Here is a 55,107-nt window from a genome sequence, read left to right on the forward strand (position 1 = left end):
TCCTTCAGCGCTTTCAGCAGCTCGCCGATCTTGTCATCGACGAAGCTGATATTGCCGTAGTAGGCGCGACGGGCGTTGCGCACCTGCTCGTCGGTCACCGGGGTTTTGTCGGCTTCGTATACGAACTGCAGGCGGCGGGAATGCGGGTCCTGGTCCTCGGGCGCGATCTGCACCGACGGCAGATCGATCTCGACATCCTCGTACCGGTCCCAGTATTCCCGGGTGCAGGCGTAGGGATCGTGCGGGTGGGTCATGGAGACGGTCAGGCAGAACGGGCGCTTATCGCTGCCGCGCACATGGTCGTACATATAGCGCCTGGCGTTGAACACCACCTCGTCGTCGAAATCCAGCTGGTTGCTGCGCACGCAGGTGCCGGCCTGGGTGATCGAGGACATGTTGTGGTAGTAACTCGGGCGCTTTTCGAATTCATCCCAGTTGACGAACCAGCCGAAGTCCGCCGGGTAGATATCGCTGGTCAGGCGCTCCTCGAAGCCGTGCAGCTGGTCCGGCCCGCAGAAGTGCATCTTGCCGGACAGCGCGGTGCGATAGCCGTGATCGCGCAGGTAATGGGCGAAGGTGGGAATATCGGCCGGCAGCTCCGCAGCGTTGTCGTAAGCGCCGATCTTCGACGGCAGACGACCGGTCATCAGCACGAAGCGCGAGGGTGCACAGAGCGGGCTGTTGCAGTAGGCCGAATCGAATACCACGCCATTTTTCGCCAGAGCGTTGAGATTGGGAGTTTTGACGACCGACTTCGGGTTATATATCGGCAGTACGGGAGCTGCCAGCTGGTCGGCCATGATAAAGAGGATATTGGGCTGTTCTGTGCTCATCGCTACTCCTGAAATCTGTTCGCGCTGTTAATTTTGTTAATGTCACCTCGCCACTGGGAGCCGATCTTGCCCGTGGCTCCAACTGCTGTAAACTGACCCAACACTAATGCATCCAATAAAAAATACTAATGGCAGAAAAAATCAGCCTTCCCCCTCTGGCGACGCTGCAGGCTTTCGAGGCTGCCGCCCGGCTGGGTAATTTCACGGCCGCCGCGCGTGAGCTCGACAGCACCCAGTCGGCAATCAGTCAGCATATTCGCCGGCTGGAGCAGGATCTTGGCGTGCCGCTCTTTCACCGCCAGTATCGCGGCGTGCGCCTGACCGAGAGCGGCGGGCGGTTGCTGGAAGATGTGAGCGAAGGGCTGGCCCGGCTCGCCAGCGGCATCGCCAGTGCCCGGCAGCAAAGCAGCCACGACCTGATCAACGTCGGCACGGATTTCGCTCTGGCCGCCTACTGGCTGCTACCCCGGCTCGCCAGGTTTCGCGACGCCCATCCCGAAGTCGAGGTCAGAGTGGTCACCGCGCAGAAGACCATCACGCCGGATGAAGCGAATATCGATATCGCGATTCTGTTCGGCGACGGCCATTTCGATCGCGCCCCATCACGCCTGCTGATGCGCGAATCGGTGGTCCCGGTATGCAGTCCTGCGCTGCTCGAGCGCTACGGACCCATCCAGAGCGTCGAAGACCTCAACCGCCTGCCGCTGCTGCAGCTTGAAGCCGAACATGAAGCCAAGTGGTTCAACTGGTCGCGCCTGTTCGAGCGGCTCGGCATCGCTGCCCGCCCCCGGGAGCCGGCGTTGGTTCTCAACAACTACACCTTGCTGCTGCAGGCGGCGATTGCCGGCCAGGGTGCGGCCATCGGCTGGCGGCCGATGGTCGATTCGATGCTGGAATCCGGCCTGCTGCTACCGGCAATTCCCCAGCACACCCGCTCCGATTGCGGCTACTACCTGGTGCTGCCGTCCACCAAGGCAGTGACACCGATGGTGCAGAAATTCTGCGACTGGCTGATCCACGAAAGCCAGACCGACAGCAACACGAAAGCGACTACCTGACGCCAGCTGTGCCTGTGCCGAAACGAAGCTTCCCGATGGGTTACGCCGCCGTCAAAACTCGCGCAAGCCGGAAGCACGGCGCCATTGGCGGCTAGACCCATCCTACGAAAAACACGGAACGTAGGATGGGTGGAAGGACGCCCGGCACCCTGTATCAGCGCCCCTCCGCCGCCTGAGCGTCTATGGAACCTGCGAACAAGTCCCATTTGGTCTCTGCGGGGCTTTCAGCGCGAACCGGACTCTTTGTTGCCGCTTCTCGACAGGCCACCAGCATGCCTTCGAAACGGCGCCTCGATTCCGGCTCGCGCTGTAAGCCAGAGCCTCATTGGGACTTGTTCGCAGGTTCCCTAACCCATCAATGGCTGCGGCACACAGGATGCTGAACCAGGCCTATGCCATAGCCGGAAACGACAGCTGTGGCATTAGTAACGACATTAGAATTTCTAATCCCAGACATTAGCAGGGTCGCGGTTTACAGCCTCATTACAGCTCGGCATCATCGGGCTCATCTCCACCTCGAATAGGGAACCTGCGAACAAGTCCCATTTGGACTCTGCGGGACTTATTCGCAGGTTCTTAGAAAACTCGACGGAAAAGACCGCCTGTTCAATTCAGGATATTTTCATTGCCAGCTTAAAAAGGTCATGAAAATCAAAAATAACAATGACGATCCAGCATACTCTCACGAGGACAACCCATGCTCTCCAGCGAAAAGATAGACGCTCTTATCGAGCCCAGAGGGGTATTGAAGGGATTAAATTCGACACTTGGCATTACCGCCATCACCATGATCGTGTTTTTCATGCTTTATGCGATACTTCTGGGTAAAACCGCCAACGAACAGTTTCTGGGGCTGAAAACCTGGATCGAAAGCACCCTGGGCTGGTACTACGTCGTGATGATGTTTCTGGCCTTTTTGGTCTGCATGTACGTCACCTTCTCGCGGGTCGGGCGAATCCGTCTCGGGCGCGATGACGACAGGCCCGAGTTCAGCAACTTCGCCTGGTTTTCGATGCTGTTCGGCTGCGGCACCGGCGCCGCCCTGCTGTTTTTCGGCGTTTCCGAGCCGATGATCCACTTCGCCAGTGGCTGGAGCGGCGGCAACCCCTTCCTCAGCCATGAGGTGAAGGCGGCGGTCGCGGCGTTCTTCGAGGCCAAAGAGGCGGCCCTGGCAAGCGGGCTGCTGCCGGGCGATGAAGGCTTTCCGGTACCCAGCGACCTGGTCGCCGAAGCCGCTGCGGGCGGCATCAAGCTGACGATCTTCCACTGGGGCACCATCGCCTGGGCCATGTACGGTATCGTTGGCCTGTCCCTGGCATACTTCGCTTTTCGCAAGGGCCTGCCGCTGTCGATGCGTTCGGCGCTCTATCCGCTGATCGGCAACAGGATCTATGGCCCGATCGGCCACACCGTCGATATCCTCACCGTATTCGGCACCATATTCGGCATCTCCACGACTCTTGGCCTGGGTGTCGAGCAGATCGGCGCCGGTCTCGTCTCGCTTGGGCTGCTGGCGGAAAAAACCCAGACCGTCACCATCGTGTCGATCGTCCTGATCACCATCATAGCCACCGCTTCTGCGACCAGCGGCGTCGCCCGGGGCATCAAGGTGCTGTCGACGCTGAACAGCTGGATCTGCATCGCGATCCTGTCCTACTTCCTGCTGGCCAGCAACGCCAACTACCTGATCGCCAGCTCCGTGACCGCCATGGGCGATTACATCTCCGACGCTATCTCCATGACTCTCTGGACCGCACGCAGCCCCGAGGAACGCGTCTGGCAGGGCGGCTGGACCATTTTCTATTGGGGCTGGTGGATCGCCTGGGCCGGTTTCGTCGGCATGTTCATCGCGCGCATTTCCCGGGGCCGCACCATCCGTGAGTTCATGCTCGGCGTCATGTTCATCCCGTCGATCGTGGCATTGGTCTGGTTCGGCATACTCGGTTCCGCCGGCATCTATGAAGCGATCTACGGCACCGACATGAGCATCTACAATGCCGCCGTGAACAACTGGGACTACGCCGGCGCGTTCTACAACATCTTCGATGTGCTCACCCCGGGCATCATCTCGACGATAGCCAAAGCCGCGGCGCTGGCCGTGGTGGTCATCTTCTTCGTCACCTCCGCCGACTCCGGCACCCTGGTACTGGGTCGTCTGCTGGCGTTCGGTCGCCGCCCGCCGGTGCAGCAGCGCATCATCTGGGGCTCTGTCCTCGGCGCGGTTACCCTGATCCTGCTGGTACTCGGTGGTGACCAGGCGATGAAGTCGCTGCAGGCGGCCTCGATTGCCGGCGCCCTGCCCTTCACCTTCGTGTTGTTGGGGATGATGATCGGATTGCTGAAGTCGCTGCGCCAGGACGGCGAGACCATCGTCGAGAACGAGGCGCACATCAAGCGAATGATCGAGCGGGAGCTGGCCGACCTTTCGTAAATCACACCGCACGCTGTCGGGCAACCCGGCAGCCCCTGAAAGTCCGGAGGGTCGCTCCCGATCCTCCTCCGATGCTCCGCACCATTCCCGCCCAAGGCACGCCCACGAATCCCCGGGACTCGCACTTAAGCCGGCGCGCCGCGGTAGTAGTGCCACAGGAACAGCGAGCCGACGCTGCGCCAGGGTGACCAGGGTTCGACCAACACGCGGGCCTGTTGCGGCGTCGGCCGGCTTTCCAGCCCCTTGAGGCGCCCGAGCGCGACCCGCAACGCCAGATCGTCGGCCGGAAACAGATCCGGCCGCTGCTGCGAGAACATCAGGTAGATTTCGGCGCTCCAGCGCCCGAACCCGCGTAGCGCCGTGATCGCGCCGATGGCCTCGTCATCGCTCATCGTCTCCAGCGCCGCGATATCGAAACGTCCTTCGTCGACGGCCCGCGCCAGCCCCTTGGCATACTCGATCTTGCGCAACGACAGTCCCGCCGCGCGCAGAGCTTCATCCTCGACGCCCAGCAGCCCGCGAGGCGTCGGCTCTCCCATCAGCGCCTGCACCCGCCCCAGAATCGCCTGCGCCGCTTGCGTCGCCAGCTGCTGGCTGACAATGGTCGCCAGGAAGGTCTCGAAACCCACGGGACGCTGCCTCGGCGGCGGCGGGCCGAGCTGTTCGAGTGCGCGTGCGACGTCTTCGTCGCTGGCTGCAATCGCCGCCATTGCGCGGGCGATGGTCTCGTGATCCATGGGCAGTTTCCTTTTCGCAACGCCTGGGATGAAGTTTCAACGACAAAGGCCGGAGAATACATCCGCTTCCTGCCGCGACTGTTCAAGTGGACGACAAGAAACGGATGGCGGCGAAACTCCGTTAAGGATTCTATAGAATAATTCTCCAGTATCCGGAGTCAGCCGATGTTATCCGAACAACAGATGCGCGCCGCCATCGCGGCGCGCGACAGCGCCTACGATGGACGTTTTTTCTATGGCGTCCCTGGCAGCGGCGTATTCTGCAGACCCTCCTGCCCCGCCCGCGCGGCCGGATCCGCAAACCTGCGGTTCTTCGCCAGTGCCGAGGCCGCCGTATTCGCGGGCTTTCGCCCCTGCAGGCGCTGCCGGCCGCTCGATAACGGCCCGGCCGACGAGCGGCTGGTGCGGGTGGCACGGCATCTAGAAGCCAACGCCGAACAACGGCTGACACTTGCCACCCTGGCGTCGCTTGCCGGATTGTCCCCGTCACGACTGCAGCGCCTGTTCAAGGCCGCGTTCGGCGTCTCGCCCAAAGCCTTTCAGGACGCTCTGCGCATGCAACGGTTCAAAGCCGCGCTCAAGGATGGCGAAACGGTAACCGATGCGATATTCGCCTCGGGTTTCGGCTCGTTGAGCCGCGTGTACGGCGAGGCGGCGCGCAATATCGGCATGACACCCAAAGCCTACCGCGCCGGCGGCAGCGGAGAAAGCATCGCCTGGGCCTGTCGCGATACCAGCCTCGGTCCCCTGATGATGGCGGCCACGGACCGTGGTGTCTGCTTCGTGCAGTTCGGCGACGATGAGGCCGCGCTGCTGGCACAGCTGGGAGCGGAATTCCCCGGCGCCTTGCTGACGCCCTCGCCCGCCTGCCAGGCTCCGGAACTGGACGCCTGGATCGGAGCGCTCGAGCAGCATCTGGACGCAGCAGCTCCCTTGCCCGCGCTGCCGCTGGATCTTCGCGGCACCGCCTTTCAGATGAAGGTCTGGCGCTTTCTGCTCGGGATAGAGGAAGGCGAGGTGCTCAGCTACAGCGAGCTGGCCGCGCGAATGAACGCGCCGAGGTCGGTGCGGGCGGTGGCGTCGGCCTGCGCCGCCAACCGTATCGGGGTGCTGGTCCCCTGTCACCGGGTTCTGCGCAGCGACGGCGGCCTTGGCGGCTACCGCTGGGGACTGGAACGCAAGCGCGCCCTGCTCGATACCGAGAGGGCGCGCCGATCCCGCGAAAGCGGGCAGTGAAACCGCAGCAAACGTGCCTGACGGATTAGCCCGGCAGGTCAATCCTCCTGGCGCGGCTTGCTTTCCTTGTCGGCAGGCGCCTCTTCCTGCGGCTTGCGATCAGAGGTCTTGGCGGCGTCGGCCTTGTAATCACCGATAACGCCCTTGAGCGGACAGACCGCATAGGCCGGACAGCCTTTGCAGCCGACGGCGATAGCGATTGGACAGAGTGACATAGGCAGTTCCTCGTTGGTGATCAGTAGCCACCGCGCACGGCCGGCGCGTCTTCCTTGTTCTGACCCTTGGCGGCGGTCATGGCCTGAGCGACGCCCGCACGGATAAAGCTCATGTCGGTGCCGATCGACGCGAAGTCGAAGCCCTGCTTGAGCGAATTGGCCGCCATTTCGCCGCTGAGGCCGAAGATACCGGCGGCCAGACCGTTGGTCTTGCAGGCCTCTAGAATCCGGCCGATCGCGGCGGTGAAGCTCGGGTCGGTAAAGCTGCCCGGCGCGATGCCGAGACCATAACACAGATCCATCGGGCCCACGAAGAGACCATCGACGCCTTCGACCGCGGCGATTTCTTCCAGATTGCGCAGACCTTCCTCGGTTTCGATCATCACCAGACAAGCGACCTGCTCGTTGGCGGTGGCGAGGTAGCCCATCCCCTCCAGCATGGCATCACGCATCGGTCCGCAGGAACGGGTGCCCTGCGGCGGGTAGCGGCAGGCGTCGACGGCGCGCTTGGCGTCGGCGGCGTTGTTGACCATCGGTACGATGACGCCCTGGGCGCCGGCGTCCAGCGCCTTGCCGATCTGGTCCGGCTGGTTGGCCGCGACACGCACCAGCGGAGTGACGGGCACGCCGGTAATGGCCGGCAGCAGTCGGGTCAGGTCGCTATAGTCCATCAGGCCGTGCTGCAGATCGAAACAGATCCAGTCAGCGCCCTGACGGCACAGCATTTCGGCCATGTGGATATCGGGCAGGTTGGACCAGGTACCCAGGCTGGGCTCCTTGGCGCGCCACTTTTGCAATGCAAGATTGATCATCGTTTTAATTCCAGGCTCTGTTGTTATCGTCGAAATCGTTTCGACGCTGCTGCCGCAGCGCGTTGTCATCGGCGCCGGCGTGTCGACCGTCGTGATTGTCAGCCACCGGCCCGAAGACGGCATTACCGTCAAGCATAGCGGATGCCCCGGCCGGAGAATGTCAGATAGCTTACATTTCATGGCGAAAGATCGAGCCGTCGGGGTATGATGCCAGGAAGGGCATCGTCCCTTGCCCGGCAACCGAAAAGCCGACCTTTCCGACATCTTCCGAAGCTGTAACCCCATGCGAACGATTCCGAACCTGCACGACTTTATCTCCCTGCTGCCGACGTCTATACAGGACGAAATCCGCCAGCTGAGCACCGTGCGCAGCCTGCACAAGGGCGAGATCCTGTACTGCAAAGGCGACGCCTCGCTGGAGATGTACCGCCTGATGGACGGCGCGGTGAATCTCTGCAATTACTCCTACAACGGTCGGGAAATCGTGGTGAGCGAGCTGCTGCCGGGCGACTGCTTCGGCGAGGTCGGGCTGGTCGACGGCATGCCGCGCGGGACTCACGCGGTCGCCTCCAGAGACTCGCGGGTCAGCGTGCTGAGCCTGGGCCACTTCGAACGCCTGTGGAACAGCCATCCGGAATTCGGCCGGCAGCTGAGCATGATGCTGTGCCGCAAACTGCGCCTCGCCTTCACCCTGAACGAGGACAATGTTGGCCTCAGACTGCGCGACCGCCTGGCGCGGCTGATTCACCGCCTCGCCTACAGCCACGGCTACAGCGACAACAGCGGCGGAACCTGCATCGAAATATCCCACGACGCTCTGGCCAAGATGCTCGGCGCCTCCCGCCAGACCATCGGCATCGAGCTGAAATCACTCGAGGACGAAGGCAGCATCGCCCGTGGCTACGGCAAGATCCAGGTCCTCGACCTGAACGCCTTCGGCTACAAATACGAAACGGCCGTTGGCATCGAGCAGGTCACGCCGCTGTACCCTAAGCAAGACAACTGATACGGGAAAGGTCATGTTCAAGAGCAGCAATCACTTCAAGGCGGATACGGCCAAGGCCAGTCAAGCTTTCAGGAAGGCTGAAAGCAAAGCACAAGCGTATGCCGGCGATCCGGATAAGCTAAGGAATCTGATTGCCAAAGCGTCCAGGAAAGCCAGCAGCCGGCAGGGGGCGCTCGATGCCGTCTGGCAGCAGCTTATGGCCTGCTTTCGCCTTATCAGGGCCTACGCCAACGGAAGCTACAGGGACATCTCCCGGTCCTCACTGATCACGATAATTGCATCGATTCTTTATTTCGTCGTACCGGTTGACGCCATTCCCGACTTTATCGCGGGCCTGGGATTGATCGACGATGCGGCGCTTCTCGGGTGGGTGGTCAAGACCTTCAGTTCGGAAATCGACGCCTTCGTCGAGTGGGAATCCAGCGAATCGTCAGATCCCCGGTAGAGCCAGGCGCTTCTTGTCCGCCGCCCGCTTCAGGCGCGCAGGATAAAACGGCATCGTTAAGAGCGTCCGGTGGTGCAGCTGCGGTAAAAGCTTCGTCGCGGGGCGCGACTCCTACGATGTTCGTACCCCGTGGGAGCGGTGTACCCAAACCTACGGGCACTTCCCCGCCGCGAATGAATCCGGCACGGCGCCAAACCGCTTCGCCGCGGGGCGCAGCCCCCACGAACAGCACAGTGCCCTGCGCGACTTCGGTGCCACCGTCGCGGGTAATCACGCGACTAGCATTCAGAAGCATCCGCTTCCGGCTGCTTGCGGTATTTGCGGGTAACGGAGAGGTAATCCGCGGCCATCTCGGGCGTCAGCAGCTCGATCATCACCCGGTTCTCGATCCAGAACTCGATCACGTCGAAGCCGCCGCGGGGCAGCTCAACCGCACGCCAGCCCTGCTCCCGCGCCAGCGCGAAGATTTCCTCTCTTGAGCGTGGCACCGAGATCGCCGCGTGAGTCGCGGTGTAGCCGCTGTGCGCCGGGTTGTGTACAAAGCCCGCCTGAGCATCCCCGTCGCCAGGCACCATCTCGGTCCCCGCCGGATAGAGCTCGATTGCCGTACCCGGCTCGTCTCCGAACCAGAGGATCCGCGAGTTCGGATAGGGTCCGAAACGGGTGACAGTGCCGTCCACAAGTCGTGCCAGAACCTCGGAAACGAGGACCGTATCCGCAACAGCAATCGAATAGTGGTGAATCATCGAACCCACTCCGCCGGGTATCTGGAGACACAGGCCGCCGCCGTGACAAGCAGCCTATACATTAGGACCCATCGGGGCCGGACTCAAGCTGCCAAGGGTCACGGCCGCGGGGCGGCAGGCAGGACTGCACCCGGAGACCTGGCGAATTTTTACCGGCATCGCCCTCCCTATGCCCTAACGCCGGAACTTCGTCTCCAGCACCACAGACGAGTTGGTCCTCTCGACACCATCAAGGTTGCCGATATCGTCCAGCACCGCGCTGAGCTCCTCCAGCGACGGCGCCTGCACGATGGCAATCAGATCGTACTCGCCACTGACCGCGAACAACTGCGCCACCTGGCTGATCTGCTCGAGTTCGATGTTGGTTTTCACCGTCAGCTTCTGGTGCACCTTGATCGATACGTGCGCCGCCACCTGCTGACGCGAAAACTCGCCCCCCAGCTCCACCGAATAGCCGCGTATGACACCGGTCGCCTCTAGCCGGTTGATGCGGTTCTGCACCGTCGATCGGGACAGATTCAGCTCCCGCGCCAGCTCCGTCACGCTGACACGGGCATTGCGGCGCAGCAGATGAATCAGGCGCTCGTCCTGCTTACTTATCATTTTGACAAATTCGTTGGTTATTTTAACCAATAATCACATCAATTCGATCGAATTGAAACTGCAATTCAACAGGTACCCGCTTCATACTTTCCGCACAGGGACGGCTTGCGACACGGCCGCATCCCCCGCGAACAAAGGGAAAAATGCATTGCACAGCGTGCAGGCGACTGAAAATAGAGAGGACAGCATGATCATTCGCCCTATCCGCCACGACGACCTGGATGCGCTGTACCGGATCGCGGTCGAATCCGGCCCCGGCTTCAGCTCACTGCCCGATGACCCCGACGTCCTGCGCAACAAGATCCAGCACTCCATCGAGAGCTTCGCGCGCAAGGTGCAGACACCGAATGGCGAAAGCTATCTGTTCGTGCTGCAGGACGCCGACACCGGTGCCGTGATGGGCACCACCGGCATCGAGTCATCGATAGGTCTGCACCAGCCGCTGTACCACTATCATCACAGCCAAGAAGAATACCGTTCGCGGGATCTTGGCATCAGCAGTCACGTCGGCGTGCTCAACCTCGGCAGCCACTACAGCGGCTGCAGCGAAATCTGCACGCTTTATCTGCGTCCGCAGTATCGCCGCCTCCATGCCGGCAAACTGCTCTCGAAGGTCCGTTTTCTATTTATGGCGCAACACCCGCAGCGCTTCGCCGATACCGTCATTGCCGAAATGCGCGGCGTTTCCGACGAGGCCGGGCGCTCACCGTTCTGGGACTGGATGCGCCAGCACTTTCTCGACATGGATTTCGCCACCGTCACGCGACTGGTCGGCTCCGGCAACAACGGTTTCGTATCCGAGCTGATGCCTCGCTACCCACTCTACACCCAGCTGCTGAGCGCCGAGGCCCGGCGGGTAATCGGCGAGGTGCACGACAAGACCCGTCCAGCGCTCAAGCTGCTGCAGGCCGAAGGCTTCGAGCACCGCGGCTTCGTCGACCCCTTCGACGCCGGCCCCACCGTCGAGGCGAAACTCACCCAGATACGCAGCATCGCCACCTCGGTGGCCTGCCGCGTCGAGATCGCTACCGACCAACGACGGCTGGAAACGGAACCGGAGCACCTTTGTATTCTGGCCAATACCTCGGTGGACAGTTTCCGCGCTGGCATCGCCGAACAGATGCACTATCGCGCCGAAGACGGCGTGCTGGAGATTTCCCGGTCACTGGCCGGCGCTCTGAAGCTGAGTGCCGGCGCCCAGGCCCGCTTCGTTCAATTGCCGCTATCCGGATCCCGGGTCGCGGATACCGCCTTCGCAGTGCAAAACAACAAGGAGCCCATTCATGCACGCTGATCGCAATGCCCTCTTCCGCCACCTCTGGGAACAGTATGTCGAAGTTACGCCCTCGGCCCGCAGGGTGCACCGGATTCTCGGCAACACCCAGGACAGCGATATCGTCAACGACCATATCGCGCTACGTACCTTCAATCTGGAAAAGGTGAACCTGGAGAAGCTGGCGGCGCACTTCCTCGCGCTGGGATACCGCGAATGCGGCGACTATCGCTTCGAGACCAAGAAGCTCCGCGCCCGCCACTATGAGCACGAGGACCCAACCGCCCCCAAGGTGTTCATTTCCGAGCTGCTGGTCGAGGATCTGTCGCCAAAGGCCCGATCCATCATTCGCGCGCTGGTCGACCAGGTCGACGCGGAGGCGGTGACCGCCGACAACTTCCTCTACTCCGGCACGCACTGGTCGGTCGACTACGACAGCTACCAGACGCTGCTGGCCGAGAGCGAGTACGCTGCCTGGATGGCGGCCTGGGGCTATCGCGCCAACCACTTCACCGTCAGCGTCAACCACCTGATAGGTTTCGACTCGGTCGAGGCAGTCAACGAGACACTCAAGGCGAAGGGCTTTGCGATCAACAGCTCCGGCGGCGAAATCAAGGGGTCCCCGGCCGAACTGCTGGAGCAGTCGTCGACCCTGGCAGACAAGGCCGAGGTCGCCTTTATCGACCGCACCGTCGCCATTCCGAGCTGCTTCTACGAGTTCGCGCGTCGCTATCCCCAGCCTAGCGGTAAGCTCTACAGCGGCTTTATCGCCGCCTCCGCCGACAAGATATTCGAAAGTACCAACGCTGCCACCGGCGAAATAGCGCAGCACCAGGAGCCGCGCTGAGCCTGATATCTGCCAACCCGGCAGCATTTTATCGAAACTGCCGGGCTTGTCCGAGGCCGGGGTGGATTACGGAGATACTGCAGGAGCCTGATCTGCGGGCGAATCCGGCATCTGCCCAACTTCATTCGCCCGCGGAGCGGGCTCCTCCAGCCAGTCCCTCCGGCAACGACGGCACCTGTCCGGGACTTGTTTGCAAGTTCACTAGCAGCTGCCATCCAAACGATAGTACCCGCCTCTCTCCAGGTACCACCGGGTGAATTCTTTAGCGGGTAGCGGTTTAGAAATCAGGTAGCCTTGCGCCAAATCACACCCTATTTCGGCCAGAAAAGAAAATGCATCAGCTTCTTCGACGCCTTCAGCGATGACATTTTTACCAAGATCGTGCGCCATGTTCACGGCAGCTTTGACGATCAGGGCAGAACTGGAGCTTTCAGACAGCGACCTGATGAAGGATTGATCAATCTTGATAACCGATGCTGGCAGCATATTGAGGTATTTCAACGAGGAGTAGCCTGTCCCAAAATCATCAATCGAGACGACCACGCCGCTGTCAGAGAGCTTCTTTAATTCGACAATAGTGCTGTCGATATCCTGCATGAAGCTAGCTTCTGTTATCTCTAGCTCTAGCCGGGAAGCGACTACCTGATGTTTTTTCAGAAGTTGAAGCACTGTATCGGAAAAAATTGATTTAAGAAGGTTTCGCGTAGAGATATTGACAGCCATGCTGAGTTCTATCCCCTGGTTCCTCCAGAACACATGCTGCGCAAGCGAGGTGTCGATAGCCCATTCTGTTAAGCGGTCAATCATGGTACTGAGTTCCGCTCGCGGTATGAACTTTGACGGGGGTATGAATCCGCGGACTGGATGCTGCCAACGCATCAGCGCCTCTACGGCATGAATTTGTCCGGTGGCGAGCGACACCTTTGGTTGATAATGCAACCTCAGCTGGTCCGACGCTAGCGCAGACTTCAATTCTCCCAAGATTTCAAGGTATTCACGCGTATTCGTATCATCCAGAGTCGGTGTAAATCGCATCCAGTGCTGCGACTTTTCCGATGCATTGCGGAGCGCGGATTCTGCCCTTCGCAAATAATGGTCAGGTGCTTCCTCCAACACCACCAGTTCCGTAAGCCCTATTCGAACGTCGCCATGAATATACACTGCTCCATACTCGAACGGGTCGCCAAACTCATCAACCAGCCCAGCCAAAACACTTTCAATATCTTCATCGTGCGAACAAGTTATCAAGGCCGCCAACTGGTGATTACTGATTCGATATAATGAGGCATCCTGACCCAGCCTGGCTGTCATTCTTCTCGCAAGCTGGGTGATAATCTGATCCGTTACGCCAAGACCATAGACAGCCTCGACCTCAGCTACATTCTCCAACGAAACTACTGCCAGACTTTCAACGTCCTTACTATCGGTGCCGCCCTTGATTTCAGACAGATTTTCTATAAGGCCCATTCGGTTCGTCAAGCCTGTTACAGTATCGTGGCGCATAAACCACTTGTTGTGCGCCACGTACTGTCTGGCGAAATCACTGGCAGCACCACAAATGAAACCCGCCGCTGTAAAGAACCCGGTTCGATACAGCCAGTTGACCGTCTTTTGCATCTCTCCGGTCTCGGTATCGATCGGCATGAACGGTCCGAGGACAACACCGGCAATAATACCAATTGCACTGCCCCCTTTGGTGCCGAAGACAAAGCCACCCAGCAGCACAACCAAGTACATGGAGTGCGAATACACATACTTTATGCCACCCGTGGTGTACACGAGCATGTAAACACCGACCATGAGCAGGAATAGCAAGGGAGCGACGATAGTTCGCAGTGCATGTGGGTATCTGAATGCAAATTCAAACAGTGTCAAACGGCCGAAGCCATCCGATTTCAGCAGGGTGTTCATGACTTGCCTCCGCGTTCGAATGAGATTCCGGTTCTGTTTCGGATACGCGGTCACAGGCTCGGTCTGCGGGGGCCGTCCTCCCCGGTGAAAAATCCTGCTCTAGCCGCCCATCCATGGAAATCCTTCCGGCCATCTAACGTCCAAATGAATATTCGGGATACACCCAAGGGTATCCAGCTACTTGAACCGCTCCCGAGCCGACTTGATGGCATCGGCCATGGAGTCCCAGGCACGATCGGCGCCGGCCTTGAGGTCGTCCCAGGCACTGTTGCTGGCCTCCCGCAGCTCCGTCAGCCTCTGCTGCGCCTGTTGCCGCTGCTTTTTCAGCTCCTCGAGCTGTTTGTGGTATTCGAGCCGGGCATCGGCTTTCGCCACCTCCGCCTGCGCCTTGAGTTTTTGAATCTCGGCATCCCAGACGTCGAGCTGCGCCTGCAGCCGTTTGATGTAGTCGTCCTTCATGCTCATGGAGCACCTCCCTGGAGAATGTTGGGTACGGGCAGATTACAGATCCACTCCGCATCTTGACAAGAAAGGCAAAGTTCACGTTAAACCTGTAAGCAAGTCACGGGATATCCCCGGAGTTGCATAACGCAGCCGGCTTTATCGCTGCGACGGTCCGGGCCGCCCGCTCGACCGCCCGGACACTGCTAAAGCATAGTTCAACGGCGCAGTCCGGGCGGCACGCGGCCCGGCAACGTGACCGGGCGCGATGGCCGATGCTGTACCGGCGGACGGTAATGGCCGGGTGGGCGATGATGACCCGGCGGCCGGTGGTGATGGGGCGGGCCGACCGGCGGGCCGTAGATCGGGCGGCGAACACCGGCATTCCAGTAGAAGCCATCGTAATAGCCGCCGTGGTAGCTGACGCCGATACTTCCGTAGGTGCAGCCCGCCAGCAGCGCCGGAACGGCCAGCCAGCACAGGCCCTTCCGAACCCAGCGGCTCATTGCGCCGCCTCCGAGGCCGCCAGGTCCCAGGTGATCAGCCCGACCGAAGCCCCCGTCGGATCCTCGATCACCGCGATACGACCCGAGAGCACCTCGGGGTCGGGTGCGAACAGCAAACGCCCGCCCAGTGCCTGCGCCTGCACCACCTTGTCGCTCACGCTGGCGACCCGCACGAACCCGAGCCACCCGGGCGAACCGCCGTCGGCCAGCGGATTGATACCCGCGCGCAACTGATCCTGACTGACCATCAGGTAGCGTTCCTCTCCGTTTTCGCGTTTCTCGAGAAGGCAGTCACAGATATCGCGATAGAGGCTGACGGAAGCCTCGCTGTCCGGTGTGAACAGCTCCCACCAGACCCACTCACCGGGGCGCGCTCTGTCATCGGCGGGGTCGCCGGCGCTGGAGCGGATCAGTCCGAGCAACTCGTCGTCGGGGCCGGCGACGATGGAAAAGTCCCCGCGCCGGTCAATGGTGCGGGGCGCCAGAACCTGGGCTCCGCCGCCGGCGACCACCTGGCCGGTGGCCTGCTCCACGTCCGGCACCGACAGATAGTGCACCCAGTGCCCGTAGGGCACGGCGGGGTTGGCGCCCTGATGGAACGAAAGCCCGGCAACGGGTTCGCCATCGAGCAGAAAGATACCGTAGCGCTCCGGCAGACCACCGACCGGCTGCCAGTCGAAGTCGAATAGCTGACGGTAGAAATCCCGGCTGGTGTCGAAATCGCTGCTGAAAAGATCCGCCCAGACAAACTTGCCCGGCAAAGGCCCTGCGTCGGGCAGCGTCGTCAGCGGCGGCAGATCCGGCAGCTCCCGGGCGAAAAGCCCGCCGCTCAGCACAGCAAGCAGCAAACCCGCGAGAAAAACCTGTCGCAGCGATCTGCCCGGCAACATCCTCATTCGCAACACTCCCATGGAACAGCTTTACGTGACCGCCGTGGCCGGCGCGCCCAAGTCCCTGAAAGTGTAGACGGTCGCGATTCCGGCTGCCGATCAGGCCGCGCCCCGGGTCTGGACATCGCGTGGCGATACGCCGAAGAAGCGCTTGAATTCGCGACTGAACTGGGACGGGCTGCCGTAGCCGACCCGGTATGACGCCTCGCTGGCCAACTGGCCGCTGAGCAGTAGCATATGGGCACGGTGCAGCCGCAGGCTCTTGACGAACTGCATCGGCGACAGCGACGTGACCTCCTTGAAGTGCGCGTGCAGCGACGACGCGCTCATGCCCGCCTGCTGGGCGATAGCGTCGATATCGAGCGGCTGTTCGAAGTGTTTCTCGATGAAATGCACCACCGGCGCGATGCGGCTTGCCCCGGCATGACTGGCGACACAGTTGCGCAGTAGATGGCCGTGCGGCCCCTTCAGCACTTCGTAGAAGATTTCCCGCTGGATACCGGGACCGAGAATTTCCAGATCCAGCGGCGACTCCAGCAGTCCGAGCAGGCGAATGAAAGCGTGCTCGAGCGGGCGCGTAATGCCGCTGGCGGCGATAATGTCGGGCAGCTCGGCGGACGCCGGCGGCGCCAGGTGGCGATCCAGTTCCAGCATCAGCTGGCTGACAACCTGGGGATCGACCGCGAGGCTGAGCCCCAGGTAGGGACGACCCGGCGTCACGTCGAGAATTTCGGCCTCGATCGGCAGGGTCAGCGAGTTGATCAGATAGTGTGACGGATCGTAGCTGCAGCTCTTGTCGCCGTAGTGAACCTGCTTGCGTCCCTGGGCGATCAGGCAAATCGTCGGCACGTACACCATGGGGGTGCGCACGACGGTCGTCGCCGAACGATACAGATTGAGCCCCGGCAGCCGGGTGCTCAGGGCGCTGTGCTGCCCCACCGCCCGGGAAATGGCCACCGCCAGATCGGTCATCGATTCCACGCTACCCGCCTCCAACCTTGCTCTGCAATATTGCAGGATTATGGCACCGGAACGGCTTCAGCCTCCAGCTGCAACGCATGCCGTCGGAGTTTTAGGCAAGCACGCGGGACGATCCGGCTAACGCTTCCCGCGCCGCGGGACCATCCTAATACGATCGCCACGCGCCCCTGTGCGTTTCCACCATCTTTATTGAGGAGTCCGCCATGTCCGTCACACTCAAGGTGAACGGTGTCGATCACCCGGTCGATGTGTCGCCCGATACACCGCTGCTGTGGGCCATTCGCGACCACGTCCAGTTGACCGGCACCAAGTTCGGTTGCGGCCTGGCCCAGTGCGGCGCCTGCACCGTCCACGTCGATGGTCAACCGACCCGCTCCTGCGTCACCCCGGTCTCGGCGGTCGAGGGCAAGGCCATAAGCGCGCGCCATGCTGGTCGCCGCCGCAGCCGACGAGTGGCAGGTGCCGGTCGCCGAAATCACTGTCAGCCAGGGCGTGGTTCGCGATGAATCCGCAGGCCGGCAGGCGACCTTCGGCGAACTGGCCGAGGTCGCCGCCCGCCAGCCGGTGCCGGCCGAAGACAGCCTGACGCTCAAATCGCCGCAGGACTTCGTCTATATCGGCAAACGTCGGTTGCCGCGCAAGGATCTCGGCAAGACCGACGGCAGCGCGCTCTTTACCCAGGACATCCAGTTGCCCGGCATGCTGATCGCGGTTGTCGCCCACCCGCCCCTCTTTGGCGCCCGCGCTGCCCGCGTCGATGACGCCGACGCCCGCAAGGTGGCGGGGGTGGTGGACGTGATTCAGATCGAGTCCGGAGTTGCGGTTCTGGCAAACGATACCTGGAGCGCCAAGAGAGGCAGGGATGCCCTGAAGATCGACTGGGACGAGAGCGACGCCTTCAGGGGCAGCTCGCCAGAGATCATGGCAAGCTTTCGCGAGCTGACGCAGACACCGGGACTACCGGCGCGCAATGACGGTGACGCAGCGGCAGCACTGGCTGCCGGCGGCAATGTCATCGAGGCCGATTTCGAGTTTCCCTATCTGGCCCATGCCACCATGGAACCGATGAACTGCGTCGTGCGGGTTGGCGATGGCGAGTGCGAAATCTGGAACGGCGACCAGAGCCAGACGCAGGACCAGGGCAACGTCGCAAAGGAGCTGGGCATGAAGCCAGAACAGGTGAAAATCCATACCCTGTTCGCCGGTGGCAGTTTCGGCCGTCGCGCCAATCCGCATTCCGATTACGTGATGGAAGCCGTGCGCATCGCCAAATCCCGCCCGGGCACCCCGGTCAAGCTGGTCTGGCTGCGCGAGGACGATACCCGCGCCGGCTACTACCGCCCGGCCTACGCGCACAAAATCCGCGCCACGCTCGACGATAACGGCATGCCCGTAGCCTGGGAGCACCGCATCGCCGGCCAGTCGATTCTCAAGGGCACGGCGTTCGAAAGCGGCATGGTCAAGGACGGCATCGATGCCACTTCGGTCGAAGGTGCCACCAACCTGCCCTACCGGATTCCGAATCTGCGGGTCGAGCTGCATACCGTCGAGCAGGGCCCTCCGGTGCTATGGTGGCGTTCGGTCGGCAGCACCCATACCGCCTTCTCGACCGAGGTTTTCATCGACCGGCTGGCCCGCGCCGCCGGCAAGGACCCGGTGGCGTATCGCCTGCAGCTGCTCGAGGGGCACCCGCGCCATCAGGGGGTGCTGAAGCTGGCCGCGGAAAAAGCCGCCTGGGGATCGGCACTGCCGGCGGGACACAGCCGCGGCGTCGCGGTGCACGAGTCCTTCAATACCTATGTCGCCCACGTGGTCGAGGTATCGCTGACGGACGATGGCGGCTTCAGGGTCGAGCGCGTGGTCTGCGCCGTGGACTGCGGTATCGCCGTCAACCCGGACGTGATCGAGGCGCAGATGGAGGGCGGCATCGGCTTCGGCCTCTCGCCGGCGCTGATGAGCGAAATCACCCTGGAGCAGGGCCGCGTGGTGCAGTCCAACTTCCACGACTACCAGGTGCTGCGAATCGGCCAGATGCCCGAGATCGAGGTGCATATCGTGCCGTCGGCCGAGGCCCCGACCGGCGTCGGCGAGCCGGGGACGCCGGTGATCGCACCCGCCCTCGCCAACGCCCTGGAAGCCGCCACCGGTCAGGCGTTTTCGCGCCTGCCGCTGAAACTCGGCTGAAGCCCCGGGACGGCTCCGGCGAACACCGCTGCCGTCCCGGACCGACGCAACGGTGACAACGATGAACAACCAGCTCGTGCATCAGCTGCGCCAGTGGCATCCGCAGCGCAACGCTCGGCAATGGGTGCTCGGCACAGTGTATCGCACCGAGGGGCCCTGCTACCGCAAGGCCGGCGCGATGATGCTCTTCAACGATCTCGGCCAGCAATTCGGCATGCTCAGCGGCGGCTGCCTCGAATCCGATATCCAGCAACAGGCCCGCCGGGTGATGCAAAGCGGCAGGGCCGTCAAGCTTCGCTACGACGGTAGCGACGAGGACGACCTGGCCTTCCGGCTCGGTATCGGCTGCGGCGGCACCGTGCATATCCTGCTGCAGCCGGTCACGCCGGAAAACGGCTTTTTGCAGCTGGACCGGGTGCTGCAGGCCCTCGACCGGCGCGGTAGCGGTGTCTACCGGCAGCGTATCCCGACCGCCCGCGGCGAAGTCGAGTGCCGTTTCGAGGACCTGAATACGGCCGATCGGGCGGTGGGCGACCGCCACAGCGAGCTGTGCGACGAAGGCGACGCCAGCTGGCTCAGGACGGTCATCGTGCCGCCTCCGCACCTGCTGGTGATAGGCGGCGGAATCGATGCCCGGCCGCTGGTCACCCTGGCCCATGAACTGGGCTGGCAGACCAGCCTCTGGGACCCGCGCCCCGCCAACGCGCGCCGCGAGTTTTTCATGACCGCCGACCGGATCATCGACGCTGCCGTCGAAACGCTGCCCGCCTACTGCCGGGAGCAAGCGGTCGACGCCGCGGTGCTGATGAGTCATAACGTCGGCCTCGATGCCGCCGCGCTGCGGGTGCTGCAGGACAGTCCGCTGCGCTACCTTGCGCTGCTGGGTCCGCGCAATCGTCGCGAGCGGGTCTTCGACGAAGCCGGCGTCGCCGATGAACGGCTGACCACGCCGGTATCCGGGCCGGCCGGTCTGGATATCGGCGCCGAGCTGCCGGAAAGCATCGCCCTGGCGATACTGGCCGAATGCCATGCGCGACTGCAGCGCCGCGATGGACGGCCGCTGAGCCTTGGGCCCAGCACCGGCCCTCAGCACTCGACCTCCAGGTCCCCCGTCACCTCGGAGCAGCAGGACAGGACATAGCCCTTGGCAATTTCCTCGTCGCTGATGCCGCCGTTGTGCATCATGTTCACGGACCCGGAAACCAGCTGCACCCGACAGGCGCCGCAGATACCGATGCCGCAGACCTTGGGAATGTGAACGCCGACTTCCAGCGCCGCCTCGTTGAGGTTGCTGCCAAGCGCTACCGACGCGGCGATGCCGGACTCGGCGAAGCGCACCGTTGCCAGCTCGAGCGTCAGGCTCTCGAGATCCTGTGCCGCTTCGTCGGCGTGGCGGCGGCAGCATCCTCGACATCGGGTCCATCGAAGGCATTGGCGCCAACCCATGGCATGCGGCCTACTGCAGCTCCAAGACCGGCGTGCATGGATTTACGCGGGCCATGGCGGCCGATCTCGGGCACGACGGTATCCGCTGCAACGCCATCGCGCCGGGCTGGATCAAGACACACTCATGGCCGAGCAGCGTAAAACTTCCTTCGACGCTGCTGCCCGACTTCCCGCTATTATAAAAACCCGGCCCGATGCCGTGCGCTGTTATAGACTCCATGGCAAGATGCACAGACGGGGTCGGCGGATAACGGTGAATCCGTATCCTGGTGCCACCCTGCCATGGAACACAGGGAACGCAGAAGGAAACGACGAATGACAGGAAGACTGTTCGTGCCGGTGCTGCTCAGTGCCGCTGCCTATACCACGGGATGCGCCACCCAGGCGGCTCAGGAACCCCAGGTCGACCCCGCGACAGCGGGCGTCCTGCTCGAGGCCTGCACCCGTCTGCGCGAAGCGCCGGCGTTCAGCGTGCGCATCGATACCAGCTACGACCTGGTCATGGACAACGGCCGCAAGATACAGCTGAGCCGGCGCGATGATGTCGCGCTGGCGCGCCCCGACCAGCTGAGTGTCCGGGTGACCGACGATATCGGCGAACGCGCCGTCTATTACAGCGGCAGCCTGATCACCGAGGCGCTGCCCGAGCGCGGTATCTATGCCTCCTCTGCAGCGCCGGAGTCGATCGATGCGATGCTCGACAGGGCCGCCGAAGAAGGCGTCGTCATGCCCTTCGAGGACCTTCTGCGTTCCCGCCCGTGCGGCGCCTTCGCCGACGCCATCGAGACCGGTGCCTACCTCGGGCTGCACTACGTCGACGGCGACTGGCGGCATCATCTGCAGCTGACCACCGAAGAAGCCAACTACCAGGTATGGGTTTCGGATCTCGAAGCCCCGACGATCGACAAGGTGGTGGTGGACGTGCCCAAAATGGACGGTGCTCCGCAGCTCACGGCCGTTTTCTCGGACTGGAACTTCGCGCCGGCGTTCGAGCCGGGCAGTTTCCGGTTCACGCCCGACGAAAGCATGCAGCAGGTCGGTTTTCCGATCAGGGTCAACGGCGCGGCCCGTTAACAGCGGCGCGGGTGGCGCCAGGATCAGCGCTCACCCGCCCGTTCCGATACGTGCTAGAACTCGTGTGACAGCACCAGGCTCCAGCCGTCGACGTCGTCGCCGACAATGGTTTTGAGCCCCAGACGCCAGATATCGTTTCGGTGACCGCCGGGCCGCGGGCTGAGTTGCAGCGCCAGGCCCGCTTCACTGAAGTGGGTAAAGCCCAGCGAATCCCGATTCGAGCCGTAGAAGCGGGTATGCCCCAGCAGCAAAACCCAGTCCAGCGGGTGCCCCTGCAGTTCCAGCCCGGTCGCATGCGCGGTGTTGAATTCCACATCCAGCGCCGTGACGCCGCTGCTGAATTCGACGAACTCGCTCGACTCGTTGACTGTCTCGAGGCGGTTGCGCGACACGCTTGCCAGTAGCTCCGTGGTAAAACCGCCGAACTGGCGGCGGTAGTCCATACCAAGCGCCGCGCCATAAACCACGGCGTCTGTCTTCCAGTCGAAAATGATGTTCTTGAAAGCCGGCCGCAGCACCGTTTCCGACAGCAGCCCCGAATAGTCTGCGGTGTTTTCGAGACGGGCGTACCCCAGGCTCAGGGTGGGCAGCAGTATCAGGTTGTCACTGAGCGGCACCTCGAAGCCGCCGTCGATCAGCAGTCCATAGGTTTCCCAGTCGGACCTGATGCTCTCGCCGAAACCGAGATCGAAACGGGAGTAGAGATCCTGGTAGGCAAGCACAGCCTGCACGAAGGGTCTTGGGACATTTTCATCTTCACCGAACACGAAGCGCAGCGGAATACGATAGACATCGAGCTGCGTATCCTCGGCACCGTCGGATTCGGTGTCCGGACGAAACGAGGCGGTACTGATCTGCGGACTCACGGCAAAGCTCACCAGTGCCGCGTAACCTGCGCCAAGGCGCCTGGGGTCGAAACTGTCGATAACGGCCTGCCGCGCCGCGGCGAGTTCATCATCCGATAATGCGGATGCCGCAGGCGCAGCCACAGGACCCAGCAGCGATAGCGCCACAACGAGAGCCTGGACCCACCGGGTACCATCACCGACCCGGCCCGCAGATGGTGCGTTTGGCATCCGTCACTCCTGCAATCCTGTCCGTATCATTACTGTTCGCGCGGCCGGCATTTCATGGTCGGCGCCTCGAACCCCCAGGTGATCATCGCCTCGCCCTGATGTTCCCAGAAGCTTTCGTTACGCCCCTCGTACTTGGCCCCGCTGCCGCTTGGCTGCACGAACATCAGCGATACGCTGTCGCCATACTCGGCGATCAGCGTTGCCGGTTCGGTTTCGAAGTAGGTCACCACCACCTCATTGGCCGGCTGATCATCGCAGACAAAGAAGACAGGCCCGTTACCGGAGACCAGGCGGTAACGCGCCTGCAGCTCGGCAATCCGATGGCGGTACTCGGACTCGACGCAGGCGTGCTTGTCCTCGCGCTTCCAGCACTCGTTGCGACCCTTGATCCAGCCGCGCTGCTCCGCCTTCAGCACCGGCGGCTGCTCGTTGACCGCAATCTCCGCCGCCTGGCCGTAGACCGAGGCAAGCTCCCGGTCCAGCGCGGACAGTTGCGCATCGAGGCATACCAGATCCTCGATACTGCCCGAGGCGACATTGTCGCAGCTGAAAGAAGGCCCTTCGCCGGCGGCCCGGACGAGCCCGGCGGAAAACAGGACCACCCCCAGGACAAATGCTGTCAGCTTCATCGAAACCACCTCCCTTCCCAGATTCCGTTGCGCGCCCCGCCCGCTCCGGGGACAGCCGCCGCGCAGAGTCATTCCCAGAAATGCGGCGTCTCGGGGTCGTCCCGGTGCGCCTGCGCCTGACGACAGAAGCCGGTCTGGTCCAGCGCGCCCTCGGCCATGAACAGCCCCATCACAAGGCCGTAGCTGAACAGCAGGTGCTGCTTGAAGTGCTCGGCTTCGTCAGCGCTGTAGTCATCGGCCTGTGGCGTTAGCTCGTCGAAGGCCTGGACGAATTTCGCCCGGTCGACATCGAAGCTGTCGCACAGGCCATCCACCGCCGTGGCGTAACTCAAATCGTTCAACACCTGCTGCTGTTGCGGAGCGAGAAACCCCTCGAGCAAGTCATCGACCTGGCGCCAGGCCTCCTGCAACTGCTCGTGCGGCGGCGCCCCCCCGCCGGCAGACAGCGCCGTTCCCGGCAGCATCATCGCTGCAACCAGAATCAGGCCAACCGGCATCAAGGTGCGCATGTGCATTGCAAGCTTCCAATCCAGGACTGCATCTGCGTGCAGGTCCGCTGGCGGTGAATCCGCACGCGGGGACTTGCATAACCCATAAGGCGCCGCGCCGGACCATTTCAGTCTAGACAATAAAAACGGCGCCAACTGACCCGCGCCGCTCATCGCTCCAGACTCTCGCCCGCCTCGAAACCGGCCGGGCTCAGCCAGGGTGCTCTGGTGGAAATCGCCTCCAGCAGCGCGGCGGCCTTCGACGCCGATCCCGTTGCCTGGACGGTGCACGAGAATCTTCCGATCCACTGCGCCCCTGACCGCACCGGTGCTGCCGGTATGAAGGTCACCGTCACAATGCGCCGGAACCAGGGTGGCGTCCGTGCAATGCGGAACGCCCGTACCCGGCGCCTCACTTGATTCGCCATGACGAAACTATCAATAATGCTCCGGACAAGCACAATATGGTCAGCCGGAACATGGCGGAACAATTTCCTACCTTCAAGATCAGAAGCGGCGCATTGACCGGCTTCGCCGAGCTCTGTCGCCGCTATCAGCTGAATCCCATCCGGCTGCTGGCGCTGGAGGACCTTTCTCCGACGGTGCTTCGCTCGTACGACATCAGTATTCCTTACGATAGCCTTATCCGCGTGCTTGAACATGCCGCAACCGAGGCCGACGACCCGCTGTTCAGCCTGCGGCTATCTTTACGCCATGGCATCGAAACAATTGGCCCGCTGGGGCTGCTGGCAGGCCAGTGCAATTCGCTTGCCGAAAGCCTGGAGACATTTAAAAAATATGTTCACTTTCATGCACAGGGCATTGAAATCGATGTAAAAACCGAAGGAAACAAAGCCCTCCTGACCTACAGCGCAAACGTGAATACCGAGGTCAACCTTATCCAGCTGGTTCAGCTTGGCGTTGGACGCTGTTTCAATATCCTGCGCGACCTCAGACCCGAGGGGATGCCTGTTTCAGCGGTCCAGTTCCAGCACGCGCAGCAGGCCCCGACGGAAGACTATGAAAAACTGCTCGGGGCCAGGGTGCTCTTCAATCAGCCCCACAATGCCGTCATATTCCCGGCGCGTTACCTGACTGCAACACCCAACCGCACCTCGTCCGAAGTGCGCAGATACTTCGAAACCTATATCGAACGCGCCGGTGGCAAAAGTGAAAAACCCCTGGAGCTACAGGTCACCCAGTTAATCCGCGAACTGATGCCGACAGGCGAGGCAACCGCATCCACCGTGGCGAAACTGCTCGGTATGAATATCCGGGTCCTGCAGCGCGAGCTGCAGGCCATGGACACCAGCTTCAGGTCGCTGCTGGAAACCGTACGCTACGAGCTTGCCCGCGAGTGGATGACCAACAGCGCGACACCGCTGACGGATCTCGCTCTGCAACTGGGCTATTCTGAGCTCAGCGCTTTCTCCCGGGCCTTCAAGCGCTGGAGTGGTTCTTCACCGCAGCAGTGGCAGGAAGAGCAGTGGCGAAAAATCCACGGCAGCCCGTCTTAGAACTCCCCTCAATCGCATCAAAACGCTAGCTCCTATCCGAACGTCTGAACCTCGGCACGAATATCGTCGGTCACCGCACCCATCGGCTCGTCATCAAGCTTACGATGGTTTGCATGGTCTGTTTGCCGCTCTCGTACGTCGCGGCAGGCATCGCCGACTTTCTGGCACAATAAATGTTGAGCCCGGCATGCCGGTGACGGCCCCCTTTTCACAGGGGAAGCTGGCCGGTCACTCGGCCACGATATCTTCTCGGGTGGAGCCGACGATATCCAGCAGCTCCCCGCTTTCGGCCTCAGGAACCTGATGCTTCGCCAGTACCTGCTTGAACAGCTCCACCATTCGATCCCATTCCGACGCTGAGATGTTCAGGTGGGCGTGGGCGGTTTTCATATCGCGCCCCGTATATTGGCAGGGGCCACCGGTCACCTGGCACACCATAGCGGTGACCTGGTACTTGAGGTAGGGAGATGGCACCGACTTGCGCGCCGCGTCGATCGCCGGGTTGGCGTTGAGCGTCTCGTCCGGTACCAGAACATCGATAAAGTCGCTGACGACAACCGATATCGGCGCCAGGCCGCCAAGCCGGTCATACAACGAGGGGGGCGCCACTTCCGTTTGCGCGAGCGCACCAGCGCCCGGTAACAGCAACGCGGCGACAAGGCTGCCACGTCTCAATGCTTCGGATAATCCAGTCATGGTTTATCTCCCACTGGGGTCTTTACGTTTTTACCCGAACAGCGAGCCGACAAGTATTCGGGCACGCAGTCGGCGGGAACCGCCCGCCTCCGTTTAACGTCAGTTTAGTTTGAAGGGCCGGTATCGGCCTGCGATGACGGTTAATCGAAAGCGGCGGTCCAGGGCGGCGCCGCGAAGCGCATGTCGGCGTAGCGCAACGGCCAGACGATCTTCGACTCGCCGTCGAACAGCTGCACCATCGGGAAGTAGAACCCCTCCATGAAGCGCCCGGTCATCACCTCGTTGACGGACACGGCGTGGGCACCCGGCTGGCGCGCATAGCGGTACAGGTTCCAGATGCCCCGGTAGGCAGTGCGGTGGACGGTGCGAATCAGGCGCTCGCGGTCGAGACTGGCAGCGGCGTTGAGCGCCCGGATCGACATACGCATGTAATCGTAGTGCAAGCCGGCGGCAACGATATTGGGATACTGGCCGTACCGGGCCTGGTAACGCCGCACCCACCAGCGCTGCCACAGCGCGATGGGCATCGCCGAGTCCATGCAGATGGCATAGTTCGAGGCCTCGCCGGTGCGGCGATACCAGTCGCTGCTGCCGCGCAGCGAGTCGGCCACCAGCAGTGCCGCGAGCGCCTCCTCTCGAAATTGCCGTACAAAGCTGCTGGCGGCGACATTGCCGGAATTGGTCATCGCCAGGAAGGACACCTCTTGCTGCCGGAAATGGCGCAGTATCCGGCGATAGTCGGTCTGCTCGAGCCCGACCGGGTCGGCGACCTGCACCTCGAAGTCCAGCCGCCGCAGGGTCGCGGCCATCGCTTCGCCCCAGCTCTCGCCCCAGGGCGTATCCTCGACGACGATGGCGGCCCTGAGGCTGGCGGGCCGCCACAGTCCCTGGCGGCGAAAGTGACTCAGCGGCTCGAGATACTGCGGTATCAACCGCGCCGGTGAGGGCCAGCCCTTGAACCAGCCCCCGTAGCGCACCGGATCGGCATTGAGCCGGTCGGCGATCGCCTGCCCCGAGGCCACGTTGCCCAGGTGCACCATGCCAAGATCCGCCTCGACCTCCATGACCGCCAGCGCCACGGCGGTGTGCCAGCCGCCGAACATCAGCTCGACTTCGCCACGCGCGAGAACATCCCCGACCGCGTCGGCGGCAATGACGGGGTCCGAGCGGCTGTCGATCCAGACCGGCTCGATGCGTCGTTGCCGGCCGTCGATCAGCAGCGGCAACTCGCCTTCGGCGCCGGCATCGTCGAGCGCCATCTCGATCCCCTGACGGATGTCGCGCCCGGTGCCACTGGCCGGCCCGCCGAACGGTCCCATAACGCCGATGCGCAGCGCCGTCGGCGCTTCGGCCGTGGCGACCCGCCGGACGCCAGGCAGCAGGGCGCTTGCCACCAGCAACCCGGAACTCGTCAGCAAGCGGCGGCGCCCGGGTGAGCGCGCACCGGCGCAGGATCTGCATTCGACCTCGCCCTTGTTGCCCATCGACTCTCTCCTCAGCGTCGCTGCCCTGCGCGTTGCCGGCAACAGGGCCACCCACGCGAAAAAGCGCTAGGCTCTGAATAGCTGACGACCCGCGACGGGTCCGGACCGCATCCCGGTCGGACGGATGAGGGCAGCACCATGCGCTTTATGAAGAATAGCCTGAAGGCGAGAATGACCGCCTACTTCCTGCTGGTGTCGATGACGGTCGTCATCGGCCTGGCGGCGGCTTCCTACCGGCTGTCCGCAAGCCGGCTCGAAGCCATGGCGATCGCCCGCTTCGAAGTGATCGCCGAATACAAGCAGCAGGAGATCGACGACTTCATCGCCGGTCAGGCGGATACCGTCACCCAGCTCGCAGCCCTCGAGGAGCTGCGCGCGGCAGGGCTGGCGCTGCTGGCCCAGCGGCCCGGCACCGCGCCCTACCAGAGCGCCTACCTGAAGCTGGCCAATACGCTGTTCAATGCCACCTACCGCGGTTCCTGGGCGGTGATGGCGACCGACCTCACCGATATCCTGCTGATCGAGCTGGCCAGCGGACGGGTGTTCTTCTCCACCGATCCCGATGACGAGGGTGATCTGCGGCAGGAAGCGCTACCGGCTCCCGGCGGACGACAGGACACCGAAGTCAGGCCGGTCTACCGCCCCCCGGGCACCGACAAGCCGCGACTGACCATTTCGGCACCGCTGCTCGATCAAGAGGGCGAGCCCTACGCGCTGATGGAGGCCCATATCCGACTGCCGATCCTGGTCGAAATCGTCAGCCGGCGAGCGGGAATGGGCCAGACCGGCGACTCCTATCTCGTCGACAGCGGTCACCGCCTGGTGGCGACCGCGCCCTTCACCCGCAACGATGCGGCCGGCGAAGTGCACAGTGTCGGTATCGACAGCGCCGTCGCCGGTCAGAACGGCGCGCAGCATTACATCGATTACAGCGGCAATCCGGTGATCGGCAGCTATCGCTGGCTGCCCGGGCTCGGCCTTGCGTTGCTGACGGAAATCGGCACCAGCGAGGCGCTGCAACCGGCGACCCGGCTGGGCGGGTCGATTCTGGTGCTGGGCATGGGGTCGGTGCTGCTGCTGGGTATCGGCATCTACCTGATCGCACGCCAGATCGCGCGACCCATACTGGCGATTACGGCCACCGCCCACGAGATCGCCCTGGGCGACCTGAGGCAGCGGGCGCCGGTCCTGGCTCACGACGAAACCGGCGACCTGGCCACCAACTTCAATGAGATGATCGACCGGCTGAGGGATACCCTGGATCTGCTATCCGACGAAAAGCAGAAGTCGGAACAGCTGCTGCTCAACATCCTGCCGGCACCGATCGCCGAGCGACTCAAACGCGGCGAGGGCACCATCGCCGACAGCTTCGCCAATGTCAGCATCATGTTCGCCGATATCGTCAACTTCACGCCGCTGGCATCGTTGCTGCCCCCGACCCGCCTGGTGGAACTGCTCAACGAGATCTTCACCGAATTCGACCGCCTGTGCGAGATCCGCGGGCTGGAAAAGATCAAGACGATCGGCGACGCCTACATGGTCGTGGCGGGCCTCCCCGCGCTACGCGACGATCATGCCCGGGTCGTGGCCGACATGGCACTGGACATGCTCGACGCCATCGAGGACTTCAACCGCCGCCACCAGCTCGAACTGATGCTGCGCATCGGCATCAACAGCGGTCCCGTGGTCGCCGGGGTGATCGGCACCAAGAAGTTCATCTACGACATCTGGGGCGACGCGGTCAACATCGCCTCGCGCATGGAGTCCCAGGGCGTCACCGGCCGCATCCAGGTCTCCGAAGCGACCTATGCCTACCTTGAACCCTTTTACCACTTCGACGATCGCGGCATCATCAGCATCCGCGGCAAGGGCGAGATGCGCACCTGGGTACTTGTCGGACGCAAGCAGCGGCCCGACTGAACGCGGCGGGAGCTGCGTCAAGCTCGACATTGAAGCAACACCATACCGAGCTTCAGCGAAGCGTCAACGGATTGCCGGCGTTTCACCCCGAACGTCGGCTACAGCCCCGTAACTTAGGATCCAGGCCTCCGGGCGAATGCCTGTTACAAGGATCTCTTGCACGCATTTGAAGCGATGGCGCAGTCGTAGACCTGTATCAGGCTAGGAGCTGGGTGCTCTGTCCCCGGAATTACGCTCGGACACGCACGACTCAGAGTCGATTGTCGTCCGTAAGGTGGAGATCAAGCATCTGGTCCCCGCAATGATGGCTGGCAAGCTGCAGCTGACCGATACCCGGGAGCTGTCGGCTGAGCAGATCGCTTAACCTTACAAGTCGCTGGCTGGTATCGAGCCCGGATTCCCGAGCCTGCACGATCGGCAGGTCCGGCAGAGGGAAACCGCTTTTGCGTTACACTTTGTAAGCGCACGGGGCTTCCTTGAATCGACCGGGTCTTGCCGATGACATTTGCCATCGAGTTCAACTTCAACACCAAGCAGGAACGCCCGGTGTCCCTGGACGAGATCGAGGCGACTCCGGCAAGCGGACTTTACTACTGGATCGACCTGAAGGCCGAGCCAAAGGCGACGGTGAGGGCTTTCCTCGAGCGGATGCAGATCGACCGGCTGATCCTGGACCTGCTGCTAGACGATGAGCCCCCGCCAAGACTCAACGTGTTTTCCTCCTGCCTGCACTTCACGCTGCGCGAAGCCCGCGTGGTGAACGACGACTGGCTCACCGTGCCCGTGGAGGTAGTGCTGGGGCCGCATTTCATGCTCACCTCACATCCGGCGCCTGTCGAGTTTCTCGCCGACATCAGGCAAACCTACAGAGAGGACTTTCATGAGCACAGCCACTCCCCCGGCTTCTTGCTGTTCGAGCTGGCGGACCATCTGACACAGGGTTACCGGCTTGCGCTCAACGCCATCAGCGAGATGATCGAAGACATTCAGTCGCAGATTCTCGGTGAAACGGAAGGCAAAATGTTCCGTGAAGTCCACGACCTGCTCCGCTCGCTGCTGGAATTTCGCAAGATCATCATATCCACCCGGGAGATCGTGCACGAACTGGCGACGCGAAAATCACCTTACGTCAGCCCGACCACGCAGCCGTTTCTGGAGAAAAAAGGCGTGCTGCTGGATCGCCTGAGTGCCGATGTCACCACCGAACGCGAGGTCCTCTCCGAAAGCCTGAACCTCTACATGGGCATCGTCAGTCACCGCACCAACCGGATCGTCACCAAGCTGACGATGGTCAGCATGTTCTTTCTGCCGCTTTCCTTCCTCGCGGCCGTCTACGGCATGAACTTCGGCTCGGCCGACTCCACCATGCCGGAAGTCGGCTGGAAATACGGCTATGTGTTCTTCTGGTGCGTCGCCGCCGCCATCGTCGGCTTTCTGGTGTACTGGATGCGGCGCAATAAATGGTTTTGAACAACACATCACTTTAAAACCAACTGCACGAATTCAATTCATTTCAGGCTAACAGCGCAAAGCCTATGGTGATAAGCCGGTAAATGGATATACCGACCCCTGACTGCAAAAACACACGTTACCTGCCCTGCGACCTGCCAATCAACCACCACTTTGGTAGGTTGGGTGCAGACCCGAAGGGTCGGAACCCAACAGCAGGATGGCAAAGGCCAATTTTCGGATTAGAGAAGCATCGGAGAATTTTTGGCGATACTTTAATTCCCGATTCGTCTGCCGGCGATTCATTTCTCTTGAACATGAAAGAAAAGAATGCAAAGGCGCTCTGCAACATGGCGGAGCCTGAAGGCGCCAGTTCGCTGAGTATAACGGTATTATGGCTGTCAGTTTTACGTTGGACCTCCGACAGATATAACCGAAGGATTGCCGAAATATTCGTCAGTCCTTTACCAGCGAAAGCACAACCTCCCGCAGCCAGCCATGGGCCTTGTCCTGGTCGGCGCTGCGATGCCAGTAGAGATGCCATTCGACCGGTTCAACGGCAAAGGGCAGTTCCAGGACTTTGAGGTTTCGGTTCGTTGCCAGCGACAGGGGCACCGTCAAGGCGAGATCGGTTTCTTCGATCAGTTTCGGTGCAACCAGGTGATGCCTGTTGCGCATCTGGATATTGCGCTGAAAGCCAAGACGGCTCAGCGCCAGGTCGACATGCCCCATTCCCTCCCGACGGTTCGAGATATGAAGATGCGAAAGCGCCAGGTACTGTTCCATAGACAGACTGTCGCCAACCGCCGGGTGATCCCGCCTGACGACACAGACATAGGGAATCGAGATGAGCGGACAGTGGCGCAGATCGGAATGGTTGAGCGTCGGCACATCGATCGCCAGATCCAGCTGCCCGGAGGCCAGTTCCTTGGCCAGGTCCTGTCGTCCGACCGGAAAGCTGGAAAGAGATATGCCCGGCGCTTCCTTTTGCAGCAAGGCGAGTAACCGGGGCAGCAGTACCAGCTCGTTCACATCATGCATGCTCAGCTTGAAGCTGCGCTGCGCCACTCCGGGCTCGAAACGGTCACCGAGCTGAACGCTGGTATCCAGCAGGTGCAGCGCCTCGCGCACGTATCCGATCATGGACTCTGCCACAGGCGTTGGCACCATCGCCCTGGGCGTGCGCACGAACAGCGGGTCATCGAGGCTGTCTCGCAGGCGGCCAAGCGCATTGCTGACGGCCGGCTGACTCAGACAAAGTCGTTCGGCAGCGCGCGTCAGGTTCCGTTCGGCATAGATGGCCTCGAACACCGGGAAAAGGTTGAGATCGACTTTCTGCAGGCGCATTTGGCCGCCACCGTCATTTGCCATATGAATAACGAGGCATAATAACAATCAATTTCAGAAATGATCAACAGCCGCTTAACCTTGTTCTGATGCAGCGCGGAATCCGAAAGCGGCCTGCAGCGACCCGGCAGCCAACGGCTGCGGACAGCTTTTCGCCACCCGTTCAGGATGCCGTGTAACGACTTTCTATGAAATCGACAGACCAACACCATCATGGCTGAGCTTTATCTGACCCGACACGGACAGGCCTCGTTCGACGGCGACAACTATGACCAGCTCTCCCCGCTGGGCAGACAGCAGTGTCTCTGGCTCGGCGAGTACTTTCGCAGTCGCGGGATCCGGTTCGAGCGCATCATCTGCGGCGAGATGGCGCGCCACCGGCAATCGGCCGACGCCATCTGCGAGGGCCTCGGTACGGCGTTGCCGTATGAAATACACGCAGGATTCAACGAATTCGACTTCGAAAAACTGCTGAACGGCTTCGGCAATGCCCATCCGGCCGAGGCGATACGTGACCGGCGCGACCGCAAGCAGGTGTATCGCTGCCTGCGTCGGGCGATGCAGGCCTGGTCGCAGGGGCAGCTGGACGACAGCGCGGTACCCGAAACCTGGGAAGCCTTCGAACAGCGGGTGGCGCTGGCGCTGGACTTCGCCTTCAGCGCGACAACGGGCAACACCCTGGTGTGCAGCTCCGGCGGTCCGATCAGCATGGCGCTTAGCCGGCTGATGGGGTTCGGCGCCGAAACGCTGATCAACACCAACCTGCAGATGCGCAATTCCTCGATAACCCACTGCCTGTATACGCCCGGGCGAGCCTGTATCACGGGCTTCAACCACGTGCCCCATCTCGATATACCGGTACGCCGGTCATCGATCAGTTACAGCTAAGGAGCTCTCCCATGGATTTCGAATGCACCCCGAGGATGCGGGAACTGCGCGACAGCCTGCTGGCGTTCATGGATGAACATATCTATCCGAACGAAGCGCTGTGGGAACAACAGGTTAGCGAGGGTGAGCGCTGGGAACCGCCGGCGATCCTGTCCGAGCTCAAGGAGAAGGCCCGCGCCCGAGGGCTCTGGAACCTGTTTCTGCCGCGCGGCTACGGCGAGTTCAGCCCGGGACTCAGCAACCTGGAGTACGCTCCGCTGGCGGAGATCATGGGCCGGGTCTACTGGGCCCCGGAAGTGTTCAACTGCAACGCACCGGACACCGGCAACATGGAGGTACTGGCCAGGTACGGCAGCCCGGCACAGCAGCAGCGCTGGCTCGGGCCCCTGATGAACGGCGAGATCCGCTCGGCCTTCGCCATGACCGAGCCGGAGCTGGCCTCGTCCGACGCCACCAACGTGGCGACCTCGATCGTGCGGGACGGCGACGATTACCTGATCAACGGCCGCAAGTGGTACATCTCCGGTGCGTGCAACAACCACACCGGCGTCTACATCGTCATGGGCAAGACGGATCCCGACAACAGCAACAAGTACCTGCAGCAGTCGATGATTCTGGTGCCGGCCGGCACTGCGGGGGTCAGGGTCGTGCGTCCGATGCAGGTCTTCGGCTACGACGACGCCCCCGAAGGCCACGCCGAACTGGTGTTCGACAACGTCCGCGTACCGGCCGGCAACCTGCTGCTCGGCGAGGGCCGGGGCTTCGAGATCGCCCAGGGGCGGCTGGGCCCCGGCCGTATCCACCACTGCATGCGGAGCATCGGACTCGCCCAGCGCGCGCTCGAGCAGATGTGCGTTCGCGCCGAAACCCGGGTCGCCTTCGGCCAGCCGCTGAGCAAGCAGCAATCGGTGCGCGAGGCGATCGCCCTCTCCGCCTGCGAAGTCGAGCAGGCCCGCCTGCTGACGCTCAAGGCCGCGGCGAAAATGGATCAGGGCGGCAACAAGGCCGCCAAGGACCTGATCGCGATGATCAAGATCGTCGCCCCGAACATGGCCTGCACGGTGATCGACCGGGCGATCCAGATTCACGGCGCCGCCGGCGTCAGCCAGGACAGCTTCCTGGCCCGCGCCTACGCAATCGCCCGCGCCATCCGGCTCGCCGATGGTCCCGATCAGGTCCATATGATGCAACTGGGACGCAACCTGTCCCGCGAGCTCCACGAACGCGCCCAGTAAGGAGAACAAGCATGACCCGCGCCGTCGAAAGCCTCGATCTGACCACGCTTCAGCCTTATCTGGAAGCCCATGTAGAGGGCTTTCAGGGACCGATGCAGGTCGAAAAGTTCTCCGGTGGGCAGTCCAACCCGACCTTCAGGATCGGCGCCCGGTCCGGCACCTATGTGCTGCGCCGCCAGCCCCCGGGAAAACTGCTGAAATCGGCCCACGCCGTGGACCGCGAGTACCGGGTACTGAAAGCGCTCGCCGGCACCGACGTGCCGGTGCCCCGCGTGTACCATCTGTGCGAAGACCCCGCCGTGATCGGATCGATGTTCTACCTCATGGAGTTTGTCGAGGGGCGAATATTCTGGGATGCGGCGCTACCGGAGGTCGGCAGGCAGGACCGTGCCGCGATCTACGACGAGATAAACCGGGTGCTGGCGGCGCTGCACTCGGTGGATATCGACGCCCTGGGGCTCGCCGATTACGGCAGGCCCGGCAACTACTTCCAACGCCAGTTCGATCGCTGGAGCGGCCAGTACCGTGCCTCCGAACTCGAGCGCATCGAGCCGATGGAGCAGCTCATGGCCTGGCTCGAGCGCAACATACCCGAAGACGATGGCCGGGTATCGCTGGTGCACGGCGACTATCGTCTCGACAATCTGATGCTGCACCCGACCGATCCCCGGGCCGTCGCCCTGCTGGACTGGGAGCTTTCCACCCTCGGTCATCCTTTCGCCGACCTCGGCTACCTGTGCATGCTGATGCGCATGCCTGTCATCGGCACCGTCGCCGGACTGCGCGGCAGGGACATAGATGCGCTGGGGATTCCATCCGAACGGGAATACGTCGCAACCTACTGCGCGCGAATGGGCATCGACGGCATCGACAACTTCGGCTTCTACGTCGCCTTCAGCTTCTTCCGCCTCGCCGCCATCATCCAGGGCGTTGCGAAACGTGCTATCGACGGCAATGCCTCCAGCCGAAAAGCCGCCGGGATGGGACAGCACGTCGGCCCCCTGGCCGAGCTCGCTCTGGAAGCGATCGCCGGGCAGCCATGAGCATCAACGCCCTCGCCGTCGCTCCCTAAATCACAGACGTCTTACAGGAGAAGATCCATGAGCACGAACCTTTTCGACCTGAACGGCAAAATCGCGCTGGTCACCGGCGCCAGCCGCGGTATCGGCGAAGCCATCGCCCGCCTGCTGGCAAAGCAAGGCGCCCACGTGATTATTTCGAGCCGCCGGCTCGAGGACTGCCAACAGGTCGCACAGAGTATCCTGGCCGACGGCGACAGCGCCGAAGCACTGGCCTGCCACGTCGGCAGCATGGAGGCGATCGAAACCTGCTTCCGGCAGATCCGCGAGACCCACGGCCGACTCGATATCCTGGTCAACAACGCCGCCACCAATCCCTATTACGGCCACGTGCTGGACACCGACCTCGCCGCCTATCAAAAGACGGTGGACGTGAATCTGCGCGGCTACTTCTTCATGTCCGTCGAGGCCGGCAAAATGATGAAAGCCCAGGGCGGCGGCGCCATCGTCAATGTCGCCTCGGTCAACGCCCTGCAACCCGCCGAGTACCAGGGCATCTACTCCATCACCAAGGCGGCGGTGGTCAACATGACCAAAACCTTCGCCAAGGAGTGCGGCCGCTTCGGCATTCGCGTCAACGCGCTGCTACCGGGCCTGACCCGGACCCGATTCGCCGCCGCCCTGTTCCAGCAGCCGGACCTCTACGAGCAGTGCGTGAGCAACATCCCGCTGCACCGCCACGCGGAACCCGACGAGATGGCCGGCACGGTGCTGTACCTGGTATCCAATGCCGCCAGCTACACCAACGGCGAATGCATCGTCGTCGACGGCGGCCTTACGTTATAGGAATATCTCACAAAAGCGGACCAGGAGATGCGCCATGCTCGCGATCTGCGCGCCCGACAACAGCTACATGACCGGACAGGCGATCGCCCTGGACGGAGGCGTCTCCGCCTACTGACAGTGGAGCCGCGCCTCGCGACGTAGTCACAAAAAAAACCGGCGGACCCGAAGGTACGCCGGCGTTTTGTAGGATGGGTGGAGTGCAACGCAACCCATCAATCATCTGTTGGGTAACGGCCCTGCGGGCCTTCACCCAACCTACAGGTATCGTTAGTCCTGCAGCTGGTCCCAGACTTCCTGGTCGCGCTCGGCGGTCCAGATGCGCGGCCAGTCGATACCTTCGTACTCGTCCCACAGACGCTGCACGTCGAACGGCAGGCAGTGTTCGAAAATCGGCCACTGGCCGAACTTCGGCGCCAGGTGGTCGCGGGTCGCCTCAAAGGCTTCCTTCAGGGTGCCGCCACGCTTGTGGACTTCACCGACCTTTTCCTTCATGCCGTTGAGGAAGCCGCGGGTCTGCTCGATCGCGGCATCGACCGCTTCGCGACCACGGGCCACGGCGCCACGACCGCCGACCAGTACCTCGGCTTCGAAAGCCTTGACCTGATCCAGCGTCTGGGTGGACCAGTCGAAGTGGAAGGCGTCGCCGGTGTAGAGCGCAGCTTCGGCTTCGACCAGGTCGCCGGCGAACAGGACCTTCTGCTTCGGCAGCCAGGCGACGATATCGCCGGCGGTATGACCGCGACCGCAGTACTGCAGCACCAGGTTGCCGCGATCGCCGCCCAGCGGGATTTCCAGACGGTCGTTGAAAACGATGTCCGGATGGGTCAGACCCGGGATGCCTTCCGGTTCGCGGAACAGGCGCGGCATGCGGCCGTATTCGCTGTCCCAGTCCTGCTTGCCGCGTTCCTCGATCAGGAACCTGGTCTTCTCGTGGGCGATGATGCTCTCGGCCTTGAAGGCGGAGGCGCCCAGCACACGCACGGCGTGATAGTGCGACAGCACCAGATACTTCACCGGCTTGTCGGTGTGCTTGCGCAGCATTTCCAGCCAGTCGTTGGCCGCTTTCGGCGTGGCACGGGCCTCGAACGCGATGATGAAGTCTTCCGCCTCGATGGCGCCGACGTTGGGGTCGCCTTCGGCGGTCAGGGCGTAAACGCCGTCGGCCAGGATTTCGAGGGTTTCGGTCTTGTCACCAAGGTCCGCAGAGGACGCAAAGGGTTTCTTAGCCATGTGATTCAGTACCTTTTTCAGCATAGGTCGCGGGGCTCCGCGATCCTGTTTTGTTTGCCACCGGGCGCGTCGGGCGCCCGAATGTCACCCTGCAATCGGACTGACAAATTACCAGCATACGTTCTTATTTGTAACCAACCCATCGAAATGATTGCGATAAGATGGGTCGAAAATCCGGTAATTTGTCCATTTATCCGACAGAAACACGAAACAAGAGCCGTGTTTCCGTCTTTTCTAAAACCATCAGATCTCGCGTTTCAGCTCCGGCGCCGGCGGCAGATGCTCGCGGGCAATGCGCGTCGCCTCTGCCACCACTTCGCTGTCGCCGATATGGTTGGCCAGCAGCAGAATCAGACGGGCATTGACGTCCGCGCTCTGTTCCGGCTCGAGACCACGGTGCAGTTCGGTCAACAGCTCGTAGACGTCATCCGGAGCCGCCATGTTGTTATCGAGAATCAGTTTCGCCATTTTCGCTCTCCTCAGTGTCCGATTGCCTTGCGCTGAATCGCGATAACGCGGTCAGCATCGAAGCGACGCATACGACCGCAGACATGCTGGTCCGGACGCATCAGGTAACAGGTGCCCGGCTGCCCGTCGAAGCGCTCGGCCACCACGCCCAGGCTATCGACCAGCAGCTCGACGCCCTGCGGCAGAGCGATATCCAGCGGCTGCGGCGAGACCAGATAGCTGTAGACGGGCAGCTCGGCCTGCGCCAGCGCCTGCAGCTGCGCCAGATCGGCGTCCGTCGGCAGGTTCTGCGGATCGACGAACAGCAGGGTGCGGAATTCGTTGCCCAGGCTGCTCAGCAGGTAGTCTTCCTGGCCGTTGCGCAGCACCGGGCCATCGGTACTCGGCGCGCCCGGCATCATGCGCCCGGCAAATGCCTCGGTATCCGGCGTATTGAGGCTGGAATCGACGTAGGTCGAGGGCACCGACAGACGACCGGAATTGACCAGACTGCGGGCGAAACCATAGTTGCGCGACAGATTCAGCACCGCGTCGCGGAACTGGTGGCTGGCCTCGTTCTTGGGCGTGATGAAGTCGGTCGAGCGGGTCGAGTTCTTGATGTTTTCATCCGCCGCGTACAGGCGCTCTTCGGTATAGCTGTCCAGCAGCGAAACCGGAGCCTTGCCATCCAGCACCAGCGCCAGTTTCCAGGCCAGGTTGTCGGTGTCCTGGACGCCGGAGTTGGCACCGCGGGCGCCGAAGGGCGACACCTGATGCGCCGAGTCGCCGGCGAACAGCACGCGGCCCTGACGGAAATCGTCCATGCGGCGGCAGCAGAAGGTGTAGACGCTGGCCCACTCCAGCTCGAACTCGACGTCCTCGCCGAGAAAGGCCTTGACGCGCGGAATGATGTTTTCCGGCTTCTTCTCTTCCTCCGGGTCCGCGTCCCAGCCGAGGTCGAAGTCGATGCGCCAGACGTTGTCGGGCTGGCGGTGCAGCAGCGTGGACTGGCCGTCGTGGAACGGCGGATTGAACCAGAACCAGCGCTCCGGCGGGAAGCATTTCGGGTCCATGATGACGTCAGCGATCAGGAAGCGATCCTGGAAAACCTGGCCGCTGGACGTCAGGCCGCACATCGCGCGGATATCGGAGTTGGCGCCGTCGCAGGCGACCAGGTACTCGGCCTCGAGCTCGTACGGGCCGTCCGGCGTCTCGACGGTGAGACGCACGCAATCCTCGGCCTGAGAGAGCGCGGTGATCTTGTTCTTCCAGCGCAGGTCCACTTCGTCCAGCGTCTGGATGCGATCGACCAGGTACTGCTCGATATAGTACTGCTGCAGGTTAATGAAACCCGGGCGACGGTGGTGCTCTTCCGGCAGCATATTGAAGCTGTAGACTTCGCTTTCCTCGAAGAACACCTTGCCGACGTTCCAGGTCACGCCTTTTTGCATCATGCGCTCGCCGACGCCGAGACGATCCATGATCTCGATCAGGCGCTTGGCGTAGCAGACCGCACGGGAGCCAAAGCTGACGGTGTTGTTGTCGTCCAGCACCACAACAGGAACCTTGTGCAGCGCCAGGTCGATGGCCATCGCCATGCCGATAGGGCCGGCACCACCGATTACGACGGGGCGACGCACAGCGGTACCGGCATCCTGATCGGCGCTGCGGATGTAAGGATATTCGGGAAACTCGTAGGTCTTTATCATCGTTCAGGCTCTTGTTCTTCTAAGCAGGTTGTTCCTCGGTATGAAGATTAGCTTACAGAAGAATAGTGGCGGGATAATCGGCCGGTTGCGCACAAGATTATTTCCCCGAGAGAAAGAATACGAGGGAGCGCGAGGCGTTCGCTCGCGGAGCGAGCGCCTACCTGCATTTGTTCTCGAGCGTGCCGATTGAAGCCAGTCGATCCGTAAAATGATCGATATGACGGGTTACGCCGCCTCAATGCCGTGCCACACGGACAACCGTATCTCGCGCGACTTCAGCCATCCTAAGCCTCCACGCCCGCCTCCGGCAGGCGCTGGGGTATATGCTCGGCCAGCCAGCTTTCGAAGAACTCGATAAAGCGGGCAACCTTGAGCGTTGCCGCGTCGCGGGTCGGGTAGAAGGCATAGGCGCTGAGCCGATCCGGTGCCGCACGCGGAAACACCGGCACTATGTCACCGCAGGCAACGTGATCCGCGATCAGGAAGGATGCCAGATTGGCAATTCCGCGCCCCGCCAGCACGGCTTCGCGCACTACCACGCTGTTGTTGGCCTTGAGGTCGCCGTCGACCTCCACCGGATCCGCGCTGGTGCCAGGCTCGGCCACCAGCCACTGATGGGCATTCTCGGCGTGCACGAACACCAGGCAGTTGTGCTGTTTCAGCTCCTCCGGCGACGCGGGCCAGCCGTTCGCGGCCAGGTAGCCCGGCGCTGCGCAGATAAACATCGGCAGGTCACAGAGCTTGCGGGCCACCAGACTCGAATCCGCCAACTGCTGTCCCTTGATCCGGATCATCAGGTCATAACCCTCGCGGACCATGTCCGGCATGCGGTCGTCCAGGGTTACGTCGAGCTGAACATCGGGGTAGCGCGCCATAAAGTCCGGCAGCGCCTTTGCCAGCACCTGCTGGCCAAAGGTCATGTTGCAGGAGATGCGCAGCTGACCGCGCGGCTCACCCTGCAGCCCGGCCACCAGGTTCTCGGCCTCGCTGACTTCGCTCAGTACCCGCTTGCACTGATGGTAGACGGCATCACCGATATCGGTGACGCTGAGACTGCGTGTGGTGCGGTGCAGCAGGCGCGCCTTGAAATGCTGCTCGAGCATGGCGACCTGCTTGCTGACTGCGGAACTCGACACACCCTGCTCCGCCGCCGCGCGGGTAAAGCTCTCCAGCTCGACCACGCGCACAAAAAGATTCATCGCCGACAGTAAATCCATGGTATCCCTGCAGGAGCGGCGTATTCAAAAGCAAGGGCCCTTCCCCGCCGCGAATGGGTTGGCACTGCAGCCGGTTTCGGCTGCGGACAGGGCCAGCCGGAGGCTGCGTCGCCGGTCAAGCAGTAGCCTGCCATATTAGTTCTCATGAGTCAGCAATCAGGCACCACTCAGCATAGACCCAATCCGAGCGACAGCCGTTTCCAAACGAGCCAGATGGCGATCATGGCTACCGGCATCACCATACTGCTGGGCATCCCAGTAAAGATTGACAGCCCCGGCGATCACGCCGCCGCAACCAACCGGCATCGCGACCGCCCCGATCTCGAACGGTCGCGCAAAGGAGTGCTCCCAGACGCCCTGAACCCGGCGACAAAACCCGCGCTGCTTCTCCTGCAGCAGTACCTTGCGCTCGGCCGAAGGGAGCTCCTGCGCGATCGGGCCGCCGACGGCGAATGCCCTGCCGATTGCCGACACCCGCACGTGCGGGCGCAATCCGATCAGACTCGACACGGCCGTTCGGCGCCCGAGCAGGGCAAAGTTGCTTTCCACCACTTCCAGACCGTCGCCCAGGTCCAGCGCCACATCGGAGCTGAATCCCGTTTCCTCGTAAAGCTCGATCAGCAGCGGCGCCAGACGACTGGCAAGACGTGCGCGATGGCCTGCAGCAACGTCCTCGCCCCCCTTGAGCAAGGCGTAGCGGCGATCGCCCAGGCGCCGATGGACCCATTCCAGCTCCACCAGATCGTCCATCAGACGCTTTACCGTCGCCTTCGGCATCTCAGTGAGTATATGAAGCTCTTCGAGCCCCAGCGCACCCTGCTCGCGTAACAGGTCGAGCAGATGCATCGTCTTGCATACGACGTTCGTAGCCATAGAGCCTATCCTCCGGTGAGGTTCTACTATGAGTACTGCAAACGCTGCGCCATATTATGCAGCCGAATGATTGTAACCCTCCGCGGGCATTCAGCTTCGCGACGTATGTATCTTCTTGTAACAGTCTGTAAACCCTTGCGACACTTTCCTTAAGGTTTCACACCGAGGCCATCAGGCAGGGATTCCCCATTCAGGACTGGTACCCGGGTAAAATGTCTCCGGAGGGCATCCGCGGCGAGAAGCCGCCCTCACGACGGGCAGGAAGGCGCTTCGCCGGTCACCCTCCCGCTCAGGATAACCGGCTCAGTGCCTCGCGCAGCCGGGGCACCGCAAAATCCAGAAAACAGCGCATTTTCAGCGGCATGCGCCCGCGCGAGGGGTGTACCAGATTGACAGGACTTGGCAGCGGCTCACAGTCTTCGAGCACGATCTGCAGCTCCTGCCTGGCAACAGCTGCGGCCACCTGGTAGTGCAACAGCCGGGCGATACCGACACCGAGAATGGCGGCCTGTGCCACGGCCTCCGGTGTCGTCACCGACAGACGGGGTTCGACCGGAATATCGCGCCTGGTGCCCGCAGCGCCGAAACGCCAGGCCGGCGAAGGCATGGGCGTATCGACCGTTATGCAGGGAAAGCGAAGGAGGTCATTCGCGCTTCGGGGAATGCCATGAGCGGCAAGGAACGCCGGGCTGGCGCAGCATACGGTACGCATCCCGCCCACGGGTGTCGCGACCATCGAGCTGTCCGCAAGCGTGCCGATTCGCAAGGCCATATCAACCTGTTCGTCGATCAGGTCGGTATTACGGTCCGACAGCTGAAGGCGAATTTTGATCTGCGAGTACTGCGCCAGAAATTCCGCCACCACCGGTAACAGATACAGCCGGCCGAACATGAGCGGGGCAGTGATCACGAGCTCCCCCTTGGGTACACTGAACTCGCCACTGGCCTCACGCTCGGCATCCTCGACCTGTTCGAGGATACGACGCGCTGCCGCGACATAGGCCGTTCCGGCATCCGTCAGCGTGAGCTTGCGCGTGGTGCGAATCAGCAACCGCGCACCCAATAACGCTTCAAGATCCGAGATGCGGCGGCTCAAAGTGGCCAGTGGCACCTTCAACGCTCGGCTGGCGGCCGAAAAGCTGCCCATCTCGGAGATTTTCACGAGCATCGACATCGCTTCCAGACGGTCCATTAATTATTCCATTATTTGGAAATGTAATTCTCGATTCTGCCGGATTATCACCATTACTGAAAGGGAATAGCATTCTCCTTACCGGGCCACCCAAGGCCCATAACCCGCGCAGGAGATCACCATGTCCCGCATTTCCATCCCGTCCGTCGAAACCGCTCCCGAGGCATCCAAGGCGACACTCGATGCGATCCACAAGCAGCTCGGCACAGTCCCCAACCTGTTCCGCCTCATCGCGCTCAGCCCAGCGGCACTGACCGCGTATACGGCCTTCCAGCGCGCCCTTTCCGGCAGTCTGGACGTCAAGACCCGCGAGCGCATCGCGCTGGCGGTCGCCCAGGTGAACGGCTGCGACTACTGCCTGTCCGCTCATACTTACCTGGCCTTGAACCTGGCGAAGATCAGCGAGGAAGAGATCGCACTGAATCGCCAGGGGACGTCAGGCGATGACAAGGCCCAGGCGGCCGTGCGCTTCGCAGCCAAAGTTGCACGCGAGCGCGGGCACCTGAACGACGCCGACATCGCGGCCGTGCGGGATGCCGGCTATACCGATGCCCAGATCGTGGAGATCGTCGGACTTGTCGCCGAGAACAGCTTCACCAACTATCTCAACGAAGTCGCCAGGACTGACATCGACTTCCCCGAAGTTCGTGCGTCCGAAGCCGCCTGAACGAAGCCGGCCCGGGACCTTGCCCCGGGCCGCCAGGACTTCCGCCATGCCCCACCGTTTTCTTCAAATCGCCCTCACACCCTCAGTGCTGGCCGAGCAACAGCGACTGGATGGGGGCGCCCGCGGGCCCCGCCCCGCAAGTTTGCATGAGCGCCACTCATTCGACCGTTTCACCCAAAGCGAGGCCGACTTTATCGCCGCCCGCGACAGCTTCTATCTGTCGACGGTCTCCGAAACCGGGTGGCCCTACATCCAGCACCGGGGTGGGCCGCAAGGATTCCTCAAGGTGCTGGATGAACGCACCCTGGCGTTTGCGGATTACCGCGGCAACCGCCAGTACATCAGCGCCGGCAACGCGACATCCAACAGGCGCGCATGCCTGTTCCTGATGGACTATCCGAACCGCGCGCGGCTGAAGATGTACGTGCATATCGAAACCATCGCGCCCGAATCCGACCCGGACCTGCTGGAGGTCGTCGCGTCAGCGGAGTACAGAGCAAAGATCGAGCGTATTTTCCGCCTGCGCCTCGAAGGCTTCGACTGGAACTGTCCGCAACACATCAGGCCTCGTTTCACCGAGCAGGAAATCGCCGGGCTCGTTCGACCTCTTCAGGAGCGTCTGGCACTTCTCGAATCCGAAAACGTCCGGCTGCGCAGCCGGCTCGAAAATTCCGGAGAGTGACAATGATACAGCGCCCACCCGTGCCACCCTTTACCCGTGAAACAGCGGTGGAGAAAGTCGGGATGGCGGAAGATGCCGGCAATAGCCGTGACCCCGAAAGAGTCGCAAAGGCCTACACCCCCGACAGTTAACGGCGCAACCGTGCCGAATTCGAAGGCGATCGAGGCATTCCTCGACCGCAGGTGGAAGCGAGAACTGGACTCCCGTCTGATAAACGCGACGTTTTTCAGGCTGGTCGGTGATCAGGACCTGTACTTCGGTACCACCCCGTCGGCCGCCAGGCGCGGCCGGTCGGTCTCGACTTCGGTGAGCGGCTCGCAGGCCTCGAGGGACGCCAGGCAGCGTCGGGTCAGCAACTGGTACTCGCTGGTTCCCTTGGACTTCCAGCTCACTTCGTCGTCGCTCAGGGTACGCAGCACCCTGGCCGGTGACCCCACCAGCATCGAACGCGGCGGACATTCGAAACCGGCCTTGACGAAGGCGTTGGCCGCGACGATCGACTCCACACCGATCACGGCGCCGTCCATAACCACCGCATTCATGCCGATCAGGGCGTTGCGCCCGACACGGCAACCATGGAGGATGGCGCCATGACCGACATGCCCGTCCTCCTCGACCACCGTATCGGTGCCCGGAAAACCGTGCATCACGCAGTTGTCCTGCACGTTGCAGCCGGCCTCCAGCACCAGCCGGCCAAAGTCGCCGCGCAGGCTGGCGTTGGGTCCAACGTAACAGCGGGGGCCTACAATAACGTCCCCGATCAGCACCGCCGTCGGGTGGACGAAGGCACTGGGGTCGACAACGGGCGTAAGGCCATCGATTCGGTAAATCGGCATCTTTCTGCCTCCTGATAGGTTCTGCCTGTCCCGGTTTCTGGATTTCGGATGCGCTACCGGGGTTGCGCGTTCCGGCGCAGCGACGGCCCGGCGACCGTCATGCCTGGGGGGCGGCCACTTCGCGGCGACTCTGCACCACGACGAAACGCCGGCTGACGAAGGCACTGTCGGTCAGGCTCGCGTTGGCCGCCGGGTTGCCGCCGGTGGCATGGAAATCGCCGAAGGCCGCCGACTGATTCACCAGAAAACCTCCGGTGAAGTTGCACGACAGCGCCACCCGGGCATCGATCGCCAGCGCCTCCGCCTTGTCCAGCACCGCCTCGTCGGTGGAGTATACGCCCAGGGTAATGGCGCCTTTCCCGGCAATGACCTGTTGCGCAAGCGCAAGGCTGTGGTCAGTGTCGTCGGTCGCGACCAGGAAGCTGATCGGCCCGAAGCGCTCTTCGCCGTAGGCATCGATATCGGCGGCGTCGACCTTGAGCAACAGCGGCGTGCGGATGCGCGCAGCGGGATACTCAGGGTGCACCAGCGCCCTGCTTGGCAGCACGACCTCACCCAGGCTGGCGCTGGCCTCGATGCGAGCCCGGGTCTCTTCGCTCTGGATGGCACCGAGCACATGAACCGCCACCTCGGTATTCGAGGTGAACTTCTCGATACTGCCTGCAAGCTGTTCGGCCACGTCGTCGAAGCCAAGGCGCCCCTCGGCACTGTCGATGCCATCCCGCGGAATATAGATCGCCTGAGGCGTGGTGCACATCTGCCCGGAATACAGGCTCAACGACATCGACAGATTGCGCGCCACGGCCTTCATGCTATCGACGCTGTCGATAATCAGGCAGTTGACGCCGGCCTTCTCGGTAAAGACCTCCGCCTGGGGACAGTTGGCCTCCAGCCAGTCGCCAAAGGCGCTGGAGCCTGTGAAGTCGATCAGCCGCACCGCCGGATGCTGTGCCAGCGACCGGGTCACCGGCTCGGCACGGCTGTCCGGCACCAGAGACACCAGACAGGGGTCGAAACCGGCCTCGGCCAGCACCTGCTGCGCCACCTGCACGCTGATCGCCAGCGGCAGCACGGCCCCCGGATGCGGCTTGACGAGAACCGGATTGCCCGCAACCAGACTGGCGAAAAGTCCCGGATAGGTATTCCAGGTCGGGAAGGTGGCGCAGGCCACGACCAGGCCGATACCCCGCGGCACTATATGGAAACGCTTGTCCAGCGTAATCGGCGGATTCTTGCCCTGCGGCTTGACCCAGCGGGCAGTGTCCGGCACTGCCTTCATCGCGCTCCAGGTCTGCGCAACCGCTTCGAGACCGCGATCCTGCGCATGCGGTCCCCCGGCCTGGAATGCCATGACGAATCCCTGGCCGGTGGTATGCATGACGGCATGGGCCATTTCGAAACTGCGCCGGTTGAGCCTGTGCAGGATTTCCAGGCAAACACCGGCGCGCAGGTCGGGACCGGCCTCCCGCCAGGCCCCCATCGCGTCCTGCATTCGCGTGATCAGCGCCTCGGTATCGGGGCGCTGATAGCGGACACCCAGGTCGATACCGTAAGGCGAAACTTCTTCAGCCACCTCCCCCAGGGCACCGATGCCGGCCAGCTCGAAGGGCTTGCCCAGGTAGCCTTGAAATCGCGACTCTCCGTCGACCGCGGCGTTTTCGCCGTAGACACGACCGCTGGGGGCTTCCGGGTAGGGACTCCAGAACTCGCGGCTGCGGTTTGCGGCGTCCGCCTGCAGCAGGGTTGACTGGTGGGTTTCGAAAAATGCGTGTGCCTGGGACATAGAACCGGTTTCCTGCTTGCCGTCCCGGCGCCGTGCACAGGTCGGCACCTGCAAGGCCGGACGAACGGTAGGGGCACCTGTGCCGCCGACCCCTGTCGACAGCTCATCGCCCGCTGCTCAAAACCTGAATCCTAATTACACGATTTTTTGATGTCAAACACACTTTAGGTAACACTTATGAAGCGACACGGCGCCAACCCTGAGACGCGGCCGCGAAATAAGTGAACAACCATCCGCAACTGAACCCATTAAACACTTATTTATCATGTATTTAAAGTATTATTCATCTTTGTTGCAGCGCAGAAGAATGAACCTGAACAATTTCTCTCGAAGACAAAAACAAACATTTTCCGATACATGGTGTTACATATTGAGATACATAATTTTACTTTAAACATATTTATTTGTATCTCTTTTGGCGTTATCTTGACCCTCATCAATAACAATTCTGCAAAGCCCCGATCCGGAGAGCGCCATGCCGACCTTCCTTCTGACCGAGCCGCTACATAACGGTGTTCTGATCCTGAGACTGAACCGCCCTGACGCTCTCAACGCGCTCAATACCGCTCTGCTGGAAGAACTGGCCGACCTGCTCGACGACGCCGGCCTGAACGACGATGTGCGCAGCGTGGTGATCACCGGCAATGAGCGCGCCTTCGCCGCCGGCGCCGACGTACGTGAAATGGCCGGCCTCGATGCCGTTGGCGTAATGCAGGACCCGCGCCCCCGCTACTGGGCGCGCATTGCCGCCTTCCCCAAGCCGCTGATCGCCGCGGTTAACGGCTACTGTCTCGGCGGCGGCTGCGAACTGATGATGCACGCCGATATCGTCGTCGCCTCCTCCGATGCCCAGTTCGGCCAGCCCGAAATCAACCTTGGCATCATTCCCGGCGCCGGCGGCACCCAGCGCCTGATCCGTGCGGTCGGCAAGGCGCTGGCGTCACAGATGGTGATGACCGGCCAGCCGATCGACGCCGAACGGGCGCTGCAGGCGGGCCTGGTATCGGAGCTGACCGAACCCGAACTGTGCCTCGAACGCGCTATCGATATCGCCCGCCGCATTGCCCGGCAGGCACCGCTGGCGATGCAGCAGGCCAAGGACGTACTGAACCGCGCCCAGGAGTCGCACCTTGCCGCGGGCCTGGCGTACGAGCGCAAGGCGTTCACGCTGCTGGCCGCCACCGAGGATCGCAATGAAGGCATCCGGGCCTTTATCGAAAAACGCCGTCCCGACTACCGCGGCCGCTGAGCCCCTTTTTCATTCAGAACATGACCATGAGGGCATCCGCGGCTGTGCCGGGATCGAAGAACACCGTCCGAGCTGTCGCAGCCGCCGTGCCGCCTTTCCGTTTCAGATGCAGGAGTCCCCTTTTATGAGCTACCAGCACATCGAGTATCGCGTCGACCAGGGCGTGGCCATCCTGACCTTCAATCGTCCGGCAAGCCTCAACAGCTTCAACGCCGAGATGCATGCGGAAGTCCGCGATGCCCTGAAAAGCGCACGCAGGGACGCGGCGGTTCGCTGCCTGATGATCACCGGCAATGGCCGCGGCTTCTGCGCCGGACAGGACCTCTCCGACCGCAACGTGGCGCCGGGGGCGGAACGCCCCGATCTCGGCCAGTCGATAGAGCGCAACTACAACCCGATGATCCGTGCCCTGCGTGACTTCCCGGCCCCGGTGGTCTGCGCCGTCAACGGCGTCGCCGCCGGCGCCGGCGCCAATATCGCGCTGGCGTGCGATATCGTCTTCGCCGCCCGCTCCGCCAGCTTCATCCAGGCATTCTGCAAGATCGGCCTGGTGCCGGACTCCGGCGGTACCTGGACGCTGCCGCGCCTGGTCGGGCACGCCCGTGCCACCGCGCTGAGCATGCTCGGCGACAAGATAGGCGCCGAACAGGCGGCCCAGTGGGGCATGATCTGGTCCTGCGTCGAAGACGACGCCCTGTACGACAGCGCCCTGGCCTGCGCCCGTCAACTGGCGACGCAGCCCACCCGCGGCCTGGCGCTGATCAAGCGGGCGCTCAACGCCAGCAGCACCAACAGCCTGGATCAGCAGCTCGATCTCGAGCGCGACCTGCAGACGCTCGCCGGTCGCACCGACGACTATCGCGAGGGCGTTGCGGCCTTCATGGAAAAACGCCAGCCGCAGTTCCAGGGCAACTAATGGAGGCCAGCATGACCGCACTGAGCAAAGACACCACTGTAGCCGTGATCGGCGCCGGCGCCATGGGCGCGGGCATCGCCCAGGTCGCCGCCACCTACGGCCATTCCGTACTGCTGTTCGATAACGCCCCGGGCGCGGCCGAGAAAGGTATTGCCGGCGTTGCCGCCGGCCTCGACAAGCTGGTTTCCCGCGGAAAAATGGAGCCGTCCGTGCGCGACGCCATCCTTGACCGCCTGACACCGGTCGAGCAACTGGAGGAGCTGGCGGCGGCGAAACTGGTCGTCGAAGCGATCATCGAGAATCCGGAGATCAAGCGGCAGGTGTTCAGCCGCCTGGAGTCGATCTGCGCCGACGACTGCATTCTGGCGAGCAACACCTCATCGATCTCGATCACCTCGCTGGCAACCGCACTGGAGCGGCCGCAGAACTTCGCCGGCCTGCATTTCTTCAACCCGGCGCCGATCATGAAACTGGTCGAAATCGTCTCGGGCCTGGACACCGACCCCGCGGTCGCCGAATGCCTGCACGCCACCGCCAGCGCCTGGGGCAAGCAGGCCGTGCACGCCAAATCGACGCCGGGCTTTATCGTCAACCGTCTGGCGCGCCCCTTCTATGCCGAGGGCCTGCGACTGCTGGAAGAGGGCGCCGCCGACAGCGCCACCCTCGACGCCCTCATGCGCGAGGCCGGCGGCTTTCGCATGGGCCCGTTCGAACTGATGGACCTGATCGGCCACGACGTCAACTACGCCGTTACCCGCTCGGTGTTCGACGCCTACTACGGCGACGGTCGCTTTCTGCCGTCACTGACCCAGCAGGCGCTGGTCGAAGGCGGACGCCTGGGACGCAAGAGTGGTCGCGGCTTCTATGACTACGCCAGCGAGGCGACGCGACCGGAACCGGCAACGCTGGGCGCCGGCGACGTCGCCGCTGCGGCCCGAATCGTGGTCGAGGGTAGCCTCGGTGTCGCCGATGCCCTGGTCACGCGACTGCGCAGCAACGGCATCGAGATCGTCCAGCGCGACGGCGTCGGCCGCATCCGCGTCGACGATACCCTGCTGTGCCTGAGCGATGGCCGCATGGCCAGCGAGCGTGCCGCCGCCGAAGGCTGCCGTAACCTGGTGCTGTTCGATCTGGCGCTCGACTACGCCGGCTGCACGCGCCTGGGCGTCGCCGTCGCCGACCAGGCCGACGAGAACGCGCTGGCGCCGGTGGTCGCGCTGCTCAATGCCGCCGGCATCCAGGTTTCCTTGCTGGACGATGCGCCGGGCCTGACCGTCATGCGCACAGTGGCAATGCTCGCCAACGAGGCTAGCGACGCGGTATTGCAGGGCGTCTGCAGCGCCGCCGACGCCGATACCGCGATGCGCTTCGGCGTCAACTATCCACGCGGTCCGCTGGCCTGGGCCGAAACCATCGGCATCGGCCTGGTTCACCGCACCCTGACCCACCTGCAACAGAGCTACGGCGAAGACCGCTACCGTCCGTCGCGCCTGCTGCGCCGCAAGGCATTTTCCGGGAGCCCGTTCCATGACTGACCTGACACCGCAACAGCTGGCCGAAGCCTGCGCCGAATCGATGTTCGCCAGGGACACCGCCACCCAGGCGCTGGAGATGGAAATCGTCTGCGTCTCGCCGGGGCGCGCTTCGATCGCCATGGCGGTGAGCCCGCGCATGATACAGGGCCACGGCAACTGCCACGGCGGCTACATCTTTACTCTGGCGGACTCGGCCTTCGCCTTTGCCTGCAATACCTACAACGCCGTAACCGTCGGCGCCGGCTGTACCATCGACTACCTGGCACCGGCGAAGCTCGGCGACCGCCTCACCGCCTACGCGGTAGAGCGCTCGCGCAGCGGTCGCACCGGTATCTACGACGTCAGCGTCGAGAACCAGCACGGCACCCCAATCGCCCTGTTCCGCGGCCGCTCGCACCAGGTGCGCGGCACCCTTTTGCCCGAATCCCCTGAAATGGAGGCCTCCGCATGAAAGACGCCCTGATCATCGATGCCATTCGCACGCCCATCGGCCGCTACGCAGGTACCCTCGCCAGCGTTCGCGCCGACGACCTGGGTGCGGTTCCGCTCAAGGCGCTGATGGCGCGCAACCCGAGCGTGGACTGGTCGCAGGTCGACGACGTCATTTACGGCTGCGCCAACCAGGCCGGCGAAGACAACCGCAACGTTGCGCGCATGTCGTCGCTGCTGGCGGGCCTGCCGGTCAGCGTACCCGGAACCACCGTCAACCGCCTTTGCGGCTCCGGCATGGATGCGGTCGGCCTCGCCGCCCGTACCATCAAGGCCGGCGAAGCCGGGCTGATGATCGCCGGTGGCGTCGAGTCGATGTCCCGTGCCCCCTTCGTTATGGGCAAGGCCGAATCCGCCTTCAGCCGCAGCGCGGAAATCTTCGACACCACCATCGGCTGGCGCTTCGTCAATAAAATGATGAAGCAGCAGTTCGGCGTCGATTCGATGCCGGAAACCGCCGAGAATGTCGCCGCCGACTTCGCCATTTCCCGTGAGGACCAGGATGCCTTCGCCGTGCGCAGCCAGCAGCGTACCGCCGCGGCGATCGAGTCCGGCCGCCTGGCGCGCGAGATCGTGCCGGTGACAATTCCGCAGCGCAAGAAGGACCCGGTGATCTTCGACACCGACGAGCATCCGCGGGCCAGTACCGCCGAAGCCCTGGCCAAGCTGCCGACACCCTTCCGCGAAGGCGGCAGCGTCACCGCCGGCAACGCCTCCGGCGTCAACGACGGCGCCTGCGCGCTGCTGCTGGCCAGCCGCGAAGCCGCCGAGCAATACGGCCTCAAGGCGCGCGGCCGCGTAGTCGGCATGGCGACCGCAGGTCTGGAGCCTCGCATCATGGGTTTTGGACCGGCGCCCGCGGTACGCAAGGTGCTGGCGCAGACCGGCCTGTCGCTCGACGACATGGACGTGATCGAACTCAACGAGGCGTTCGCCGCCCAGGCGCTGGCGGTGCTGCGTGATCTCGGCCTGCCGGACGACGCCGAGCATGTGAACCCCAACGGCGGCGCCATCGCCCTCGGCCACCCGCTGGGCATGAGCGGCGCGCGTCTGGTCACCACGGCGCTGAACGAACTGGAACTGCGCGGCGGCCGATACGCCCTGTGCACCATGTGCATCGGGGTCGGCCAGGGTATCGCGATGGTGATAGAGCGAGTGAACAGTTAAGCGCTGACAGCAATAAAACGAGCAAGCAGTTCGAAGTGGACAGTTAACAGGAAAAGCCGGCAGTCTCTTCGTACCGCTCACTGTTTACTGTCAACTGGTTACTCACGACTCGTAGAACACTAATAATTAGAGAGAAGACAAAATGAACATGACGGCCCAACCCATGACCCAACTGCATGATCCGATCGAGAGCGCCAGCATCGACCAACTGCGTCAGACTCAGCTCGAGCGCATGCGCTGGAGTCTGGCACACGCCTATGAGAATGTGCCCTTCTACCGTCAAGCCTTCGACGCGGCCGGCGTGCACCCGAGTGATCTGACCTGCCTCTCGGACCTGGCGAAGTTTCCGTTCACACAGAAAAACGACCTGCGTGACAACTACCCGTTCAACATGTTCGCGGTCCCGATGCACGACATCGTGCGCCTGCACGCCTCGAGCGGTACCACCGGCAAGCCGACCGTGGTCGGTTACACCCAGAAAGACATCGACACCTGGGCCAACGTCGTCGCCCGCTCGCTGCGCGCCGCCGGCGCCCACGCCGGCGACCTGATCCACATTGCCTACGGCTACGGTCTCTTCACCGGCGGTCTGGGCGCGCACTACGGCGCCGAGCGCCTCGGCGCGACGGTGATACCGATGTCCGGCGGACAGACCGAGAAACAGGTGCAGCTGATCCGTGACTTCAATCCCGATGTAATCATGGTAACGCCGTCCTACATGCTGAACCTGGCCGACGAGATGGAGCGCCAGGGCCTCGACCCGCACAAGCTGAACCTGCGCCTGGGCGTTTTCGGCGCCGAGCCCTGGACCGGCACCATGCGCACCGAACTCGAGCAGCGCCTGGGTATCGACGCGATGGACATCTACGGCCTGTCCGAAGTCATGGGACCGGGCGTCGGTATGGAGTGCCTGGAGACCAAGGACGGCCCGACCATCTGGGAAGACCACTTCTATCCCGAGATCATCGACCCGGTCAGCGGCGAGGCGCTGCCGGACGGCGAATACGGCGAGCTAGTGTTCACCTCACTGACCAAGGAAGCGCTGCCGATCATCCGCTACCGCACCCGCGACCTGACCCGCCTGCTGCCGGGCACCGCACGCCCGATGCGCCGTATCGACAAGATCACCGGCCGCAGCGATGACATGCTGATCATTCGCGGCGTCAACGTCTTCCCGACCCAGGTCGAGGAACAGATCCTGCGTGTTGCCGAACTGTCACCTCACTTCGAAATGGTCATCAGCAAGAACGGCAACCTCGACCAGGTCGAGGTCAAGGTCGAGCTCAAGCCCGACGCCGCCGGCATCGGCGAAGACGGCGAAGCGCGCGTGGTCAAGGAGCTGTCGCACCACATCAAGTCGTACATCGGCATCAGCACCCGCATCAGCGTCAACGCGCCCGGCAGCATTGCCCGCTCCGAAGGCAAGGCCAAGCGCGTTACCGATCTGCGCAAGGCCTGAGGCGTCAGGCGTAACAGCGATTCGCGGCGGGGAGTTCAGTGCCCCGTCGCAAGCACCATACCGCATCAAATCTGAAATCCGTCGAAAAACGACAATCCCCCCAAGAGAATCAAAAAATGAGCAAGAAAATCGCATTCGTCACCGGTGGCACCGGCGGCCTGGGCACTCCGATCTGCCGTTCGCTGGCAGACCAGGGTTTCACCGTCGTAGCCGGCTACTTCAGCGGTGGCAAGCACGAGAAAGCGCAGGCCTGGCAGGAAGCCCAGCGTGCGGATGGCTACGCGTTCGAAATCGCTTACGGCGACGTCACCGATGCCGAATCCTGCGCCAAATGCGTCGCCGAGGTGGAAAAGCGACTGGGCGACACCATCGACGTGCTCGTCAACAATGCCGGCATCACCCGTGACGGCCAGTTCAAGAAGATGTCCTGGGAGCAGTGGGACGAAGTGCTGACGGCCAACCTCGATTCGATGTTCCACATGACCCGCCTGGTGATCAACGGCATGCTCGACAAGGGCTGGGGCCGCGTGATCAACATCTCGTCCGTCAACGCCCAGAAAGGCCAGTTCGGGCAGTCCAACTACTCCGCCGCCAAGGCCGGCATCCATGGCTTCACCAAGGCGCTGGCGCAGGAAGTTGCGCGCAAGGGCGTTACCGTCAATACGGTTTCGCCGGGCTACATCAAGACCGACATGGTCGCCAAGATCGCCCAGGATATTCAGGACAAGATCACCGCGACCATTCCGGTCGGCCGCTTTGGCACCCCGGAAGAGATCGGTCGTCTGGTGGCCTTCGTCGCCGACGAGCAGTCCGGCTACATCACCGGCTCCGACCTGTCCATCAACGGCGGTCTGCACATGTACTGATGCCCGCCCCGGGTCCCCTGGCCCGCTCCGAAGGCAAGGCCAGGCACGTCACCGATCGGCACTGATCCTGAAAGCGCAACGCGTTAAAGGTGACGGGTCCGGCGAAAAAGCCGTTCGCGCCGGGGACGTGCCCTTTGGGTAGAGCGCCCTTTGGGTAAAGTGCCCTCCGGGTACGCCGTTCCCACATGCTGAGCTCTGGCCAACCCCGTGGGAGCCGCGCACCCGAAGGGCACTTCCTCGCGGCGAAGAATCTATTCGCGGCGGGGCGCCGCTCCCACAGGGATCGGCACCCGGCCGTTAATCCCGTAGGAGCCCCGCCCCGGGGCTAATACATCCGTGCTCCTGCCGCGATAAGCAATGGCACCCGACTAGGTGCCTCTTCCTGCCAGACTCGCCCCCTTACGCCTTACGCCTTACGCCTTACGCCTTACGCCTTACGCCTTACCTGTCACCTGTCACCTGTCACCCGTCACCCGTCACCCGTCACCCGTCACCCGTCACCCGTCACCCGTCACCCGTCA

Annotated in this window: 57 protein-coding genes (1 of these 57 cut by a window edge); 30 read left to right on the forward strand and 27 right to left on the reverse strand. The window is 62.6% G+C overall.

The genetic code is table 11. The features are described 5' to 3' along the window. A protein-coding gene (gene betC, locus IEX85_RS06115) for a choline-sulfatase (protein WP_188859516.1) crosses the window boundary here: on the reverse strand, window positions 1–833 show its 5' portion. The gene continues 703 nt to the left of window position 1, outside the view; only the first 833 of its 1,536 coding nucleotides appear in the window; its start codon is at window positions 831–833; the stop codon falls past the left edge of the window. 128 nt (window positions 834–961) lie between these two features. On the opposite strand from betC, the gene IEX85_RS06120 reads away from it, so the two are divergent. Together IEX85_RS06120 and IEX85_RS06125 are read left to right on the forward strand one after the other, a co-directional pair. After that, window positions 962–1,891, forward strand: coding sequence for a choline sulfate utilization transcriptional regulator (locus IEX85_RS06120; protein ID WP_188859518.1), 930 nt, complete (start codon window positions 962–964; stop codon window positions 1,889–1,891). A 697-nt stretch (window positions 1,892–2,588) separates the two neighbouring features. After that, window positions 2,589–4,322, forward strand: a complete 1,734-nt coding sequence (locus IEX85_RS06125) for a BCCT family transporter (protein ID WP_188859520.1) — start codon at window positions 2,589–2,591, stop codon at window positions 4,320–4,322. A 125-nt stretch (window positions 4,323–4,447) separates the two neighbouring features. Here IEX85_RS06125 and IEX85_RS06130 read toward each other — a convergent pair whose 3' ends face one another. Next, window positions 4,448–5,059: a DNA-3-methyladenine glycosylase family protein gene (locus IEX85_RS06130; RefSeq protein ID WP_188859522.1), complete on the reverse strand. Its 612-nt coding sequence runs from the start codon at window positions 5,057–5,059 to the stop codon at window positions 4,448–4,450. A gap of 165 nt (window positions 5,060–5,224) precedes the next feature. On the opposite strand from IEX85_RS06130, the gene ada reads away from it, so the two are divergent. After that, window positions 5,225–6,295, forward strand: a complete 1,071-nt coding sequence (gene ada / locus IEX85_RS06135) for a bifunctional DNA-binding transcriptional regulator/O6-methylguanine-DNA methyltransferase Ada (protein ID WP_188859524.1) — start codon at window positions 5,225–5,227, stop codon at window positions 6,293–6,295. Window positions 6,296–6,333: 38 nt separating this feature from the next. On the opposite strand, the gene IEX85_RS06140 is transcribed toward ada, so the two are convergent. Both IEX85_RS06140 and IEX85_RS06145 read right to left on the reverse strand, forming a co-directional pair. Next, window positions 6,334–6,510 (reverse strand): hypothetical protein, encoded by a 177-nt coding sequence (locus IEX85_RS06140; protein ID WP_188859526.1) that lies wholly within the window; start codon window positions 6,508–6,510, stop codon window positions 6,334–6,336. A 20-nt stretch (window positions 6,511–6,530) separates the two neighbouring features. Then, a complete protein-coding gene (locus IEX85_RS06145) occupies window positions 6,531–7,322 on the reverse strand; it encodes an HpcH/HpaI aldolase family protein (protein ID WP_188859529.1) in 792 nt (263 codons plus the stop codon). Here IEX85_RS06145 and IEX85_RS06150 point away from each other — a divergent pair. The 3 genes from IEX85_RS06150 to IEX85_RS06160 all read left to right on the forward strand — a co-directional run bounded on the left by IEX85_RS06150 (window position 7,315) and on the right by IEX85_RS06160 (window position 8,773). Beyond that, window positions 7,315–7,530: a hypothetical protein gene (locus tag IEX85_RS06150; RefSeq protein WP_188859531.1), complete on the forward strand. Its 216-nt coding sequence runs from the start codon at window positions 7,315–7,317 to the stop codon at window positions 7,528–7,530. The two genes, IEX85_RS06145 and IEX85_RS06150, sit on opposite strands and share 8 nt — an antisense overlap. Before the next feature lie 75 nt (window positions 7,531–7,605). Further along, complete coding sequence (locus IEX85_RS06155) at window positions 7,606–8,328, forward strand: Crp/Fnr family transcriptional regulator (RefSeq protein ID WP_188859533.1); 723 nt, start codon at window positions 7,606–7,608, stop codon at window positions 8,326–8,328. 13 nt (window positions 8,329–8,341) lie between these two features. Further along, window positions 8,342–8,773 (forward strand): YkvA family protein, encoded by a 432-nt coding sequence (locus IEX85_RS06160; RefSeq protein ID WP_188859535.1) that lies wholly within the window; start codon window positions 8,342–8,344, stop codon window positions 8,771–8,773. Between the two features lie 278 nt (window positions 8,774–9,051). Here IEX85_RS06160 and IEX85_RS06165 read toward each other — a convergent pair whose 3' ends face one another. Beyond that, window positions 9,052–9,519 carry a hypothetical protein gene (locus IEX85_RS06165; protein WP_188859537.1) on the reverse strand — a complete coding sequence of 156 codons (468 nt, stop codon included), beginning with the start codon at window positions 9,517–9,519 and terminating at the stop codon, window positions 9,052–9,054. Between the two features lie 174 nt (window positions 9,520–9,693). After that, on the reverse strand, window positions 9,694–10,122 hold the full coding sequence (locus IEX85_RS06170; protein ID WP_188859538.1) for an Lrp/AsnC family transcriptional regulator: 429 nt from the start codon (window positions 10,120–10,122) through the stop codon (window positions 9,694–9,696). Between the two features lie 187 nt (window positions 10,123–10,309). Between IEX85_RS06170 and astA the strand changes: the two genes are divergently transcribed. Both astA and IEX85_RS06180 read left to right on the forward strand, forming a co-directional pair. After that, the gene (gene astA, locus IEX85_RS06175) at window positions 10,310–11,416 is read left to right on the forward strand and encodes an arginine N-succinyltransferase (RefSeq protein WP_188859539.1); all 1,107 of its coding nucleotides are present in this window, start codon (window positions 10,310–10,312) and stop codon (window positions 11,414–11,416) included. After that, entirely contained in the window at window positions 11,406–12,242 is an 837-nt protein-coding gene (locus IEX85_RS06180; protein ID WP_188859541.1) for a DUF1338 domain-containing protein, read from the forward strand. The genes astA and IEX85_RS06180 overlap by 11 nt, the downstream gene beginning before the upstream one ends. A gap of 201 nt (window positions 12,243–12,443) precedes the next feature. Here IEX85_RS06180 and IEX85_RS06185 read toward each other — a convergent pair whose 3' ends face one another. The 5 genes from IEX85_RS06185 to IEX85_RS06205 form a co-directional block, all read right to left on the reverse strand. Then, complete coding sequence (locus IEX85_RS06185; protein WP_188859543.1) at window positions 12,444–14,153, reverse strand: putative bifunctional diguanylate cyclase/phosphodiesterase; 1,710 nt, start codon at window positions 14,151–14,153, stop codon at window positions 12,444–12,446. 177 nt (window positions 14,154–14,330) lie between these two features. Then, a complete protein-coding gene (locus IEX85_RS06190; RefSeq protein WP_188859545.1) occupies window positions 14,331–14,618 on the reverse strand; it encodes a sll1863 family stress response protein in 288 nt (95 codons plus the stop codon). A gap of 194 nt (window positions 14,619–14,812) precedes the next feature. Continuing rightward, window positions 14,813–15,100: a hypothetical protein gene (locus IEX85_RS06195; protein ID WP_188859547.1), complete on the reverse strand. Its 288-nt coding sequence runs from the start codon at window positions 15,098–15,100 to the stop codon at window positions 14,813–14,815. Further along, window positions 15,097–15,996, reverse strand: coding sequence for a VOC family protein (locus IEX85_RS06200; protein ID WP_188859549.1), 900 nt, complete (start codon window positions 15,994–15,996; stop codon window positions 15,097–15,099). The genes IEX85_RS06195 and IEX85_RS06200 overlap by 4 nt, the downstream gene beginning before the upstream one ends. Window positions 15,997–16,089: 93 nt before the next feature. Beyond that, on the reverse strand, window positions 16,090–16,962 hold the full coding sequence (locus IEX85_RS06205) for an AraC family transcriptional regulator (protein ID WP_229721839.1): 873 nt from the start codon (window positions 16,960–16,962) through the stop codon (window positions 16,090–16,092). Between the two features lie 212 nt (window positions 16,963–17,174). On the opposite strand from IEX85_RS06205, the gene IEX85_RS23970 reads away from it, so the two are divergent. From IEX85_RS23970 to IEX85_RS06220, 3 genes are all read left to right on the forward strand, one after another. Then, the gene (locus IEX85_RS23970) at window positions 17,175–17,477 is read left to right on the forward strand and encodes a (2Fe-2S)-binding protein (RefSeq protein WP_188859552.1); all 303 of its coding nucleotides are present in this window, start codon (window positions 17,175–17,177) and stop codon (window positions 17,475–17,477) included. Further along, window positions 17,398–19,155, forward strand: a complete 1,758-nt coding sequence (locus IEX85_RS06215; protein ID WP_188859554.1) for a xanthine dehydrogenase family protein molybdopterin-binding subunit — start codon at window positions 17,398–17,400, stop codon at window positions 19,153–19,155. Before IEX85_RS23970 ends, IEX85_RS06215 begins: the two co-directional genes overlap by 80 nt. A 61-nt stretch (window positions 19,156–19,216) precedes the next feature. After that, window positions 19,217–20,296 (forward strand): XdhC family protein, encoded by a 1,080-nt coding sequence (locus IEX85_RS06220; RefSeq protein ID WP_188859556.1) that lies wholly within the window; start codon window positions 19,217–19,219, stop codon window positions 20,294–20,296. Here the strand turns inward: IEX85_RS06220 and IEX85_RS06225 are convergent. Then, window positions 20,242–20,601 carry a 2Fe-2S iron-sulfur cluster-binding protein gene (locus IEX85_RS06225; RefSeq protein WP_188859557.1) on the reverse strand — a complete coding sequence of 120 codons (360 nt, stop codon included), beginning with the start codon at window positions 20,599–20,601 and terminating at the stop codon, window positions 20,242–20,244. The two genes, IEX85_RS06220 and IEX85_RS06225, sit on opposite strands and share 55 nt — an antisense overlap. On the opposite strand from IEX85_RS06225, the gene IEX85_RS06230 reads away from it, so the two are divergent. Together IEX85_RS06230 and IEX85_RS06235 are read left to right on the forward strand one after the other, a co-directional pair. Beyond that, window positions 20,529–20,783, forward strand: a complete 255-nt coding sequence (locus tag IEX85_RS06230; RefSeq protein ID WP_229721810.1) for an SDR family NAD(P)-dependent oxidoreductase — start codon at window positions 20,529–20,531, stop codon at window positions 20,781–20,783. The two genes, IEX85_RS06225 and IEX85_RS06230, sit on opposite strands and share 73 nt — an antisense overlap. A gap of 133 nt (window positions 20,784–20,916) precedes the next feature. Next, complete coding sequence (locus IEX85_RS06235; protein WP_188859559.1) at window positions 20,917–21,675, forward strand: DUF2092 domain-containing protein; 759 nt, start codon at window positions 20,917–20,919, stop codon at window positions 21,673–21,675. A 53-nt stretch (window positions 21,676–21,728) separates the two neighbouring features. Here the strand turns inward: IEX85_RS06235 and IEX85_RS06240 are convergent, their stop codons facing one another. The 4 genes from IEX85_RS06240 to IEX85_RS23975 all read right to left on the reverse strand — a co-directional run bounded on the left by IEX85_RS06240 (window position 21,729) and on the right by IEX85_RS23975 (window position 24,296). Continuing rightward, window positions 21,729–22,751, reverse strand: coding sequence for a Solitary outer membrane autotransporter beta-barrel domain (locus tag IEX85_RS06240; protein ID WP_188859561.1), 1,023 nt, complete (start codon window positions 22,749–22,751; stop codon window positions 21,729–21,731). A gap of 29 nt (window positions 22,752–22,780) precedes the next feature. Continuing rightward, on the reverse strand, window positions 22,781–23,380 hold the full coding sequence (locus IEX85_RS06245) for an MliC family protein (RefSeq protein ID WP_188859562.1): 600 nt from the start codon (window positions 23,378–23,380) through the stop codon (window positions 22,781–22,783). A gap of 68 nt (window positions 23,381–23,448) precedes the next feature. Further along, entirely contained in the window at window positions 23,449–23,895 is a 447-nt protein-coding gene (locus IEX85_RS06250; protein WP_188859564.1) for a hypothetical protein, read from the reverse strand. Between the two features lie 143 nt (window positions 23,896–24,038). After that, window positions 24,039–24,296: a hypothetical protein gene (locus IEX85_RS23975; protein ID WP_229721811.1), complete on the reverse strand. Its 258-nt coding sequence runs from the start codon at window positions 24,294–24,296 to the stop codon at window positions 24,039–24,041. 36 nt (window positions 24,297–24,332) lie between these two features. Here IEX85_RS23975 and IEX85_RS06255 point away from each other — a divergent pair, with 36 nt between their 5' ends. Next, window positions 24,333–25,385, forward strand: a complete 1,053-nt coding sequence (locus tag IEX85_RS06255; protein ID WP_229721812.1) for an AraC family transcriptional regulator — start codon at window positions 24,333–24,335, stop codon at window positions 25,383–25,385. Between the two features lie 228 nt (window positions 25,386–25,613). Here the strand turns inward: IEX85_RS06255 and IEX85_RS06260 are convergent, their stop codons facing one another. Together IEX85_RS06260 and IEX85_RS06265 are read right to left on the reverse strand one after the other, a co-directional pair. After that, window positions 25,614–26,081 carry a group I truncated hemoglobin gene (locus tag IEX85_RS06260; protein ID WP_188859567.1) on the reverse strand — a complete coding sequence of 156 codons (468 nt, stop codon included), beginning with the start codon at window positions 26,079–26,081 and terminating at the stop codon, window positions 25,614–25,616. 140 nt (window positions 26,082–26,221) lie between these two features. Further along, entirely contained in the window at window positions 26,222–27,565 is a 1,344-nt protein-coding gene (locus IEX85_RS06265) for an ABC transporter substrate-binding protein (RefSeq protein ID WP_188859569.1), read from the reverse strand. 171 nt (window positions 27,566–27,736) lie between these two features. On the opposite strand from IEX85_RS06265, the gene IEX85_RS06270 reads away from it, so the two are divergent. Together IEX85_RS06270 and IEX85_RS06275 are read left to right on the forward strand one after the other, a co-directional pair. Continuing rightward, entirely contained in the window at window positions 27,737–29,485 is a 1,749-nt protein-coding gene (locus IEX85_RS06270) for an adenylate/guanylate cyclase domain-containing protein (RefSeq protein ID WP_188859571.1), read from the forward strand. Between the two features lie 498 nt (window positions 29,486–29,983). Beyond that, complete coding sequence (locus IEX85_RS06275) at window positions 29,984–30,955, forward strand: magnesium transporter CorA family protein (RefSeq protein ID WP_188859573.1); 972 nt, start codon at window positions 29,984–29,986, stop codon at window positions 30,953–30,955. Window positions 30,956–31,390: 435 nt separating this feature from the next. On the opposite strand, the gene IEX85_RS06280 is transcribed toward IEX85_RS06275, so the two are convergent. Further along, window positions 31,391–32,281 carry a LysR family transcriptional regulator gene (locus tag IEX85_RS06280; protein ID WP_188859575.1) on the reverse strand — a complete coding sequence of 297 codons (891 nt, stop codon included), beginning with the start codon at window positions 32,279–32,281 and terminating at the stop codon, window positions 31,391–31,393. A gap of 213 nt (window positions 32,282–32,494) precedes the next feature. Here IEX85_RS06280 and IEX85_RS06285 point away from each other — a divergent pair, with 213 nt between their 5' ends. Genes IEX85_RS06285 through IEX85_RS06300 form a run of 4 tightly spaced genes read left to right on the forward strand, consistent with a single transcriptional unit; the run spans window position 32,495 to window position 36,269 of the window. Next, window positions 32,495–33,169, forward strand: coding sequence for a histidine phosphatase family protein (locus IEX85_RS06285; RefSeq protein WP_188859577.1), 675 nt, complete (start codon window positions 32,495–32,497; stop codon window positions 33,167–33,169). Between the two features lie 11 nt (window positions 33,170–33,180). Next, on the forward strand, window positions 33,181–34,404 hold the full coding sequence (locus IEX85_RS06290) for an acyl-CoA dehydrogenase family protein (RefSeq protein ID WP_188859578.1): 1,224 nt from the start codon (window positions 33,181–33,183) through the stop codon (window positions 34,402–34,404). Window positions 34,405–34,415: 11 nt separating this feature from the next. Beyond that, on the forward strand, window positions 34,416–35,447 hold the full coding sequence (locus tag IEX85_RS06295) for a phosphotransferase (protein ID WP_188859580.1): 1,032 nt from the start codon (window positions 34,416–34,418) through the stop codon (window positions 35,445–35,447). 57 nt (window positions 35,448–35,504) lie between these two features. Further along, complete coding sequence (locus tag IEX85_RS06300) at window positions 35,505–36,269, forward strand: SDR family oxidoreductase (RefSeq protein WP_188859582.1); 765 nt, start codon at window positions 35,505–35,507, stop codon at window positions 36,267–36,269. 267 nt (window positions 36,270–36,536) lie between these two features. Here the strand turns inward: IEX85_RS06300 and IEX85_RS06305 are convergent, their stop codons facing one another. The 6 genes from IEX85_RS06305 to IEX85_RS06330 form a co-directional block, all read right to left on the reverse strand. After that, entirely contained in the window at window positions 36,537–37,499 is a 963-nt protein-coding gene (locus IEX85_RS06305) for an MBL fold metallo-hydrolase (RefSeq protein ID WP_188859583.1), read from the reverse strand. A gap of 243 nt (window positions 37,500–37,742) precedes the next feature. After that, window positions 37,743–37,967, reverse strand: coding sequence for a DUF2783 domain-containing protein (locus tag IEX85_RS06310; RefSeq protein ID WP_188859585.1), 225 nt, complete (start codon window positions 37,965–37,967; stop codon window positions 37,743–37,745). 11 nt (window positions 37,968–37,978) lie between these two features. Then, on the reverse strand, window positions 37,979–39,655 hold the full coding sequence (locus IEX85_RS06315) for an FAD-dependent oxidoreductase (protein ID WP_188859586.1): 1,677 nt from the start codon (window positions 39,653–39,655) through the stop codon (window positions 37,979–37,981). Between the two features lie 284 nt (window positions 39,656–39,939). Continuing rightward, a complete protein-coding gene (locus IEX85_RS06320) occupies window positions 39,940–40,872 on the reverse strand; it encodes a LysR family transcriptional regulator (RefSeq protein WP_188859588.1) in 933 nt (310 codons plus the stop codon). Window positions 40,873–41,028: 156 nt separating this feature from the next. Continuing rightward, the gene (locus tag IEX85_RS06325; protein ID WP_188859590.1) at window positions 41,029–41,745 is read right to left on the reverse strand and encodes a helix-turn-helix domain-containing protein; all 717 of its coding nucleotides are present in this window, start codon (window positions 41,743–41,745) and stop codon (window positions 41,029–41,031) included. A 289-nt stretch (window positions 41,746–42,034) separates the two neighbouring features. Beyond that, window positions 42,035–42,937, reverse strand: a complete 903-nt coding sequence (locus IEX85_RS06330) for a LysR family transcriptional regulator (RefSeq protein WP_188859591.1) — start codon at window positions 42,935–42,937, stop codon at window positions 42,035–42,037. A 121-nt stretch (window positions 42,938–43,058) separates the two neighbouring features. Between IEX85_RS06330 and IEX85_RS06335 the strand changes: the two genes are divergently transcribed. From IEX85_RS06335 to IEX85_RS23980, 3 genes are all read left to right on the forward strand, one after another. Further along, a complete protein-coding gene (locus IEX85_RS06335; RefSeq protein WP_188859593.1) occupies window positions 43,059–43,604 on the forward strand; it encodes a carboxymuconolactone decarboxylase family protein in 546 nt (181 codons plus the stop codon). An 85-nt stretch (window positions 43,605–43,689) separates the two neighbouring features. Next, a complete protein-coding gene (locus IEX85_RS06340) occupies window positions 43,690–44,286 on the forward strand; it encodes a pyridoxamine 5'-phosphate oxidase family protein (RefSeq protein WP_229721813.1) in 597 nt (198 codons plus the stop codon). Window positions 44,287–44,348: 62 nt separating this feature from the next. Further along, window positions 44,349–44,417, forward strand: a complete 69-nt coding sequence (locus tag IEX85_RS23980; RefSeq protein ID WP_229721840.1) for a DUF1348 family protein — start codon at window positions 44,349–44,351, stop codon at window positions 44,415–44,417. A gap of 111 nt (window positions 44,418–44,528) precedes the next feature. Here IEX85_RS23980 and paaY read toward each other — a convergent pair whose 3' ends face one another. Both paaY and paaN read right to left on the reverse strand, forming a co-directional pair. Then, window positions 44,529–45,122: a phenylacetic acid degradation protein PaaY gene (gene paaY, locus IEX85_RS06350; RefSeq protein WP_188859598.1), complete on the reverse strand. Its 594-nt coding sequence runs from the start codon at window positions 45,120–45,122 to the stop codon at window positions 44,529–44,531. Window positions 45,123–45,219: 97 nt separating this feature from the next. Continuing rightward, window positions 45,220–46,905 (reverse strand): phenylacetic acid degradation protein PaaN, encoded by a 1,686-nt coding sequence (paaN, locus tag IEX85_RS06355; RefSeq protein ID WP_188859600.1) that lies wholly within the window; start codon window positions 46,903–46,905, stop codon window positions 45,220–45,222. A gap of 475 nt (window positions 46,906–47,380) precedes the next feature. Between paaN and paaF the strand changes: the two genes are divergently transcribed. The 7 genes from paaF (at window position 47,381) to phbB (ending at window position 54,586) form a co-directional block, all read left to right on the forward strand. Beyond that, window positions 47,381–48,154 (forward strand): 2,3-dehydroadipyl-CoA hydratase PaaF, encoded by a 774-nt coding sequence (paaF, locus tag IEX85_RS06360; protein WP_188859601.1) that lies wholly within the window; start codon window positions 47,381–47,383, stop codon window positions 48,152–48,154. A gap of 124 nt (window positions 48,155–48,278) precedes the next feature. Next, window positions 48,279–49,070, forward strand: a complete 792-nt coding sequence (gene paaG / locus IEX85_RS06365; protein ID WP_188859603.1) for a 2-(1,2-epoxy-1,2-dihydrophenyl)acetyl-CoA isomerase PaaG — start codon at window positions 48,279–48,281, stop codon at window positions 49,068–49,070. A gap of 11 nt (window positions 49,071–49,081) precedes the next feature. Then, window positions 49,082–50,605 (forward strand): 3-hydroxyacyl-CoA dehydrogenase PaaH, encoded by a 1,524-nt coding sequence (gene paaH, locus IEX85_RS06370; protein WP_188859604.1) that lies wholly within the window; start codon window positions 49,082–49,084, stop codon window positions 50,603–50,605. Next, a complete protein-coding gene (gene paaI, locus IEX85_RS06375) occupies window positions 50,598–51,056 on the forward strand; it encodes a hydroxyphenylacetyl-CoA thioesterase PaaI (protein WP_188859606.1) in 459 nt (152 codons plus the stop codon). The genes paaH and paaI overlap by 8 nt, the downstream gene beginning before the upstream one ends. After that, window positions 51,053–52,261 (forward strand): 3-oxoadipyl-CoA thiolase, encoded by a 1,209-nt coding sequence (gene pcaF, locus IEX85_RS06380; RefSeq protein WP_188859608.1) that lies wholly within the window; start codon window positions 51,053–51,055, stop codon window positions 52,259–52,261. Before paaI ends, pcaF begins: the two co-directional genes overlap by 4 nt. Window positions 52,262–52,403: 142 nt before the next feature. Further along, on the forward strand, window positions 52,404–53,720 hold the full coding sequence (gene paaK, locus IEX85_RS06385) for a phenylacetate--CoA ligase PaaK (RefSeq protein WP_188859610.1): 1,317 nt from the start codon (window positions 52,404–52,406) through the stop codon (window positions 53,718–53,720). Window positions 53,721–53,836: 116 nt separating this feature from the next. Then, window positions 53,837–54,586 carry an acetoacetyl-CoA reductase gene (phbB, locus tag IEX85_RS06390; RefSeq protein ID WP_188859611.1) on the forward strand — a complete coding sequence of 250 codons (750 nt, stop codon included), beginning with the start codon at window positions 53,837–53,839 and terminating at the stop codon, window positions 54,584–54,586. Window positions 54,587–55,107: the final 521 nt, after the last annotated feature.

Origin of the sequence: Marinobacterium nitratireducens (assembly GCF_014645375.1) — a bacterium.
GTDB lineage: Bacteria > Pseudomonadota > Gammaproteobacteria > Pseudomonadales > Balneatricaceae > Marinobacterium_A > Marinobacterium_A nitratireducens.

Bases quoted from the DNA above. Each gene is read 5' to 3' on its own strand.
- IEX85_RS06200 (WP_188859549.1), bottom strand. From the start codon at position 15,996: ATGAGGATGTTGCCGGGCAGATCGCTGCGACAGGTTTTTCTCGCGGGT.
- paaK (WP_188859610.1), top strand. From the start codon at position 52,404: ATGAACATGACGGCCCAACCCATGACCCAACTGCATGATCCGATCGAG.
- phbB (WP_188859611.1), top strand. From the start codon at position 53,837: ATGAGCAAGAAAATCGCATTCGTCACCGGTGGCACCGGCGGCCTGGGC.
- IEX85_RS06160 (WP_188859535.1), top strand. From the start codon at position 8,342: ATGTTCAAGAGCAGCAATCACTTCAAGGCGGATACGGCCAAGGCCAGT.
- IEX85_RS06285 (WP_188859577.1), top strand. From the start codon at position 32,495: ATGGCTGAGCTTTATCTGACCCGACACGGACAGGCCTCGTTCGACGGC.
- IEX85_RS06120 (WP_188859518.1), top strand. From the start codon at position 962: ATGGCAGAAAAAATCAGCCTTCCCCCTCTGGCGACGCTGCAGGCTTTC.
- IEX85_RS06145 (WP_188859529.1), bottom strand. From the start codon at position 7,322: ATGATCAATCTTGCATTGCAAAAGTGGCGCGCCAAGGAGCCCAGCCTG.
- IEX85_RS06180 (WP_188859541.1), top strand. From the start codon at position 11,406: ATGCACGCTGATCGCAATGCCCTCTTCCGCCACCTCTGGGAACAGTAT.
- IEX85_RS06155 (WP_188859533.1), top strand. From the start codon at position 7,606: ATGCGAACGATTCCGAACCTGCACGACTTTATCTCCCTGCTGCCGACG.
- paaI (WP_188859606.1), top strand. From the start codon at position 50,598: ATGACTGACCTGACACCGCAACAGCTGGCCGAAGCCTGCGCCGAATCG.
- IEX85_RS06215 (WP_188859554.1), top strand. From the start codon at position 17,398: ATGCTGGTCGCCGCCGCAGCCGACGAGTGGCAGGTGCCGGTCGCCGAA.
- IEX85_RS06140 (WP_188859526.1), bottom strand. From the start codon at position 6,510: ATGTCACTCTGTCCAATCGCTATCGCCGTCGGCTGCAAAGGCTGTCCG.
- paaH (WP_188859604.1), top strand. From the start codon at position 49,082: ATGACCGCACTGAGCAAAGACACCACTGTAGCCGTGATCGGCGCCGGC.
- IEX85_RS06205 (WP_229721839.1), bottom strand. From the start codon at position 16,962: ATGACCGATCTGGCGGTGGCCATTTCCCGGGCGGTGGGGCAGCACAGC.
- IEX85_RS06185 (WP_188859543.1), bottom strand. From the start codon at position 14,153: ATGAACACCCTGCTGAAATCGGATGGCTTCGGCCGTTTGACACTGTTT.
- IEX85_RS06240 (WP_188859561.1), bottom strand. From the start codon at position 22,751: ATGCCAAACGCACCATCTGCGGGCCGGGTCGGTGATGGTACCCGGTGG.
- paaF (WP_188859601.1), top strand. From the start codon at position 47,381: ATGCCGACCTTCCTTCTGACCGAGCCGCTACATAACGGTGTTCTGATC.
- IEX85_RS06170 (WP_188859538.1), bottom strand. From the start codon at position 10,122: ATGATAAGTAAGCAGGACGAGCGCCTGATTCATCTGCTGCGCCGCAAT.
- IEX85_RS06290 (WP_188859578.1), top strand. From the start codon at position 33,181: ATGGATTTCGAATGCACCCCGAGGATGCGGGAACTGCGCGACAGCCTG.
- IEX85_RS23975 (WP_229721811.1), bottom strand. From the start codon at position 24,296: ATGGCGAATCAAGTGAGGCGCCGGGTACGGGCGTTCCGCATTGCACGG.
- IEX85_RS06295 (WP_188859580.1), top strand. From the start codon at position 34,416: ATGACCCGCGCCGTCGAAAGCCTCGATCTGACCACGCTTCAGCCTTAT.
- IEX85_RS06195 (WP_188859547.1), bottom strand. From the start codon at position 15,100: ATGAGCCGCTGGGTTCGGAAGGGCCTGTGCTGGCTGGCCGTTCCGGCG.
- IEX85_RS06270 (WP_188859571.1), top strand. From the start codon at position 27,737: ATGACCGCCTACTTCCTGCTGGTGTCGATGACGGTCGTCATCGGCCTG.
- IEX85_RS06335 (WP_188859593.1), top strand. From the start codon at position 43,059: ATGTCCCGCATTTCCATCCCGTCCGTCGAAACCGCTCCCGAGGCATCC.
- IEX85_RS06250 (WP_188859564.1), bottom strand. From the start codon at position 23,895: ATGCACATGCGCACCTTGATGCCGGTTGGCCTGATTCTGGTTGCAGCG.
- IEX85_RS06275 (WP_188859573.1), top strand. From the start codon at position 29,984: ATGACATTTGCCATCGAGTTCAACTTCAACACCAAGCAGGAACGCCCG.
- ada (WP_188859524.1), top strand. From the start codon at position 5,225: ATGTTATCCGAACAACAGATGCGCGCCGCCATCGCGGCGCGCGACAGC.
- astA (WP_188859539.1), top strand. From the start codon at position 10,310: ATGATCATTCGCCCTATCCGCCACGACGACCTGGATGCGCTGTACCGG.
- paaN (WP_188859600.1), bottom strand. From the start codon at position 46,905: ATGTCCCAGGCACACGCATTTTTCGAAACCCACCAGTCAACCCTGCTG.
- IEX85_RS06190 (WP_188859545.1), bottom strand. From the start codon at position 14,618: ATGAGCATGAAGGACGACTACATCAAACGGCTGCAGGCGCAGCTCGAC.
- paaY (WP_188859598.1), bottom strand. From the start codon at position 45,122: ATGCCGATTTACCGAATCGATGGCCTTACGCCCGTTGTCGACCCCAGT.
- IEX85_RS06220 (WP_188859556.1), top strand. From the start codon at position 19,217: ATGAACAACCAGCTCGTGCATCAGCTGCGCCAGTGGCATCCGCAGCGC.
- IEX85_RS06305 (WP_188859583.1), bottom strand. From the start codon at position 37,499: ATGGCTAAGAAACCCTTTGCGTCCTCTGCGGACCTTGGTGACAAGACC.
- IEX85_RS06130 (WP_188859522.1), bottom strand. From the start codon at position 5,059: ATGGATCACGAGACCATCGCCCGCGCAATGGCGGCGATTGCAGCCAGC.
- IEX85_RS06265 (WP_188859569.1), bottom strand. From the start codon at position 27,565: ATGGGCAACAAGGGCGAGGTCGAATGCAGATCCTGCGCCGGTGCGCGC.
- IEX85_RS06325 (WP_188859590.1), bottom strand. From the start codon at position 41,745: ATGGCTACGAACGTCGTATGCAAGACGATGCATCTGCTCGACCTGTTA.
- IEX85_RS06330 (WP_188859591.1), bottom strand. From the start codon at position 42,937: ATGGACCGTCTGGAAGCGATGTCGATGCTCGTGAAAATCTCCGAGATG.
- IEX85_RS06315 (WP_188859586.1), bottom strand. From the start codon at position 39,655: ATGATAAAGACCTACGAGTTTCCCGAATATCCTTACATCCGCAGCGCC.
- IEX85_RS06260 (WP_188859567.1), bottom strand. From the start codon at position 26,081: ATGACTGGATTATCCGAAGCATTGAGACGTGGCAGCCTTGTCGCCGCG.
- IEX85_RS06245 (WP_188859562.1), bottom strand. From the start codon at position 23,380: ATGAAGCTGACAGCATTTGTCCTGGGGGTGGTCCTGTTTTCCGCCGGG.
- IEX85_RS06310 (WP_188859585.1), bottom strand. From the start codon at position 37,967: ATGGCGAAACTGATTCTCGATAACAACATGGCGGCTCCGGATGACGTC.
- IEX85_RS06165 (WP_188859537.1), bottom strand. From the start codon at position 9,519: ATGATTCACCACTATTCGATTGCTGTTGCGGATACGGTCCTCGTTTCC.
- paaG (WP_188859603.1), top strand. From the start codon at position 48,279: ATGAGCTACCAGCACATCGAGTATCGCGTCGACCAGGGCGTGGCCATC.
- IEX85_RS06255 (WP_229721812.1), top strand. From the start codon at position 24,333: ATGGTCAGCCGGAACATGGCGGAACAATTTCCTACCTTCAAGATCAGA.
- IEX85_RS06280 (WP_188859575.1), bottom strand. From the start codon at position 32,281: ATGCGCCTGCAGAAAGTCGATCTCAACCTTTTCCCGGTGTTCGAGGCC.
- IEX85_RS06300 (WP_188859582.1), top strand. From the start codon at position 35,505: ATGAGCACGAACCTTTTCGACCTGAACGGCAAAATCGCGCTGGTCACC.
- IEX85_RS06320 (WP_188859588.1), bottom strand. From the start codon at position 40,872: ATGGATTTACTGTCGGCGATGAATCTTTTTGTGCGCGTGGTCGAGCTG.
- IEX85_RS06225 (WP_188859557.1), bottom strand. From the start codon at position 20,601: ATGGGTTGGCGCCAATGCCTTCGATGGACCCGATGTCGAGGATGCTGC.
- IEX85_RS23970 (WP_188859552.1), top strand. From the start codon at position 17,175: ATGTCCGTCACACTCAAGGTGAACGGTGTCGATCACCCGGTCGATGTG.
- pcaF (WP_188859608.1), top strand. From the start codon at position 51,053: ATGAAAGACGCCCTGATCATCGATGCCATTCGCACGCCCATCGGCCGC.
- IEX85_RS06125 (WP_188859520.1), top strand. From the start codon at position 2,589: ATGCTCTCCAGCGAAAAGATAGACGCTCTTATCGAGCCCAGAGGGGTA.
- IEX85_RS06235 (WP_188859559.1), top strand. From the start codon at position 20,917: ATGACAGGAAGACTGTTCGTGCCGGTGCTGCTCAGTGCCGCTGCCTAT.